The sequence below is a fragment of the Methyloversatilis discipulorum genome (assembly GCF_018780585.1).
Lineage (GTDB): Bacteria > Pseudomonadota > Gammaproteobacteria > Burkholderiales > Rhodocyclaceae > Methyloversatilis > Methyloversatilis discipulorum_B.
The window spans coordinates 1-47322 of record NZ_JADMJL010000047.1 but is presented as its reverse complement, the minus strand read 5'-3'; the positions used below and the strand labels follow the sequence as shown (position 1 = coordinate 47322).

Annotated in this window: 35 protein-coding genes; 22 read left to right on the top strand and 13 right to left on the bottom strand. The window is 67.8% G+C overall.

The features are described 5' to 3' along the window. Nucleotides 1–155: 155 nt before the first annotated feature. Genes IV112_RS18360 through IV112_RS18345 form a run of 4 tightly spaced genes read right to left on the bottom strand, consistent with a single transcriptional unit; the run spans nt 156 to nt 13230 of the window. A complete protein-coding gene (locus IV112_RS18360) occupies nt 156–869 on the bottom strand; it encodes a 4'-phosphopantetheinyl transferase family protein (RefSeq protein ID WP_304005940.1) in 714 nt (237 codons plus the stop codon). Then, the gene (locus IV112_RS18355; RefSeq protein ID WP_304005938.1) at nt 853–9687 is read right to left on the bottom strand and encodes a non-ribosomal peptide synthetase; all 8835 of its coding nucleotides are present in this window, start codon (nt 9685–9687) and stop codon (nt 853–855) included. The genes IV112_RS18360 and IV112_RS18355 overlap by 17 nt, the downstream gene beginning before the upstream one ends. A gap of 29 nt (nt 9688–9716) precedes the next feature. Next, a complete protein-coding gene (locus tag IV112_RS18350) occupies nt 9717–11408 on the bottom strand; it encodes a thiamine pyrophosphate-binding protein (protein WP_304005936.1) in 1692 nt (563 codons plus the stop codon). Further along, nucleotides 11392–13230: a non-ribosomal peptide synthetase gene (locus IV112_RS18345; RefSeq protein WP_304005934.1), complete on the bottom strand. Its 1839-nt coding sequence runs from the start codon at nt 13228–13230 to the stop codon at nt 11392–11394. Before IV112_RS18345 ends, IV112_RS18350 begins: the two co-directional genes overlap by 17 nt. A 237-nt stretch (nt 13231–13467) precedes the next feature. Between IV112_RS18345 and IV112_RS18340 the strand changes: the two genes are divergently transcribed. Both IV112_RS18340 and IV112_RS18335 read left to right on the top strand, forming a co-directional pair. After that, nucleotides 13468–15360, top strand: a complete 1893-nt coding sequence (locus IV112_RS18340) for a B12-binding domain-containing radical SAM protein (protein ID WP_438362259.1) — start codon at nt 13468–13470, stop codon at nt 15358–15360. Nucleotides 15361–15473: 113 nt separating this feature from the next. Continuing rightward, nucleotides 15474–16172, top strand: a complete 699-nt coding sequence (locus IV112_RS18335; protein ID WP_304005930.1) for an AbiV family abortive infection protein — start codon at nt 15474–15476, stop codon at nt 16170–16172. 7 nt (nt 16173–16179) lie between these two features. On the opposite strand, the gene ruvB is transcribed toward IV112_RS18335, so the two are convergent. The 3 genes from ruvB to IV112_RS18320 are packed head-to-tail and all read right to left on the bottom strand — an operon-like array spanning nt 16180 to nt 18584. Then, nucleotides 16180–17247: a Holliday junction branch migration DNA helicase RuvB gene (gene ruvB / locus IV112_RS18330; RefSeq protein ID WP_304005928.1), complete on the bottom strand. Its 1068-nt coding sequence runs from the start codon at nt 17245–17247 to the stop codon at nt 16180–16182. Nucleotides 17248–17251: 4 nt separating this feature from the next. Further along, nucleotides 17252–17941 carry a pseudouridine synthase gene (locus IV112_RS18325; RefSeq protein WP_304005926.1) on the bottom strand — a complete coding sequence of 230 codons (690 nt, stop codon included), beginning with the start codon at nt 17939–17941 and terminating at the stop codon, nt 17252–17254. Between the two features lies 1 nt (nt 17942). Beyond that, nucleotides 17943–18584, bottom strand: coding sequence for an MBL fold metallo-hydrolase (locus IV112_RS18320; protein ID WP_304005924.1), 642 nt, complete (start codon nt 18582–18584; stop codon nt 17943–17945). Between the two features lie 140 nt (nt 18585–18724). Here IV112_RS18320 and IV112_RS18315 point away from each other — a divergent pair, with 140 nt between their 5' ends. Together IV112_RS18315 and IV112_RS18310 are read left to right on the top strand one after the other, a co-directional pair. Continuing rightward, entirely contained in the window at nt 18725–19429 is a 705-nt protein-coding gene (locus tag IV112_RS18315; RefSeq protein WP_304005922.1) for a glutathione binding-like protein, read from the top strand. Nucleotides 19430–19490: 61 nt separating this feature from the next. Continuing rightward, on the top strand, nt 19491–19697 hold the full coding sequence (locus IV112_RS18310; protein ID WP_019915645.1) for a hypothetical protein: 207 nt from the start codon (nt 19491–19493) through the stop codon (nt 19695–19697). Nucleotides 19698–19897: 200 nt separating this feature from the next. Here IV112_RS18310 and IV112_RS18305 read toward each other — a convergent pair whose 3' ends face one another. From IV112_RS18305 to IV112_RS18290, 4 genes are all read right to left on the bottom strand, one after another. Beyond that, a complete protein-coding gene (locus IV112_RS18305) occupies nt 19898–20272 on the bottom strand; it encodes a YchJ family protein (RefSeq protein WP_304005920.1) in 375 nt (124 codons plus the stop codon). Continuing rightward, on the bottom strand, nt 20272–20712 hold the full coding sequence (locus IV112_RS18300) for a hypothetical protein (protein WP_019915641.1): 441 nt from the start codon (nt 20710–20712) through the stop codon (nt 20272–20274). Before IV112_RS18300 ends, IV112_RS18305 begins: the two co-directional genes overlap by 1 nt. A gap of 113 nt (nt 20713–20825) precedes the next feature. Continuing rightward, entirely contained in the window at nt 20826–21764 is a 939-nt protein-coding gene (locus IV112_RS18295) for a carbohydrate kinase family protein (protein WP_304005916.1), read from the bottom strand. A 64-nt stretch (nt 21765–21828) separates the two neighbouring features. Then, entirely contained in the window at nt 21829–23064 is a 1236-nt protein-coding gene (locus tag IV112_RS18290) for a glycosyltransferase family 4 protein (RefSeq protein WP_304005914.1), read from the bottom strand. Nucleotides 23065–23204: 140 nt separating this feature from the next. Between IV112_RS18290 and IV112_RS18285 the strand changes: the two genes are divergently transcribed. Together IV112_RS18285 and IV112_RS18280 are read left to right on the top strand one after the other, a co-directional pair. Beyond that, nucleotides 23205–23696 (top strand): TlpA family protein disulfide reductase, encoded by a 492-nt coding sequence (locus IV112_RS18285; RefSeq protein ID WP_304005913.1) that lies wholly within the window; start codon nt 23205–23207, stop codon nt 23694–23696. Nucleotides 23697–23720: 24 nt separating this feature from the next. Next, the gene (locus IV112_RS18280; protein ID WP_304005911.1) at nt 23721–24818 is read left to right on the top strand and encodes a transglutaminase-like domain-containing protein; all 1098 of its coding nucleotides are present in this window, start codon (nt 23721–23723) and stop codon (nt 24816–24818) included. A gap of 66 nt (nt 24819–24884) precedes the next feature. On the opposite strand, the gene IV112_RS18275 is transcribed toward IV112_RS18280, so the two are convergent. Further along, nucleotides 24885–25469: a helix-turn-helix domain-containing protein gene (locus IV112_RS18275; protein WP_019915631.1), complete on the bottom strand. Its 585-nt coding sequence runs from the start codon at nt 25467–25469 to the stop codon at nt 24885–24887. A 213-nt stretch (nt 25470–25682) separates the two neighbouring features. Between IV112_RS18275 and IV112_RS18270 the strand changes: the two genes are divergently transcribed. The 8 genes from IV112_RS18270 to IV112_RS18235 all read left to right on the top strand — a co-directional run bounded on the left by IV112_RS18270 (nt 25683) and on the right by IV112_RS18235 (nt 35257). Next, nucleotides 25683–26924, top strand: coding sequence for an FAD-dependent oxidoreductase (locus IV112_RS18270; protein WP_024300675.1), 1242 nt, complete (start codon nt 25683–25685; stop codon nt 26922–26924). A 28-nt stretch (nt 26925–26952) separates the two neighbouring features. Next, nucleotides 26953–27210, top strand: coding sequence for a sarcosine oxidase subunit delta (locus tag IV112_RS18265; protein WP_019915629.1), 258 nt, complete (start codon nt 26953–26955; stop codon nt 27208–27210). After that, nucleotides 27210–30107 carry a 2Fe-2S iron-sulfur cluster-binding protein gene (locus IV112_RS18260; protein ID WP_304005905.1) on the top strand — a complete coding sequence of 966 codons (2898 nt, stop codon included), beginning with the start codon at nt 27210–27212 and terminating at the stop codon, nt 30105–30107. The genes IV112_RS18265 and IV112_RS18260 overlap by 1 nt, the downstream gene beginning before the upstream one ends. Continuing rightward, nucleotides 30104–30778, top strand: coding sequence for a methylglutamate dehydrogenase (locus IV112_RS18255; protein WP_304005903.1), 675 nt, complete (start codon nt 30104–30106; stop codon nt 30776–30778). Before IV112_RS18260 ends, IV112_RS18255 begins: the two co-directional genes overlap by 4 nt. A 73-nt stretch (nt 30779–30851) precedes the next feature. After that, entirely contained in the window at nt 30852–32243 is a 1392-nt protein-coding gene (glnT, locus tag IV112_RS18250) for a type III glutamate--ammonia ligase (protein ID WP_304005901.1), read from the top strand. Beyond that, complete coding sequence (locus IV112_RS18245) at nt 32201–33109, top strand: class II glutamine amidotransferase (protein WP_020163141.1); 909 nt, start codon at nt 32201–32203, stop codon at nt 33107–33109. The genes glnT and IV112_RS18245 overlap by 43 nt, the downstream gene beginning before the upstream one ends. Continuing rightward, the gene (locus IV112_RS18240) at nt 33097–33786 is read left to right on the top strand and encodes a protein glxC (protein ID WP_019915621.1); all 690 of its coding nucleotides are present in this window, start codon (nt 33097–33099) and stop codon (nt 33784–33786) included. Before IV112_RS18245 ends, IV112_RS18240 begins: the two co-directional genes overlap by 13 nt. Nucleotides 33787–33892: 106 nt before the next feature. Then, nucleotides 33893–35257 (top strand): FMN-binding glutamate synthase family protein, encoded by a 1365-nt coding sequence (locus IV112_RS18235; protein ID WP_296808197.1) that lies wholly within the window; start codon nt 33893–33895, stop codon nt 35255–35257. A 176-nt stretch (nt 35258–35433) separates the two neighbouring features. Here the strand turns inward: IV112_RS18235 and IV112_RS18230 are convergent, their stop codons facing one another. Continuing rightward, complete coding sequence (locus tag IV112_RS18230) at nt 35434–36291, bottom strand: helix-turn-helix domain-containing protein (RefSeq protein WP_296808200.1); 858 nt, start codon at nt 36289–36291, stop codon at nt 35434–35436. 571 nt (nt 36292–36862) lie between these two features. On the opposite strand from IV112_RS18230, the gene peaA reads away from it, so the two are divergent. The 8 genes from peaA to qhpG are packed head-to-tail and all read left to right on the top strand — an operon-like array spanning nt 36863 to nt 47270. Further along, nucleotides 36863–38476, top strand: coding sequence for a quinohemoprotein amine dehydrogenase subunit alpha (gene peaA, locus IV112_RS18225; protein ID WP_296808202.1), 1614 nt, complete (start codon nt 36863–36865; stop codon nt 38474–38476). 27 nt (nt 38477–38503) lie between these two features. Continuing rightward, a complete protein-coding gene (gene peaB / locus IV112_RS18220; RefSeq protein ID WP_304005897.1) occupies nt 38504–39946 on the top strand; it encodes a quinohemoprotein amine dehydrogenase maturation protein in 1443 nt (480 codons plus the stop codon). Then, nucleotides 39943–40263 carry a quinohemoprotein amine dehydrogenase subunit gamma gene (qhpC, locus tag IV112_RS18215; protein ID WP_304005895.1) on the top strand — a complete coding sequence of 107 codons (321 nt, stop codon included), beginning with the start codon at nt 39943–39945 and terminating at the stop codon, nt 40261–40263. Before peaB ends, qhpC begins: the two co-directional genes overlap by 4 nt. Before the next feature lie 31 nt (nt 40264–40294). Continuing rightward, the gene (peaD, locus tag IV112_RS18210) at nt 40295–41404 is read left to right on the top strand and encodes a quinohemoprotein amine dehydrogenase subunit beta (RefSeq protein ID WP_304005893.1); all 1110 of its coding nucleotides are present in this window, start codon (nt 40295–40297) and stop codon (nt 41402–41404) included. Between the two features lie 5 nt (nt 41405–41409). Beyond that, the gene (locus tag IV112_RS18205; protein WP_304005891.1) at nt 41410–43140 is read left to right on the top strand and encodes an ABC transporter ATP-binding protein; all 1731 of its coding nucleotides are present in this window, start codon (nt 41410–41412) and stop codon (nt 43138–43140) included. Next, a complete protein-coding gene (qhpE, locus tag IV112_RS18200) occupies nt 43137–43787 on the top strand; it encodes a subtilisin-like serine protease QhpE (RefSeq protein ID WP_304005889.1) in 651 nt (216 codons plus the stop codon). Before IV112_RS18205 ends, qhpE begins: the two co-directional genes overlap by 4 nt. Beyond that, nucleotides 43780–45951, top strand: coding sequence for a cytochrome c biogenesis protein CcsA (gene ccsA / locus IV112_RS18195; RefSeq protein ID WP_304005887.1), 2172 nt, complete (start codon nt 43780–43782; stop codon nt 45949–45951). Before qhpE ends, ccsA begins: the two co-directional genes overlap by 8 nt. Then, nucleotides 45939–47270, top strand: a complete 1332-nt coding sequence (gene qhpG / locus IV112_RS18190) for a flavin-dependent monooxygenase QhpG (protein WP_438362210.1) — start codon at nt 45939–45941, stop codon at nt 47268–47270. Before ccsA ends, qhpG begins: the two co-directional genes overlap by 13 nt. Nucleotides 47271–47322: the final 52 nt, after the last annotated feature.

The following is a 47322-nucleotide window of genomic DNA, read 5'->3' as shown; positions in this document are numbered from 1 at the left end:
GACTATGTCCCGAGACAGCACGAAAACGCTTGCGCCGGAACATAGAATCTCCCACACCCTCGGGTTCGGAAAGCGAGCCTGTCGTGGGAGCGAGCTTGCTCGCGATTCCTGCCCGCAGCGAAGCCACGCCCAGGGGCGCAAGAAGGCAACGGCGCCTAAGCGTGCCAGCGCCTGCACACCGCCGTCGTTGGTCCTCCGCTGACGGCGATCGCCGCGACATGACCCGGCGGCGCCGGCAGGTCGCGGCAGTGCAGTGGCGGTAAGGCACTGCCGGCCGGAGCGGCGACGTCGTCGTACGCGGCGGCGTGCACGCTGAACTGCTGCAGCGGGCCGTCGAGGCCGCAGCCCCAGGCTTTCAGGCAGGCTTCCTTGCGCGTCCACAGCGTGTAGAACAGATCGGTGCGCGCTGCTGCCGGGCAGAGGTCGAGCGCCGCTCTCTCGTCCGCCGAGTACACCTGTTCCGCCACCGCGCGCAGGTCGTCGTGCGCGATCACGGCTTCGATGTCTACGCCGAGTTCGCGGCCGCGGGCGATGCCTATCAGTACCGCCCGGCCGGCGTGCGCCAGGTTGAAGCAGAGATCGCTGGCGTGGACGGCGGCGAGACGGGGCTTGCCGTGCGCGTCGCAGTCGATCTGCACGCTGCGCGCGGCGATGCCAAGGCTGCGCGCCAGCACGTCGCGCAGCGACGCGTGTGCGAGTGCGAACAGTGCGCGGTCCTCTTCGCGCTGCAAGCGGGCAAGGCGGACGCGTTCGGCATCGTCGAGCCAGGTGGCGAGCGTGTCGGTCGGCGGCGCGTCGTCCACCCGCGCCAGCCACAGATGGACCTCGTCGACCGCCAGCGCGGGTGTACCGTCAGTCAGTGGCGGCATCGAGCTCATCCAGTCGCTGCCGCAGCATCTGCGCGATTTCGTGCACGCGCGGCGGCTTCACCATCAGACCGTGACTGCCTTCCACCGGGTGCTGTACCAGCGGCCCGGTGACCCGGCTCGACCAGCCGAGACAGGGCGCGCTCGCCTCCAGCCGTGACGCGTCGGCGACGTACAGGTCGACGCGGCCGGGATAGGTGGCCGGGCGGTAGCTCCAGTGCGCCCACCAGTGCGCCGACGCGGCGTCCGGGAAACGGCGCGGCGACAGACCAGTGAGCGAACAGACGAGGTGCTGCAGGCGTCGCCGGTCGGTGTAGGGGCGCACCGGCGCGATGAGGCGATCGAACAGACTCCCGTCCGGTGCGCGCTGGTAGGTGCCCGGCGCCCAGGTGTCGAGCAGGCCGAGGAAGTCGACCTGCTCGCCGGCTGCACGCAGTTGCTGCGCCATCTCGTAGGCGACGGTGCCGCCGCTGGAGAAGCCGAGCAGGCGGTAAGGCCCCGCCGGCTGCGCGCTGCGCATCGCACTGACGCAGTCGGCGGCGATGTCGGCGATGCGGCTGCGCGCCGGCTCGGCGCCGCCGACGCCGACCGCGTTCAGTCCCATGACCGGTTGTCCTTCCGGCAGCGCCTTCGCCAGTTCGTAGTAGTGGAACAGGTTGCCGCCTATCGTGTGCACGCAGAACAGCGGACGGCGCGTGCCGCCGGGCCGGATCGGCACCAGCACCGGCCAGCGCAGCGGTGCGCCGGCGCCGCGCAGCAGGCCGGCGATGTCGCGGATGGTGTTGCCGCGGAACCAGAAGGTGTCCAGCGGCAGGCGTACGCCAAAGGTGCGCTCGATCGCGTCGACCAGACGCACGGCGAGCAGCGAATGACCGCCGATGGCGAAGAAGTCGTCGTCGGTGGACAGCCCGTCGCGCCCGAACAGTGACTCCCAGATCGCCAGCAGGTGGCGCTCGGCCGCATCGGTGGGCGCTCGCCTCGTGCGTGGCGCATGGACCGCGTCGGGCGCTGGCAGTGCGGCGCGATCGAGCTTGCCGTTGGCGGTCACCGGCATGCGTTCGAGCGCGATCACGGCGGAGGGCAGCATGAATTCCGGCAGCGTCTGCGCGAGCTGTGCGCGCAGCGCAGCGCCGTCCAAGCGCTCTCCGCTCGCCCAGGCGAACAGGCGGCGCTCGCCGTCGGCTGCGGTGCGCAACATGACGGCGGCCTGATTCACGCCGGGCAGCGCAGCGAGCGCGGCTTCGATCTCGCCCGGTTCGATGCGGAAGCCGCGCAGCTTGATCTGCTGGTCGTTGCGGCCGACGAAGGCGATGCTTCCGTCGTGGCGCCAGCGCACGCGGTCGCCAGTGCGGTACAGGCGTGCGTCCGGGCAATCCGCGAAGGCGGGCGCGACGAAACGCTCGGCGGTCAGCGTGGGCGCGCCGATGTAGCCGCGGGCGAGACCGGCGCCGCCGATGTACAGCTCACCTTCGACGCCGTCCGGTACCGGCTGGCCCCGCGCGTCGAGGATGTAGACCGTGGTGTTGGCGATCGGCCGGCCGATCGGAATGGCGGCCCAGTCTTCTGGCAGCGGGTTCGGAATGCGCTGGCAGCAGGTGAAGGTGGTGCTTTCGGTCGGCCCGTAGCCGTTGATCAGCGCGACGCCCGGCAGGGCCGCCAGCGCGCGCTTCACGTGCGGCAGCGACAGCGCCTCGCCGCCGGTCAGCAACTGGCGCAGTCCACGCAGCGCCGTCGGCCGTTCGTCGATCACCGCGTTGAACAGCGCCGCGGTGAGCCACAGCGTGCTGACGCCGTGCCGTTCGATCGTCGCTTCGAGACCGGCGGCGGTCGCTGCTGCCTCCGGATGGATGACGCAGCGTGCGCCGTGCAGCAGCGCACCCCACAGTTCGAAGGTCGATGCATCGAAGGCCATCGGCGCCAGCAGCAGGAAGGTTTCGTCCGGGCCGAAGTGCGCGTAGTCGCAACCGAACACCAGCCGCGCGATGCTGCGCTGTTCGACCATGACGCCCTTGGGCTGGCCCGTCGAACCTGAGGTGTAGATGACGTAGGCCAGGCTGCGACTGTTGCCCAGCGGCGGCGGATCGGAGGCCGGTTCGGCCTGCAATGTCGCGTCATCGGCGTGCAGCACCTGCACCGCCAGGCCATCGAGGGGCGTGTCGCCCTCGTGCCCGGCGACCACCCACGCGGACCGTGTGTCGCCCAGCAGTCGGGCGATGCGCGCCGCCGGCCAGGCCGGATCCAGCGGCACGTAGGCGCCGCCGGCCTTGACGATGGCCAGCGCGCCGACCACCAGCTCGACGCTGCGCGCTATGCACAGGCCGACGCAGCAATCCGGCCCGACGCCGAGCGCGCGCAGCCGGTGGGCGAGCCGGTTGGCGCGCGCGTTCAGTTCGCCGTAGCTCAGCACCTGTTCGCCACTGATCAGCGCCGGGGCGTCCGGCGCCTGCCTGACGCGGGCTTCGAACAGCGACGCCAGCGTGGCCTCCGCCGGGTAGTCGGAGACGGTGTCGTTACGGTCGATCAGCAGGCGCTGGCGTTCGGCCGGCGTCAGCAGCAGCAGGCTGCCGACGGCGCTGCCTTCGTCGGCCACCATGGCGGCGAGCAGCTGGCGGTAATGACCGGCCATGCGCTCCAGCGTGCCGCGATCGAACAGCGCCGTGGCGTAGGCGAACTGCGCGGCGAGACCGTCAGCGGTTTCGGTCAGGTCCAGCGTCAGGTCGAACTTCGCCACCGGCCGTGCCGCCGGCAGCGCATGGGTCGAGGCGCCGGTCAGCGTCAGCGTTTCGGCCGGCGCGTTCTGCAGCACGAACATGACCTGGAACAGTGGATTGCGGCCGCCTTCGCGCTGCGGCCGCAGCGCCTCGACCAGACGGTCGAAGGGCAGTTCGGCGTGCTCGAAGGCGCCAAGCGAGGTCGCTCTGACCTGCTCCAGCAGTGCGCGCACGTCGGCGTCGACATCGATGCGGGTGCGCAGCACCAGAGTGTCGGTGAAGAAACCGATCAGGTGGTCCAGCTCGGGCTGGGCACGGCCGGCCACCGGTGTGCCGACGGCGATGTCGTCCTGCCCGCCCCAGCGCGCGAGCAGCAGCTGGAAGGCGGCCAGCAGCACCATGTAGAGCGTGCAGCCGGTGCGACGCGCGAGCGCGCGCAGGGCGGCAGTGAGTGACGCGTCGAGTGCGAAGTCGACGCTGCCGCCGCGGTGATCCGCGTGCTTCGGTCGCGGCCGGTCGGTCGGCAGTTCGAGCGCGCCCAGGCCGTCCAGCTGCCGGCGCCAGTAGCCGAGCAGGCGCTCGCCGGCCGGGCCGTCCAGCAGCGCGCGTTGCCAGCGTGCGTAGTCGGCGTACTGCAGCGGCAGCGCAGGCAGCGTGGCGTGACCGCCGTGGCGCGCTGCGGCGTACAGCGCACCCAGTTCGCGGTTCAGCACCGCCTGCGACCAGCCGTCGGAAATGATGTGATGGATGACCGTCTGCAGCACCTCGGCACCTTCGTCGTCGCGCCACAGCGCCACGCGCAGCAGCGGCGGCTGCGCCAGGTCGAAGGGGCGCTCGGCGTGCGCGTCGGCGTCCGCCGCGGCGATCCGCTCGACCACGCAGCGCGCGGCGGCGTCGATGTGCAGATGCGGTCGGCCCTCGCGTTCGACGAAGCCGGTGCGCAGCGCCGATTGTCGGGCAAGCAGCGCGTCGAGCGCCCGCTGCAGCGCATCGAGGTCGAGTGCGCCGGCGATGCGCCAGCGGTTGACGATGTGATACAGCCCGCCGCTGGCGCCCATCCGTTCGATGAACCAGAGGCCCGCCTGCGCATGGGCGCAGGCCGTCTCGAGCGCGCCGGTCGACGGCTGCATGATCAGGTGTGCGGGCGAAGCGTCGTCACGCAGCGCTTCGAGACGGGCGGCCATCGCCGCCACGGTGGGTGCCTCGAACAGCGCGCGCAGCGGCAGCGGCTGGTCGAGCAGCTTGCGTAGCCGGCTGACCAGACGCGCCGCCAGCAGCGAGTGGCCGCCGAGCGCGAAGAAGTCGTCGTCGATACCCACGCTGCGCCGGCCCAGCGCGTCCGCCCACAGCTCGGCCAGCGTCTGCTGCAGCGGTGTGCGCGGGCCGGTGTGAGCATCGGGTGTGTCGTCGCCCGGCGCTGACGGCAGCGCCTTGCGATCGATCTTGCCGTTGGCGGTCAGCGGCAGCTGTTCGAGGACGACGATGGCGCTCGGCAGCATGTGGGCGGGCAGCGTGCGCGCGAGTCCGGTGCGCAGTGCGGCGGCATCCAGATCACGGCCGCCGGCCCAGGCGACCAGACGCTGGCCATCGGCCTGTGCCATGACCGCGGCCTGACGCACGCCGGGCAGGGCCGTCAGCGCGGCCTCGATCTCGCCTGGTTCGATGCGCACGCCATTCAGCTTGATCTGGTGATCGGCACGCCCGGCGAACATCAGCGCGCCGTCGGCGCGCCGGCGCACACGGTCGCCGGTGCGGTACAGGCGCGCACCGGGCGTCGGGTCGAAAGGGTGCGGCAGGAAGCGTTCGGCCGTCAGTTCGGGGCGGCCGATGTAGCCGCGGGCCAGGCCGGCGCCGCCGATGTAGAGCTCGCCTTCGACGCCTATCGGCAGCGGCTGCATCCGCTCATCGAGCACCCAGACGCTCGCGTTGGCGATCGGGTGGCCGATCGGCGGTGGACCGTCGCCGTCGCTGTCGGTGCAGGTCCAGAAGGTGGCGTCGATGGCCGCCTCGGTCGGGCCATACATATTGTGAAGTGCGGCGCCGCAGCGGGCGCGGAAGGTGCGCGCCAGCGCGGCGTCCATCGCCTCGCCGCCGCAGAACACGTGGCGCAGCGCGCGGCATTCCGGCAGCGCCGGTTCGTCGAGTAGCAGGCGCAGCAGCGCCGGCGTGAAATCCCACAGCGTCACGCGCTCATGACGGCTCAGTTCGATCAGTGCGGCGGCATCGCTGCGCAGCGCGTCACCAGCCAGCACGCAGCGGCCGCCAGCGATCAGACAGGCGAACAGCTGGCCGACCGACACGTCGAAGCCGATCGAGGCATGCGCCAGCATGGCGTCGCCAGCGCCGATGCCGAACTGCCCGACCAGCCAGCGCATGCGGTTGCCGATCGCCGCGTGACCGACCATGACGCCCTTGGGCGTGCCGGTCGAGCCGGAGGTGTAAAGCACATAGGCCAGGGTGTCGGCCGTGCCGTCGTGCTCAGGGTTGTGCTCAGGGTCGTGCTCAGGGTCATGGATTGGCTCGTCACGCAGCCAGTCTTCGTCCTCGAGCTGGAGCGTGGTGACGCCCGGGGCTTCCGACAATGCCGCGGTGCGCGTGGTGAGCAGCAGCGTCGCCCCGGCGTCGGCCAGCATCCACAGCGTGCGCGCCGGTGGGTTGCGCGTGTCCAGTGGCAGGTAGGCGCCGCCCGCCTTCAATACGCCGAGCACCGCGGCCACCAGGTCGCAGGACAGTTCGAGCTGCACGCCGACCGGCGTGTCGGCGCCGACACCGCGGCGGCGCAAGGCGTGCGCGATGCGGTTGGCGCGCGCATTCAGTTCGCCGTAACGCAGCGTGCGTCCCGCGTGCACCAGCGCCACGGCGTCCGGTGTGCGCGCGGCCTGCACTTCGAACAGCGCGTGCAGTGTCGCCGTGTCGTTCGCGGTCACCGCGGTCCGGCCGTCCAGCCAGCGCGCCATCGCCTGCACGCTCGGTGCGTCGAGCAAGGCGCCGAGCGGCACGTCGATGCCGAAGCGGGCGCGCAGCCGCGTCGCCAGTCGCGCGGCGAGCAGCGAGTGGCCGCCCAGGTCGAAGAAGCTGTCGCGCGCGCCGACTGCCGGAAGGCCCAGTACCTCGGCCCACAGCGCCGCCAGTTCGCATTCGAGCGGCGTGCGCGGCGAGTCGTCACCGACTGCGGCGGAGTCGGGCTGAGGCAGTGCGCTGCGGTCGAGCTTGCCGTGCGGAGTCAGCGGCAACGCGTCGAGCACGACGATGGCGGCCGGCACCAGATGCGCCGGCAGCGAGCGCTGCAGCCGCTGACGCAGCGCGGCGGCGTCCGGCCGGTGTCCGGCGCCGGTCACGTAGGCGACCAGACGCTCCTCGCGCGCGACGACGACCGCCTGCTCGACGGTCGCGTCGGCGCACAGCGCGGCTTCGATCTCGCCCGGCTCGATGCGGAAGCCGCGCAGCTTGATCTGGTGATCGACGCGGCCGACGAACACCAGTGCGCCGTCGGCGCGCCGGATGACGCTGTCGCCGGTGCGGTAGAGGCGTGCACCGCCGCGCGGGTCGAAGGGATCGGTGACGAAGCGTTCGGCGGTCAGCGCCGGCTTGCCCAGGTAGGCGCGCGCGAGACCGATGCCGCCCAGATACAGTTCGCCGGCGACGCCGGCCGGCACGGGCTGCATCGCTTCGTCCAGTACGTAAGCCTGCATGTTGCTGATCGGCCGGCCGATCGGCACCTGCGCGCCGGGCGCGCCATCACAGGTCCACCAGGTGGCGTCGATCGCCGCCTCTGTCGGGCCGTACAGGTTGTGCAGACGCGCCGTGCTGCGCGCGAAGAAGGCGGCGACCACCGGCGCTTCCAGCGCCTCGCCGCCGCAGAACATCTGCCGCAGCGCCGTACAGGCGGCGAAGCCGGGCTCGGTCAGCAGTGCGCGCAGCAGCGACGGCACCACCTGCATTACGGTGATGCGCTGTGCCTGCATCTGTCGCACCAGCGACGACGGATCACGCTGGCTGCCCGGCTCGGCCAGCACCATGCAGGCGCCGCAGAACAGCGGCGCGAGCAGCTCCCACACCGAGGCGTCGGCCGAGATGCCGGTCTTCTGCAGCACGCGGTCGGATGCGTCGAAGCCGAAGGTGGCGAGCATCCAGTGCATGTGATTGCAGATGGCGGCGTGCTCGATCATCACGCCCTTGGGCTGGCCGGTCGAACCCGAGGTGTAGATGACATAGGCGAGGTCGCGCGGCCCGGCCGACGGCGCCAGGTCGTGCGCCGGCATGTCGGCGCAGTCGTCGGCGTCGAGACAGATCACCGTCGCAGCGCGCGCGGCGAAGCGTGCGCCCAGCGTACGCTGGGTCAGCAGCACCGGCGCCTCGGTGTCGTCGAGCATGTAGTCGATGCGCGCGTCCGGATAGTCCGGATCGATCGGCAGGTAGGCACCGCCCGCCTTCTGGATGGCGACCAGCGCGATCACCAGTTCGAAGCTGCGCGTCATGCAGACCGCGACGCAGCGATCCGGCCCTACACCGAGTGCGCGCAGCCGGTGGGCGAGGCGGTTGGCATGCGCATTCAGCGCGGCGTAGCTGAGCACCCGGTCGCCGCAGGCCAGCGCGGGGGCGTCCGGCGAGCGTGCGACCTGCTGCGCGAACATCGATGCCAGCGTCGCGTCCGCCGGGACGTCGACGACGCCGGCCTCGCCATCGGCGTACATCGGCAGCCGCCCTGCCGGCAGACCGTCGTCGGTCACCATGCCTTCGAGCAGGCGGCGATAGTGGTCCGCCATGCGCACCGCGGTAGTCGCGTCGAACAGCGCACAGGCGTACTCGATCTGCGCATCGATGCAGTCGTCGCGTTCGCTCAGTTCCAGCGTCAGGTCGAACTTGGCGATGTCGCTGCGCAGTGCCTGCGGCTGCGCGGCGACGCCGGGCAGTTGCAGATCCGACCGCGGTGCGTTGCGCAGCGCGAACATGACCTGGAACAGCGGATTGCGGCCCGGGTCGCGCGGCGGCTTCAGTTCCTCGACCAGCTTCTCGAACGGCATCGCCGCGTGGTCGAAGGCGCCGAGCGCGCTGGTGCGCACGCGGTCGAGCAGATCGGCGACGCCGGCCTGCAGGTCGAGCCGGCTGCGCAGCACCAGCGTATTGGCGAAGAAGCCAATCAGGTGGTCGAGTTCGGGCTGGCCGCGACCGGCCACCGGGGTGCCGACGACGACGTCGTTCTGTCCGCTCCAGCGCGCCAGCAGCAATTTGAAGGCGGCCAGCAGCACCATGTAGAGCGAGCAGCCGTGGCGGCGGGACAGTGCGCGCACCTTGCCGGTGAGTGCGGCGTCGAGACGGAAATCCAGCGTGGCGCCGCGGTAGTCCGGCTGCGCCGGGCGCGGGCGGTCGGTCGGCAGCGCAAGCTGCGGCAGTCCGGCCAGCGTGTCGCGCCAGTAGCCGAGCAGCGCGTCGTACGCGCTGCCGTGCAGGCGCGCGCGCTGCCAGTGCGCGAAATCGGCGTACTGCAGCGGCAGCGGCGGCAGTGCGGCATCGTCGCCGCGCAATGCGGCCGCGTACAGCGCACCCAGCTCGCGCTGCAGCACGCCTTGCGACCAGCCGTCGGACACGATGTGATGGGTTACCAGCTGCAGCCGCTGCGCGCCGTCATTCGCGCGCCACAGCGCGGCGCGCAGCAGCGGCGGCTGTTCCAGATCGAAGGGGCGCTGCGCGTGCGCGTCGGCCTCGGCGGCGGCGATCCGTTCGAGCGGACAGTGCGCGTGCGCGGCGATGCGCTGCACCGGTTCGCCGTCGACGGCGGGGAAGCCGGTGCGCAGCGATTCGTGCCGCGCCACCAGCGCGTCGAGCGCCTGTTGCAGCGCTGCTTCGTCGAGCGTGCCGTCGAGCCGCCAGCGGCTCACCACGTGGTAGAGCGCGCTCGACCCTTCCCACTGTTCGAGGAACCAGGCGCGCGCCTGTTCGCAGGAACAGGGCTCACCGTCGGCCGCGCGCGGATGCGCACGCAACTGCGACGGCGTCGCCGAGGCCGCCTGCATGCGCGCACGCAAGGCTTCGAAGCGCGCGCTGTCCAGCCGCCCGCTGCGCGCGACCGGTCCGCCGGTCAGGGCGTCCTGTCTGCCGATATCACCCACGACGCATCCTCATGCGCTCCCCCTCGCGATCAGCTTGCCAGCGGATCGACCTGTAGTTGTATCAACGCCGGCCCGTCACCGCCCAGTGCCCGCGCGAGTGCTGCCGGCAGCGTTGCCGGAGTGTCCGCCTGTTCGATGCGCACGCCGAGCTGCTGTGCCATCAGGTCGTAGCGCAGGCCTTCACGGTAGGCCAGCAGGCGTTCGCCATCGCCGGCCGGAAAGGCCTTGCGCTGACGGCGTTCGCCGGACGGGCCGTCGTTGTTCAGCAGTATGACGACGAGCTTGAGGCCGTGCCGCACCGCTGTTTCGAGTTCGAAGAAATTGAGACCCAGCGCCATGTCGCCGGTGACCAGCACGACCGGCTTGCCCCTGCCGGCGCGTGCAGCGGCGATCGCGAACGGCAGGCCGCTGCCCATGCAGCCACTGGTGCCCGGCGTCAGTCGCGACAGCGGCTCGCGGGCAAGGATGTGTTTCTGTGCCGCCAGCAGCGTCACGTTGCCGTCGAGCACGGTGATTGCGTCGGCAGGCAGTGTGGCGGCCAGTGCCGCCGCGACCTCGTCCGGTGTCGGCCGGTCGGCGGCTGCGGCGGATGGCGCTGCGATGACGCCGCCCGTGCTGTCCGGCACCGGCGCAGGAAGGGGCCGGAGCTGCCGGATCCGCTCGAGCAGGGCCGGCAGCAGCGTGCCGGCGCGACCGGCCAGCGTCAGCGCGCGCGGCGGGCCCTCGGCGAAGGCGGCGTCGCAGCAGTCGATCTGAACGATGGGGGTGCCGGGGCGGATTTCCGCGCCGTAGCGGAAGGTCCAGTTCAGCCGCGCGCCGACCAGCAGCACGCAGTCGGCGGCGGCCAGTGCGCGGCCCTGTTCGGCGGTGCGCGACAGCGGGTGATCGTCCGGCAGCAGACCGCGGCCCATCGGCGAGGCGATGAAGGGCAGTTGCAGATGGTCGACCAGCGCGCGCAGCGGACGGTAGGCGTCGTCCCAGCGCACGCCCTTGCCGAACACCAGCAGCGGCACGCGTGCGCCGAGCAGCAGGTCGGCGGTGCGATCGAGGGCAGCGGTGTCCGGTGTCGTGTCGGCGGGTGGTGCGCCGATGTCCGCAGGTGCAGCGACGGCGAAGCCGCTCAGGCTGTCTTCCGGCAGGTCGACATGGACGGCGCCCGGGCGTCCGTCGCAGGCGATGCGGGCGGCGGCGGCCAATGTGCGGCCGATGTCGGCGGTGCTGCCGGCGCACAGACAGTCCTTGGCCAGCGGACGCATCACGCGCATGCCGTCCAGTTCGGTGAAGGCGCCCATGCCGGCGGCGGCCTGCTCGACCGCACCGGCGAGCAGCAGCACCGGCCAGCCATTGTCCTGGGCGACCTGCACGCCGGTCATCGCATTGGTCACGGCGACGCCGCTGGATACCATGGCCACTGCGGCGAGGCGGCCGGTGATGTAGTTGTGGGCGGCGGCCATCATCACCGTCGCCTGCTGGTGTCGGGCGCCGGTGACGGTCAGGCCAGCGCGTGCGCAGGCGCCGATCGTCTCGTCGATCGGCAGGCCGGGCATTGCGTACAGATGGGTGATGCCGAGTGCGGCCAGCGCCTGCGCGACCGCGTCGTGACCGCGCACGCGGCGCGCTTGTAACGCGTCGCGCAGGGCATCGCGATGCGCCGGCGCGAGCGCGGCCAGGCGGTCGAGCACCGCGTCGGTCCGGCGCTTCCGATCAGACGGGGCGCGCATCCTGTTCGTCGCCGGCTGCGGGCAGCGGCGCCAGTTCGTCGAGGATGCATTCGATTTCGGCGATCACCGACGGGTCCAGTGTCTGCCGTACCGCGTCGGCGAGGGTGGCGACTGTCGGGTGGCGGAACAGCAGCGCAGTCGGCAGATCGACCGGCAGTACCGACACGATGCGGGCGACCACGCGGGTGGCTTTCAGCGAGTCGCCGCCGAGCGCGAAGAAGTTGTCGTGCACGCCGATGTCGCCGCCCAGCACTTCCTGCCAGCACTGGACGAGGATGTCCTCGACCACGTCGCGCGGCGCGACGAAGTCCGGCGTGCGCAGCGCCTGCAGTCTTTCGGCCAGACCGATGCGCTGCACCTTGCCGGTCGGTCCCTTCGGAATTTCGGCCAGCAGCAGCACCTCGCTCGGTACCTTGAAGTCGGCCAGCCGGTCGAACAGGAATGCGCGCAGGGCCTCCGGACCGATGGTGCTGCCCGGCCGCGGCACGACGGCGGCGGCGACGTCCTCGCCCAGCGTCGGGTGCGGCACCGCGAAGGCGACTGCCTGGGCGACGTCGGGGTGAGCGAGCAGCGCCTCGTCGATTTCGCGCGGCGTGATCTTCTCGCCGCCGCGGTTGATCATTTCCTTCAGCCGTCCGGTGATGTGCAGATAGCCATCGACGTCGACATAGCCTTCGTCGCCGGTGCGGAACCAGCCGTGGCTGAAGGCGCTGCGGTTGGCCTCCGGGTTGGCGTGGTAGGCGCGCATCACGTTGGCGCCGCGGATGGCGATCTCGCCGCGCGTGCCAGTGGCCAGCAGCGCACCGGCGGCGTCGATAACAGCGATTTCCGGGCCGGCCGGCAGACCGACCGAACCGGGCTTGCGCACGGCCGGCGGCAGCGGGTTGCTGGCCATCTGGTGCGCCGCCTCGGTCATGCCGTAGGCTTCGATCACCGGACAGCCGAAGTGCGCTTCGAGTGCGGCCAGCGTGGCCGGCGCCAGCGCCGCCGACGACGAGCGCACGAAGCGCAGCGGGCGTTGGGGCCGGCGTCCGTCGGCGGCGGCGAGCAGGGCCTGGTGCATGGTCGGTACCGCCGAATACCAGGTGGCGCCGCAGGCATCCAGCCAGTCGAAGAAGTCGGGCAGGCGCAGTGCCGGTGCGCACATGGTGCGGCCGCCGGCGGCCAGCGGCGCCAGCAGGCCGGCGACCAGACCGTGGATGTGGAACAGCGGCATCGCGTTCAGTGCGCAGTCGTCAGCGCCGAGTTGTAGCGCGGCGACGATGTGGGCCATCGACGCGGCGAGGTTGGCGTGGCTCAGCGGCACCTGCTTCGGACGCGAGGTGGTGCCCGAGGTGTGCAGCACCAGCGCGATGTCGTCGGACACCGGTGTCGGCGGCAGCGGCGCGTCGCCGGTCGCCCACAGCGCTTCGCCCGCCTCGATCACCGGCAGACCGCGCTGCGCCGCGATTTCGCGCGCCAGCGCCGGGCTGTCGCCGGTGACGACCAGCGCACGTGCGGCCAGGTCGTCGAGGTAGAAGGCCAGTTCGGCCGGTCCGTACTGCGGATTGAGTGGCGCGCAGGCGGCGACGCGCATCGTGCCCAGCACGGCCAGCGCCATGTCGATGCCATTGGGCGCGAGCACCGCCACCCGGTCGGTCGGCGCGATGGCGAGCGCGCGGAGCCGCCGCGCCAGCAGGCGGGTGCGTCGGGCGAGCTCGGCGCGCGACAGGCTGCTGCCGTCGCTGCGCATCAGCGCCGCGCGGTCACCGGCATCGGCCGCCAGTGCCTCGATCAGCACTGCGACGGACAGCGGCCCGGCTTGGGTAGGTGATTCGGGCATCGTGGCCTCTCTCCTCGGTACGGCGTCGACGGACCTTCGCGCTCGTATCGCCGTGATGGTAGGGGTGTGCAGCGAATTGCCGAGTAAATATTTGGGAACCAGGCGTGGTCACCGATGCCGCGAGCGGTCAGTCGTGAGGTATTGCGCGGATCGGCGCGCCTTCGGGTACGCTGCGCGGCTTGTCGCACCGCCGTATCCACCATGAGCGCGCCCGCCTCCTCGACCCCGTCGCCCCGTGTGCTGTCCGTCATTCCGCCGATGACGCAGCTGAACACGCCCTATCCGTCCACCGCCTACCTGACCGGTTTCCTGCGCTCGCGCGGCGTCGATGCGGTGCAGGAGGATCTGGCGCTGGCGCTGGTGCTGGACCTGCTGTCGCGCGACGGTCTGGTGGCGCTGCGCGAGGCCTGCGAGGCGCTGCCGCAGAAGAAGCGCCCGCGCGCCGCGGCCAGTTTCGCGGCGCAGCATGCGCGCTACGCGGCGACCATGGCGCCGGTGCTCGCCTTCCTGCAGGGGCGCGATCCGACGCTGGCGCACCGCATCGTGTCGCGCGGTTTTCTGCCCGAAGGGCCGCGCTTCGAGTCGCTGGAGGCCTACATCGACCCGGATGGCGGCGATCCGCTGGCCTGGGCCTTCGGTGCGCTGGGCGTGCAGGACCGCGCACGCCATTTCGCGACGCTCTACCTGAACGACGTCGCCGATGCGATACGCGAAGCCGTCGACCCGCGCTTCGAATTCGTCCGCTACGCCGAATCGCTGGCGCAGAGCCAGCCCAGCTTCGATCCGCTGGCGCAGGCGCTCGCTGCAACGCCCACACTGGTCGACGGCGCGCTCGACCGGCTGACGCGCGAAGCGCTGGCGCGCCACGCGCCGCGGGTGGTGCTGCTGTCGGTGCCCTTTCCCGGCGCGGTGTACGCGGCCTTCCGCATCGCGCAGACGATACGGGCGGTCGATCCGTCCATCGTCACCGTGCTCGGCGGCGGCTTCGTCAACACCGAACTGCGCGAGTTGAGCGAGCCGCGCGTGTTCGACTTCTTCGATTACGTGACGCTGGACGCCGGCGAGCGGCCGCTGCTGGCGCTGCTCGACCACCTCGCTGGTGGCCGCTCGCGACAACGGCTGGTGCGCACCTTCCTGCGTGAAAGGGAGGAGGGCGGCGGCGCAGTGAAGTACGTGAACTTCGTCGAGCCGGACATTCCGTTCGATGAGGTCGGCACGCCGACCTGGGCCGGTCTGCCGCTGGACCGCTACCTGTCGCTGCTCGACATGCTCAATCCGATGCACCGGCTGTGGTCGGACGGGCGCTGGAACAAGCTCACGGTGGCGCACGGCTGCTACTGGAAGAAGTGCAGCTTCTGCGACGTGAGCCTCGACTACATTTCGCGCTACGACGCGGCCAGTGCAAGCACGCTGGTCGATCGCGTCGAAGCCATCATCGCCGAGACCGGGCAGACCGGTTTCCACCTGGTCGACGAGGCGGCGCCGCCGAAGTCGCTGCGCGCTTTCGCCGCCGAACTGAAGCGGCGCGACGTGAGCATTTCATGGTGGGGCAATATCCGCTTCGAGAAGTCGTTCACGCCGGAGCTGTGCCTGGAACTGGCCGACAGCGGCTGCATCGCCATTTCCGGCGGACTGGAAGTGGCGAGCGACCGGCTGCTGCAGCTGATGAAGAAGGGCGTGTCGGTCGAGCAGGTCGCGCGCGTCACGCGCGGCTTCGCCGACGCCGGCATTCTGGTGCACGCCTATCTGATGTACGGCTTCCCGACGCAGACGGTGCAGGACACGGTCGATGCGCTGGAGTATGTGCGCCAGCTGTTCGAGCACGGCTGCATCCAGAGCGGCTTCTTCCACCGCTTCGCCTGTACCGTGCATTCGCCGGTCGGCATGCACCCGGAGGACTACGGCGTACAGCTGCTGCCGCTGCCGCCGGTCACCTTTGCGAAGAACGACGTTGGCTTCATCGACCCGGTCGGCACCGACCATGACGCGATGGGCGCGGCGCTGAACAAGGCGCTGTACAACTACATGCACGGCATCGGCCTGGACGAGGACGTGCGCGCCTGGTTCGGCGGTCGCGTGCCGAAGACGCGCGTGCCACGCCATTTCATCGAGCGCGCGCTCGCCGGCTGACACAGTCCGCACAGGCGTGCCGGCATCTGGACGCGTCGAAGCGTGCTGGGTATGCTGATCTGCGACCGCCGGCCACAAGCCGGTATGTCCATCTGCGTAACCGGAGCAAAGACGTGTCGTCCGCATCCTTCGCCACCATCCCCCTCAGTTCCCGTCTGCTGCGCACCATCCGCGACGTGGCCATCGACAACGCACGCCAGCTGCTGCACGAAGTGCCGCTGCTGCTGCGTCACCATCACCACGCGCGCGCCGCGCTGCTGGCCAGAGTGGCCATCGAGGAGGTGGGGCGCGCCGTCCAGGCCTTCGACGCGTTGGGCCGCAACGTGTCGGACGAGGCGGTGGCGATGCGGGTGAAGCTCAATTTCGAGGATTACGCGAAACGTCTCAACGCCGCGGTGTTCCCGCTGCTGCTCGAAGAACCGCAGCGGCGCGAGGAGGTGATGGCGCAGATCGACGATCTGATCGAGGCCGGCCAGAACCCGCGCGATCCGGCGCTCTACACCGGCGTCGATTCACTGACTGGCCGGGTCACCACGCCCAACGGTTCGATCGGCCCGGCGGCGGCGTCGCGCCGTGTCGCGCTGGCGAAGGACGTCTTCGCGCGCGGCGAAATGCTGGTGCTGTTCACGCCGCCCAAGCTGCGCACCCGCGACGAGGACCGCGCGTTCGCGCTGCGGCCGGGCGAACTGATCGCCGCCCGCCAGGGCGTCGAGGCGTGGGAGGTCTACATCGAGAACATCCGCGCCGGCGACGCGCGCTTCGATTCCGCGCTCGACGAAATGCGCCGCCGCACGACCGACGGCGAGCGCTGATCGGCGGTCAGCCCTCCGGTCGTTCGTCCCACAGCGAGGCGACCGCGGGGCCGGGTGCGTTGAACCCGAAATGGCGATAGATGGCCGCGGTGGCGATGCGGCCGCGTGGCGTGCGCTGCAGATAGCCCTGCTGGATCAGGTAGGGCTCCAGCACGTCCTCGATGGTGTCGCGCGATTCGCCGATGGCGGCGGCGAGGTTGTCCACGCCGACCGGGCCGCCGTCGAACTTGTCGATCACCGCTTCGAGCAGCTTGCGGTCCATCAGGTCCAGTCCGACGCTGTCCACGTCCAGCATGAGCAGTGCGGCATCGGCCACTTCGCGCGTGATGGTGCCGTCGGCTTTCACCTGCGCGTAGTCGCGACAGCGGCGCAGCAGGCGGTTGGCGATGCGCGGCGTGCCGCGCGAGCGGCGCGCGATTTCCAGACTGCCGGCGTCGTCGATCGCGCAGTCGAGCAGGCGCGCCGAGCGGCGCACGATGAGAGCCAGCTCGTCGGCCGAATAGAATTCCAGCCGGGCGACGATGCCGAAACGGTCGCGCAGCGGATTGGTGAGCATGCCGGCGCGCGTGGTGGCGCCGACCAGTGTGAACGGCGGCAGGTCGAGCTTGATCGAGCGCGCCGCCGGGCCTTCGCCGATCATGATGTCGATCTGGAAATCCTCCAGCGCCGGGTAGAGGATTTCCTCCACCACCGGGCTAAGGCGGTGGATCTCGTCGATGAACAGCACGTCGTTCGGTTCGAGGTTGCTCAGTATCGCCGCCAGATCGCCGGCGCGCTCCAGCACCGGGCCCGAGGTCTGGCGCAGATTGACGCCCATTTCCGCGGCAACGATGTGGGCCAGCGTGGTCTTGCCCAGGCCCGGCGGGCCGAACAGCAGCACGTGGTCCAGCGGCTCGCTGCGACCGCGGGCGGCGGCGACGAAAATGTCGAGCTGGTCGCGGATCTTCTGCTGGCCGATGTATTCGTCGAGTCGCTTCGGCCGCAGCGCGCGCTCCAGTGCGTCTTCCTGCGGGCCGGCGGGTGCTGCCGACACGATGCGCGGACCGCTGGGCAGGGAATCGGTCTGGATGGCCATGCGCTTACACCTCCGACGGGTCGATCCAGCGCCACTCGCCCGGCGCCAGATCGGCCGGCAGTTCCAGACGGCCGACCGCGACGCGGTGCAGCGTCTCGCAGCGGTTGCCGGCGGCGGCCACCATGCGCTTGACTTGGTGGTACTTGCCTTCGCCTATCGTGATCGACAGCTGGTTCGCAGCGATCTGTTCGACCGCGTGCGCGGCCACCGATACGCCGGGCGCGTCGTTCAGTTCGACGCCACCGCGCAGTGCGGCGAGCTGGCCGTCGTCGACCGGGTGCTTGGTGGTCGCGACATAGCGCTTCAGCACGCCGTGCTTGGGCGAGGTGAGCCTGTGAATGAACTGGCCGTCGTCGGTCAGCAGCAAGAGGCCGGTGGTGTCCTCGTCGAGCCGGCCGACGCACTGCACTGCGCGCATCACCAGTGGCGACGGCAGCAGCGTGAACACCGCCGGGTGGTGCTTGGGCTTCTGCGAGCATTCGTAGCCGGCCGGCTTGTGCAGCATCACGTAGGCCTTTTCGTGATAGCGCCAGGGCTGGCCGTTCACGGTGAATTCCAGGCCCTCTGGATCGAGTTCGACGAAGGGGTCGTCGATCATTTCACCACCGACGGTGACGCGTTCGAGGCGCACCAGCGCGCGGCATTCGCGACGGGTGCCGAAGCCCTGGCTCTGCAGGATGCGTTCGAGTTGCATATCAGTGGTTTCCGCCCACGTAGGGGTTGTACTTGCGTTCCTCGCCGAAGGTGGACATCGGGCCGTGGCCGGGGATGAAGCGGATGTCGTCACCGAGCGGGAACAGTTTTTCGCGGATGGAACGGATCAGGTCGCCGTGGTTGCCGCGCGGAAAATCGGTGCGGCCGATCGAGCCGGCGAACAGCACGTCGCCGACCTGGGCCAGACGGCCGGCGCGGTCGACGAACACCACGTGGCCCGGCGTGTGGCCGGGGCAGTGCACCACGTCCAGCGTCACCTTGCCCACGGTCACGGTGTCGCCGTCGGCCAGCCAGCGGGTCGGCACGAAGGGGCGACAGGGCGGAAAGCCGAACATCTGCGCCTGCACCGGGAAGCCGTCTATCCAGAACTTGTCGTCCGGATGCGGGCCTTCGATCGGCAGATCGAACTGTTCCGCCAGGTCCTGTGTCGCGCCGGCGTGATCGAGGTGGCCGTGGGTGATCAGGATCTTTTCCAGCGTGATGCCGTGGCGCTTCACCTCGGCCAGCACGCGGTCGAGATCGCCGCCCGGGTCGACGACGGCGCCCTTCATCGTTTCGTCGCACCACAGCAGGGTGCAGTTCTGGGCGAACGGGGTGACCGGGATGATGGCGTGCTGGAGCATGGGCGAGGCAGTTGCGAGAAAGCGACATTGTACGTGGCGGCGGTGCGCCATCCGACACGGCGGCTTACAGCTCGGGCAGACAGAAACCGCGGCGGCAGGGTAGGCTGGACGCGACGGCATTCATTCCGAGGCAGCGCATCGTGATCGATCTTCATTTCTGGCCGACACCGAACGGTTACAAGGTATTGATGTTCCTCGAAGAAGCGAACGTCGAGCACCGCATCGTGCCGGTCAATATCGGTGCCGGCGAGCAGTTCCGCCCCGAATTCCTGGCCATCTCGCCGAACAACCGCATGCCCGCCATCGTCGATCACGCACCGACCGACGGCGGGGCGCCGCTGTCGGTGTTCGAGTCCGGCGCCATCCTGCTGTATCTCGCGGAAAAGACGGGCAAGTTCCTGCCGGCCGAACTGCGTGCCCGGGTGCAGGCGCTCGAATGGCTGTTCTGGCAGGTCGGCGGCCTCGGGCCGATGGCCGGGCAGAATCACCATTTCGTCCAGTACGCGCCGGAGGCGATCGCCTACGCGATCAAGCGCTATGTCGACGAAACCGGCCGACTGTATGGCGTGCTGAACAAGCATCTGGCGGACCGCGCCTTCATCGCTGGCGACGACTACACGATCGCCGACATGGCGAGCTACCCGTGGGTGGTGCCGCACAAGCGCCAGCAGATGGATCTGGACGATTTTCCGCACCTGAAGCGCTGGTTCGAATCGATACGTGCCCGCACCGCCACCGTGCGCGCCTACGAGCGCGGCGCCCAGGTCAGCGACAAGCCGGTCGTGGACGAGCAGTCGCGCAAGCTGCTGTTCGGCCAGAACGCCGATACGGTGGCGAAGCAATGAGGCTGTGCTAGGCTGCAAAAGCCGTTCTCACCCTCGTCAGTGTTCCTTCGGGAGAAAGACAATGAGCACCGAAAAGCTGATCCACGACGCCGCCGACCAGTGCGACTGGGACCCCGACATGGTGGTCAGCGTACTCGCCGATTTCATCGACGAGTTCTGTGACCCGGACGATTTCAAGGCCTTCCTCGAAGCCCGCGTCGCCGAAGAGGCGGACGACGAGTACGAGGAAGATGAAGAGGACGAGGTCGCGAACGACGACGATTACTGAGCCGTTTCGGGCGGTCTTCTGCTCAGTGAGCCCTGTAGAGCGGTCTTCCGACCGCGACAGTGCGCATGAACGTGTGTTGCCGCGATGACAGGCGCAGTTGCGGTCGGAAGGCCGCTCCCCCAGGTGCGCAGGATCGTCGGGTTTTCAGCAGGACGGCAGCGCTGACCCCTGAATATGGAATCTCCGCCCGTCCGTTGCGCTCAGCGCGCGAAATCTCCATCGACGTAGTACCAGCGGCCGTTCTCCCGCACGAAACGGCTGTTTTCGTGCAGGCGGTGCGCCCGTCCGCCCAGCTTGCTGCGGGCGACGAATTCGACCGTGCCGCGATCGGCGTCCTGCAGCGCGCTACGCTTCACCTCCAGCCCGAGCCATTTCAGGCCAGGCTCGGGCGGCGGCAACGCAGCGGGGCGCGTCGTCGGGTGCCAGGTGGCCAGCAGGTACTCGCGCAGATCGAGTACGAAGGCGCTGTAGCGCGAGCGCATCAGCGCCTCCGGTGTCGGTGCCGGTTCGCCGGCATGGAAGCGCGCGCAGCAGGCGTCCGCCGCGCGGCCGCTGCCGCACACGCAGACCGGCATCAGTAACGGCTGACCCGCGTATTGCCGCTGGAGCCGACCAGTTTCACGCGGTCGCCCGGGTTGAACTTCTCGTCGCCTTCCTGCACCACGGCGATCACGTTGCCGCTGTCCAGACGTATCGTGATTTCCTGACCGGATCGGCGGGTCGCGCCTTCCTCGATCAATGCACCGGCGACGCCGCCGACCACTGCGCCGGCGATGGCGCCTGCGGTCGAACCGCGTCCACCGGCCAGACCGCCGATGGCGGCACCGCTGGCGGTGCCGACGTGTGACTTGGTGCCTTCGATGGTGACCGCGCGCACGGCTTCTACCGTACCCATGCGTACCGACATTTCGCGCCGCGCCTGATCGCGCGAATAGGTGTCACCGGACAGGCTGGACTGGCAGCCGGCCAGCACCAGGCCGGCCATCATCAGCGCGGCAAGCGCCAAGCGATTCATTTCATCTCTCCGTCGGATCGCTGCCGGCACGATGCCGGCAAACCACCTCATTTAACGCGCCGGCAATGAACCGGCGATGCTGCAATCGTGAGCAGTTGTTTCCGTGCGCCGGGTCAGAAATCGAGCGTGCTGCCATAGGTGGCACGGAAGCGGCGCTCGATCTCGGTACGCGTCGGCGCGTGGTTCTGACCGCCGCGGCTGGCGATCTTGATCGCCCCCATCACCGACGCCAGGCGGGCCGACGACACGACATCCGCGCCGCGCGACAGACCGTACAGCAGACCGCCGCGATAGGCGTCGCCGCAGCCGGTCGGGTCGAGCAACGCGTCAGCCGGTACGCAGGCCACTTCGGTCACCGTGCCGCCGTGATAGACGCGCGAACCTTCGCCGCCGCGGGTGACGATCAGCGCGTCGACGCGCTCGGCGATCTGCGCTTCGCTGAGGCCGGTGCGGTCGCACAGCATGCGCGCCTCGTAATCATTGACCGTGCACCAGGTCGCCAGTTCGAGGAAGTGCAGCAGGTCGTCGCCGTTGAACATCGGCATGCCCTGACCCGGATCGAACACGAAGGGGATGCCGGCGTCGGCGAACTGCTGCGCGTGCGTCACCATGCCGTCGCGGCCGTCGGGCGCGACGATGCCCAGTTTCACGCCCTGCGCGTCGCCGACCCGGTTCTCGTGCGAAAAGCTCATCGCGCCCGGATGGAAGGCGGTGATCTGGTTGTCGTCGAGGTCGGTGGTGATGAAGCACTGCGCGGTGAAGGCGTCATCGACGCGGCGCACGTGGGTGACCGGGATGCCGAGCGCCGCGAAGCGCTCGAAATAGGGGCCGGCGTCCTGACCGACGGTGGCCATCATCAGCGGTTCGCCGCCCAGCAGCTTCAGGTTGTAGGCGATGTTGCCGGCGCAGCCGCCGAATTCGCGCCGCATGTCCGGCACCAGGAAGGACACGTTCAGGATGTGGATCTGGTCCGGCAGGATGTGGTGCTTGAAGCGGTCCGGAAAGACCATGATGTTGTCGTAGGCAATGGAGCCGCAGATGAGGACGGACATGGAGGGCGTGCCGGTAGCGGGAAAACCGCGAGTATACGGCGCCCGGAGCGGCACCGGCAGGCCTTCAGAAGGCGTCGTCGCGTGCCCGGCGCAGCGTTTCGGCGCTGCTGACGGCGTTGCGCAGCCGGCGGGCGAAGGTGTCCGCGACGCTGTTCCAGTCCAGCTGCTCGACGCTGCGTCGTGCGCCGGTCGCCATCGCGTCGCGCAGCGCGTTGTCGCGGCCGGCGCGCAAGGTCTGTTCGATGAAGGACGCTTCGTCGCCCGGTGGCGCCAGCAGGCCATTGCGGCCGGGTTCTATCAGTTCGGCCGCGGCCGCCTGGGCGTAGCTCACCACCGGCAGGCCGCTGGCCAGCGCTTCGGTCAACACGTTGCCGAAGGTTTCGGTCAGGCTGCCGAACAGGAACAGGTCGGCGCTGGCGTAGTGAGTGGCCAGATCCTCGCCGCTGCGCATGCCGGCGAACAGGTGGTGCGGATACTGCTGCGCCAGCGTTTCGCGCGCCGGTCCGTCGCCGACCCACAGCATGCGTGCGTCCGGCCGCTCGCGGCGCAGCGCCTCGAACGCACGGGCGACCAGGTCGAGGTTCTTCTCCGGGGCCAGGCGGCTGACGAAGGCGATCACGAGCTCGTCCGCGCCGACCCCCCAGGCTGCGCGCAGCGCCTTGCTGCGACGCGACGGCGAGAACAGCGCGGTATCGACGCCGCGCGACACGACTTCGATATTGCGGTAGCCGCAGTTGGTCAGCTGCGCCTGCAACGCCTGCGTCGGTACGAAGGTGGCGTGACCGAGGTTGTGGAAGCGGCGCAGGTAGGCGGCGATCGGCCGTTTCAGCCAGCGGATGCCGTAGTGCGCACTGTAGGCGTCGAAATTGGTGCGGAAGTCGCTGGTCACCGGCAGCTTGAGCTTGCGCGCCGCCGCCATCGCCGACCAGCCGAGCGGGCCTTCGGTGACGAGATGCACCAGGTCGGGACGCTCCAGCGTCCATAGCCGGGCGAGCTTCTGCTTGGCCGGCAGGCCGACGCGCAGGCTGCCGTACTTCGGAATCGGTACGCCGCGCGCCAGCACCTCGCGCAGCGGGCCGTCGCGCAGTGGTGCGTCGGTCGCATGCTGTTTCGGCCGGATCAGCTGCACCCGGTGGCCGCGCGCGAGCAGGCCGTCCACCATGCGCTTCAGACTCATCGCCACGCCATTGACCTCGGGCGGCCAGGTCTCGGTCACGACGGCAATGCGCAATGCCTCGTCCGCCGCCTGCAGGCGTTCGACGGTGAAGGCGATGTCGGTGCGGGGATCGTCGCGACGCATGTGGACAGTGTCATCGCGGCCCAATGCAGGCCGGTGACGGGGTGGTGACAGCGGCGTGACAGTGGCCGCGCGAGCCGAACGGATGAAATGAGTACCGGCTGCCACTACACTGCGCGCTTCGACTCATCCTTTGTGCGCACATGTTTCCGTCCGTTCTGCGTGCCGGCCGTCTGACGGCCTGCCTGCTGGCGCTGTGCTCGGCGCCGTTCTGTGCGGCCGCCTTGACGCTGGTCGAGCCGACGGCATTGCCGCAGAGCGGCGACGCGAACCTTGCCACGCGGCTCGCGTCATACGCCGGTCGTCCGGTGCTGGTCAATTTCTGGGCGTCGTGGTGCGAACCCTGTCGCGAGGAAATGCCGGCGCTGCAGGCGCTCGCGGACAGGGGTGTCGTGGTGCTGACGATTGCCGTCGCCGACCGCGACGCCGATGCCCGCCGCTTCCTCGATCAGGCCGGTGTCGCACTGCCGCTGCTGTTCGACCGCGAGCAGCGCATCAGCAAGGCGTGGGGTGTGCGCCTGCTGCCCTACACCGTGGTGCTCGATGGCCGGCATCGCGTGGTGGCGCGTGCGCAGGGCGTTGTCGACTGGAACGCAACGGCGGTGCGCGAACAGCTGCAGCGCCTGATGCGCTGATTGAATTTCGTCTGGAGAATGTCCATGGATCGTCGTCGTTTCATTCACGCCAGTGCGCTGGCCGGCCTGTCGGCCTCACTGCCCGGCGCACTGCGCGCCGCCCCGGCCGGCTTCGATCCGTCGCCAGCGAGTGGCTGGCGCACCTACGAGGTGGTGACCCGGGTGACGCCGGTGGCCAGTGATCAGGCGGTAACGGTGTGGATTCCGCTGCCGTCGCTGAACAACGACGACTGGATCCGCACGCTGGGCAACGAGTGGAACGGCAATGCCGCGCGCGCCGGTGTGGCCGAGGACACGGTCTATGGCGCACGCATGCTGGTCGCGCAGTGGAATGCCGGGCAGGCCGCGCCGGAAATCGAGGTGGTCAGTCGCTTCGCCACTCGCGACCGCGCGATCGATTTCGCTGCGTCGAATGCCGTGCCGCCGCTCGACGCCGCCGAGCGGCGGCTGTTCACGCAGCCGACCGAACTGCTGCCGACCGACGGCATCGTGCTCGATACCGCGCAGAAGGCAACGCGCGGCGCGAAGACCGACACCGATCGCGCCCGTGCGCTATACGAATGGATCTGCGACAACACCGAGCGCAATCCGAAGACGCGCGGTTGCGGCCTGGGTGATATCCGCAGCATGCTGGAAAGCGGCAACCTGTCGGGCAAGTGCGCCGACCTGAATGCACTGTTCGTCGGCCTCGCCCGCTCGGTCGGACTGCCGGCGCGCGATGTCTATGGCATTCGCGTTGCGGATTCGAAGTTCGGCTACAAGAGCCTGGGCAAGAGCGGCGACATCACGAAGGCGCAGCACTGCCGCGCCGAGGTGTGGCTGGCCGCTTACGGATGGGTACCGGTCGATCCGGCCGACGTGCGCAAGGTGGTGCTGGAAGAGCGTCCGGGGCTGACGCTGAAGGACGACGTCGTCGTCGCCGCGCGGAACAAGCTGTTCGGCGCGTGGGAGATGAACTGGCTGGCCTACAACGTCGCGCACGACATCGCACTGCCGGGGTCGAACGGCGCCGCCGTGCCCTTCCTGATGTACCCGCAGGGCGAAACCGCTGCCGGTCGCTTGGACAGCCTCGACCCGGCCGGTTTCAGCTACACCATCACTTCACGAGAAGTCGCCGTCTGAGGTCAGGGCTTCAAGGCGTCGGGGGCCGCACCAGCCCCTGACCCCTAGCCCCCAGCCCCTACCCGCTTACTCATGCCCGGCTTCCGGGTAGATCGTGATCGACAGGAAGCGGATGGGCACCTTGGTCAGCTTTTCCGGGCCGTGCGGCACGTTGCCGTCGAAGGTGAGCGCGTCGCCCGGCTGCAGGTCGTACACCGTCTTGCCGTGCCGGTACTCGATGCGGCCTTCCAGCATGTAGATGAATTCCGTGCCCGGATGTTCGAACACCGGGAAGGTTTCGCTTTCCTGCTCGATCGTGATCAGGAAGGGCTCGAACAGCTTGGTCGGGCCCTGGTGATAGGACAGCAGGTGGTAGGTGTGACCGCTGCGTGTGCCGCGGCGGGCCACTTCCATGCTCTCGCCAGCCTTGATCAGCTGCGCGCCGCCGCCCTCCGTCTCGTAGTTCTTGAACAGCGCCGACAGCGACACGCCGAGCGCGCGCGCGATGCGTGACAGCGCGTCGAGACTGGTGGCGGTCTGACCGTTCTCGATGCGCGACAGCATGCCGCGGCTGATGTCGGCGCGCTCCGAAATATCGGCAATCGTCAGGCCGTGCGCCCGGCGCAGCTCCCGGATGGTGTTTCCGAGGTAGCGCTCCAGCTCCCCTTCCATGACGCCGTCTTGTGTACTCATTGCTTTTCCGCCTCCAGACTGGGCCTCTACCTGTCCCTTGTGACCGTTATCTTACACGCGGGGTTTCATAAGAAGAATTTAAGTTGACTTGGGTACAAAAAGGTTCATGATTCGAAAAAAAGTTGCTTCACCCGAAACACGCTGCATTGCAGCAGAAGCGACACCCTTTCAGTCTGGACTACAGGAAAGCACATGCCCTGGCGCCTATTGCGATTCGGTCTGTCGAAGTCCCATCCGGAACCCCGGATGTTTACGGCTCACGACAAGCTCAAGCCCTCGTACGACGTGGTGATCATCGGCGGGGGTGGCCACGGCCTCTCCAGCGCCTACTACCTCGCCCGTGATCACGGCATCACCAACGTGGCGGTGCTCGAAAAGGGCTATATCGGTGGCGGCAACACCGGCCGCAACACCACCATCATCCGCTCGAACTACCTGACGCCCGAAGGCGTCAAGTTCTACGACAAGTCGGTCCAGCTGTGGCAGGACCTGTCGACCGAGTTCGATCTCAACCTCTTCTACTCGACGCGCGGCCACTTCACGCTGGCCCACACCGACTCCGCGATGCGCACGATGCGCTGGCGCGCCGAGGTGAACAAGCACTATGGCATCGCGTCCGAAGTGGTCGGCCCGGAAGAGGTGAAGCGCCAGACCCCGCAGATCGACCTGTCCTGTGGCGGTCATGCGCCGATCCAGGGCGCGCTGTACCACGCGCCGGGTGCCGTGGCCCGCCACGACGCGGTGGCCTGGGGTTACGGTCGCGGCGCCGACATGCGCGGTGCGGAAATCCACCAGCAGACCGCAGTCACCGGCATCGAGGTCAAGGGCGGCAAGGTGGTCGGAGTACACACCACCAAGGGTTTCATCTCGACCAACAAGGTCATCTGTGCGGTCGCCGGCTTCACGCCGCGCATCACCGACATGGTGGGCTTCAAGACGCCGATCTTCGTGCATCCGCTGCAGGCCATGGTGAGCGAGCCGATGAAGCCCTGGCTCGACACCATCCTGGTGTCCGGCAGCCTGCACATCTATGTCAGCCAGAGCGCCCGCGGCGAACTGGTGATGGGCGCCTCGCTCGATCCGTACGAAGTGCAATCGACGCGCTCGACGCTGGACTTCCCGGAAGGCCTCGCCGCTCACCTGCTCGACATGTTCCCCTTCCTGTCCCATTCCAAAGTGGTGCGCCAGTGGGCCGGCATGGCCGATATGACACCGGACTTCGCGCCCATCATGGGTCTGACACCGGTCGAAGGTTTCTACCTCGATTCCGGCTGGGGTACCTGGGGCTTCAAGGCGACGCCGGTCTGCGGCAAGACCATGGCCTGGACCGCCGTCAATGACAAGCCGCATGAGCTGATCACCGGCTTCTCGCTCGACCGCTTCCGCAACTACTCGCTGACCGGCGAGAAGGGTGCGGCGAGCGTGGGTCACTGAGCGCCGAACAGAGAGCGGAGACGACGACATGAAACTGATGACCTGTCCGATGAACGGCACGCGTCCGATTTCGGAGTTCGCCTACTGGGGCGAAATCCGTCCGGCACCCGACGCCGACACCTGCACCGACGAGCAGTGGGCCGACTACGTGTTCAACCGCAACGGCGCACCCGGCGTGAAGAAGGAATGGTGGTGCCACACGCCGTCGAACACCTGGTTCATCGCCGAGCGCGATACCGAAAAGGACAAGGTGCTGCGCACCTATCTGCATGGAGAAGACAAGTGATGCGCCTGCCCGCAATGCCCGACGAGTGGCTCGATCGCAGCCGCACTGTCCGGTTCCGTTTTGAAGGTCGCGCCTTTGAAGGCGTCGCCGGCGACAGCATCGCCAGCGCGCTGTGGGCGGCCGGTCAGCGCACCCAGGGCCGCAGCTTCAAGTACCACCGTGTGCGCGGCATCCTGTCCGCCGCCAATCACGACGTGAACGTGATGGTGCAGGACGGCCAGAAGCTGAACACCCGCGGCGACGTGGTCGCCGTGCGCGAGGGCATGGACCTGACCGCGGTGAACACCTTCGGCGGTCTGGCCAAGGACCGCGCGCGTCACCTCGGCATGTTCGCCCGCTTCCTGCCGGTCGGCTTCTATTACAAGGCCTTCCACAACAAGCGCCTGTTCCCGATGTGGGAGCGCGTGTTCCGCCGCATCACCGGCCTCGGCGTGGTCGACTTCTCGACGCCGCACATCCGTACCGCCAAGCGCTACGACTTCTGCGACGTGCTGGTGATCGGCGCCGGTCCGTCCGGCCTGTCGGCCGCGCTGTCGGCCGCCGATGCCGGCGCCCGCGTCGTGATTTGTGACGAGAACGCCCGCGCCGGCGGGAGTGGCCTCTATCAGCTCGGCGGCGATGCCGTCCGCCGTCAGCACACCCGCTCACTGCTCGACAAGGTGAAGGCGCACGCCAACATCCGTCTGCTCGAGGGCACCTACGCCGGTGCCTACTACGCCGACCAGTGGGTGCCGCTGATCGATGCCGACAAGATGACGAAGATGCGCGCCAAGGCGGTCATCGTCGCCAGTGGTGCCTTCGAACAGCCGGCGGTGTTCCGCAACAACGACCTGCCGGGCGTCATGAACGGCTCGGCGATGCAGCGCCTGATCTACCGCTACGCGGTGAAGCCGGCGGGCAATGCCGTCGTGCTGGCGGCCAACGCCGACGGCTACCGCGTCGCGCTCGACCTGATCGCTGCGGGCGCCAGCGTTGCCGCCGTGCTCGACATGCGTGCCAGCGTGCCGCCGTCGGCACAGGCCGACGCACTGCGCGCCAAGGGTGTCGAAATCCTCGCTGGCCACGCCGTCTATGAGGCGCACGCCGACGGCAAGGGCGAACTGGCCGGCATTACCGCCTGCCGCATCGACGGCTCGGGCCGCGTGGTGTCGGGTTCGCAGCGTCGCATCGCCTGTGATGGTCTGGCCATGAGCACCGGCTGGGCGCCGGCAGCCAACCTGCTGTACCAGGCCGGCACCAAGATGCGCTTCGACGAACTGCTGCAGCAGTTCGTGCCGGACCAGCTGCCGGAAGGCGTGTTCGCCTGTGGTCGCGTCAATGGCGTGTTCAAGCTGGAATCGCGCATCGCCGACGGACAGCGCGCTGGCCTGGCCGCCGCCGCGCACGCCGGTCACGGCAGCGCTGCCCAGGTCGATGTGCCGCCCGAAACCGAATCGCCGTCGCACGCCTGGCCCATCGTCGCCCATCCGGACGGCAAGAACTTCGTCGATTTCGACGAAGACCTGCAGGTGAAGGACTTCGAGAACGCGGTGCAGGAAGGCTATGACAACATCGAGCTGCTGAAGCGCTTCTCGACCGTCGGCATGGGCCCCAGCCAGGGCAAGCACTCGAACATGACGGCGCTGCGCATCCTGGCACGCCTGACCGGCAAGTCGCCGCAGCAGGTCGGCACCACGACCGCGCGTCCGTTCTTCCATCCGGTGCCGCTGTCGCATCTGGCCGGTCGCGGCTTCAGCCCGCAGCGTCACTCGCCGCTGCACGGCCGTCACGCCGCGCTCGGTGCGGTGTTCATGCAGGCCGGCGCGTGGGAGCGTCCGGAGTACTACGCGGTCGAGGGCAAGTCGCGCATCGACTGTATCCGTGAAGAAGCGCGCCGCGTGCGCACCGCCGTCGCGCTGATCGACGTCGGCACGCTGGGCAAGCTGGAAATCCGCGGTCCGCAGGCGGCAGAGTTCCTGAACCGCTGCTACACCGGCCGCTACGACAACATGAAGGTGGGCGCCACGCGCTACGCCGTCATGTGCGACGAGTCCGGCGTGCTGAGCGACGAAGGCGTGGTGGCGCGCATCGCCGAGGACGTCTTCTACTTCACGACCACCAGCTCGGGCGCGGCCACCGTCTATCGCGAACTGTCGCGCCTGAACATCGAGTGGAAGCTGGACTGCGGCCTGATCAACCTGACCGGCTCGTACTCGGCGATGAACCTCGCCGGCCCGGCCTCGCGCAAGGTGCTGGCGCAGCTGACCGACATGGACCTGTCGTCGGCTGCCTTCCCCTACCTGGCGGTGCGCAGCGGCAGCGTCGCCGGCATCCCGGTGCGCATGATGCGCGTCGGTTTCGTCGGCGAATGGGGCTATGAAATCCACGTGCCGGCCGAATACGGCCCGACCCTGTGGGACGCGCTGATGAAGGCGGGTGAAGGCGCGGGCATCGGTCCTTTCGGTGTCGAGGCCCAGCGTCTGCTGCGCCTGGAAAAGGGCCATCTGATCGTGAGCCAGGACACCGACGGCCTGACCAACCCGTTCGAGGTCGGCATGGACTGGGCGGTCAAGCTCGACAAGCCCTTCTTCACCGGCAAGCGCTCGCTGCAGATCGTCAAGAAGATGCCGCTCAAGCGCAAGCTGGTCGGCTTCCGCTTGGCCGAGAACTACAGCGGCGAAGTGCCCAAGGAATGCCACCTGATCATCGAGAACGGTGACATCGCCGGCCGCGTGACCAGCATTTCGTGGAGCCCGCACGTCGGTCGCTACATCGGTCTGGCCTTCGTGCTGCCCAGCATGACCGAGCCGGGTACGCCGTTCTCGATCCGCATCACCGACGGCAGCATGGTCGCGGCCGAGGTTTGCAGCACGCCCTTCTTCGACCCGAAAGACGAACGCCAGAAGGAAATCGAATGAACGCCCCCTTCGCCCCTACTCGCATCAGTCCGCTGTTCGACGAACAGGCGCCGCACGCGGCGAAGTGGACCCAGGTCGAGACGATGCAGAGCGTCGCCGCCTACGGTTCGGCCGACGCAGCACGTGTGCCGCTGGCCGGTATCGGCGACCTGTCGTTCCGCCGCCGTGCCGGCGTCAAGGGACCGGGCGCCGCCGCCTGGCTCAACGCGCTCGGCATCGCCACGCCGGAACGGCCGAACAGCTATCTGCGCCTCGATGACGGCACGCTGGTGCTGCGCATGGGCAATACCGAGTTCCTGGTCGAGGACGTCGCCGGCGGCAGTCGCGCCGCCACGATGCTCGCCACCGCGCCGAGCGCTGGCGTCTATCCGGTGCCGCGCTACGACGCCGCGCTGGTGATTACCGGCCGCAACGCGATCGAACTGACCCGCCAGACCTGCGCCTTCGATTTCGCCAGTCTCTCGCCGAGTGCGCAGGCGCTGGTAATGACCTCGATGGTCGGCGTCGGCGTCACCGCGATTGCACTCGACGGCGCGGACGGTACGTATTTCCGCCTGTGGTGTGACGGCACCTACGGCGGCTATCTGTGGGCCACGCTGGTCGAGGTGGCTGCGGATCTCGGAGGTGGAGCAGTCGGCCTCGATGCACTGGGGCGGGTTGCACAGCAATAACAAGCAAAGAGCGCGTCATCGAAGCTGACGCAAATCAGTGGGATCAGAGCCGTTTAGACAGGGAGGGAATGTGATGTCACACAGCGAAGCACAGCAGTTCCTGAAGGAAAACGAGGTCAAGTACATCCTCGCGCAGTTCGTGGATATCCACGGTTCGGCCAAGACGAAGTCGGTGCCGGCCGAGCACTACAAGACCGTGGTCACGGATGGCGCCGGATTCGCGGGCTTCGCGATCTGGGGCATGGGCATGACGCCCAATGTCGATGCCGACTACATGGCGGTCGGTGATCCTTCCACGCTGTCGCTGGTGCCCTGGCAACCGGGTTACGCGCGCATCGCCTGTGACGGTCACACCCACGGCAAGCCTCACGAGTACGACACCCGCGTGGTGCTGAAGAAGCAGCTGGAGCAGATCACCGCCCGTGGCTGGACCTTCTACACCGGCATGGAGCCGGAGTTCTCGCTGCTGCGCAAGGTCGAAGGAAAGATCCTGCCGGCCGACCCGGGCGACACGCTGTCCAAGCCCTGTTACGACTACAAGGGGCTGTCGCGTGCCCGCGTCTTCCTTGAGCGTCTTTCCGAATCGTTGCGCGCGGTCGGCATCGACGTCTACCAGATCGACCACGAAGACGCGAACGGCCAGTTCGAGATCAACTACACCTTCACCGACGCGCTGACCTCCTGCGACCACTACACCTTCTTCAAGATGGGTGCCGCCGAGATCGCCGCCGAACTGGGCCTGATCTGTTCCTTCATGCCGAAGCCGTTCTCGAACCGTCCGGGCAACGGCCTGCACATACACATGAGCATCGGCGACGGCAAGCGCAACCTGTTCGAGGACAAGTCGGACAAGAACGGCCTCGCCCTGTCCAAGCTGGCCTACCATTGGACTGCCGGCCTGCTCAAGCACGCGCCGGCGCTGGCCGCTCTGTGCTGCCCGACCGTCAATTCATACAAGCGTCTGGTGGTCGGCCGCTCGCTGACTGGCACCACCTGGGCACCGGCCTACATCTGCTACGGTGGCAACAACCGCAGCGGCATGATCCGCAGCCCGGGCGGCCGCCTGGAACTGCGCCTGCCGGACGCGTCCTGCAATGCTTACCTCGCGACGGCCGCGGTCATCGCCGCCGGCATGGACGGGGTGAACAACGAGCTCGATCCGGGCGCGCCGAACAACGACAACCTGTACGACTACAGCCAGGCCCAGCTCGATGCGGCCGGCATCCGCGTACTGCCGCAGAACCTGCATGAGGCGCTGGTGGCGCTCGAGAAGGACGAAGTGATCCGTGCCGCACTCGGTCCGGTCGTCGATGAGTTCCTGCGCCTCAAGCATATGGAGTGGGTCGAGTACATGCGTCACGTTTCCGATTGGGAAGTGAGCAGCTACCTCAGAATTCTTCTGATCATCCCCGGAGAACTGTTATGTGTGGAATCGTGGGTTTGCTGGTCAAGACACCGGCATTGAAGGAACGCCTGGGCGAACTGATGGTGCCCATGCTGATCGGCATGACCGAGCGTGGTCCGGACTCGGCGGGTCTGGCCGTGTTCGGCGACACGCTGGCTGAGAACTCGCGCAAGCTGAGCCTGTACTCGGGCCTCACCGACGACGGTGCGGACTTCAACTGGCACGGCCTGACGCATGCGCTGAAGGAACACCTCGATGTCGATGCGCACATCGACGTCAAGCACAACCACGCGGTGCTGTCCTTCGCCGTGTCGCCGGAACTGGTCAAGCGCTGGCTGCGCGAGAACCATCCGAAGCTGCACATCCTGAGCACCGGTCGCACCATCGACCTGTACAAGGACATCGGCACGCCGGCCCAGGTGGCCGACCGCTACGACTTCAAGTCGATGAAGGGTTCGCACCTGGTGGGCCACACCCGCATGGCGACCGAGTCGGCGGTGACGCCGGATCGCGCACACCCCTTCACCGCCGGCGAAGACTTCTGCCTGGTGCACAACGGTTCGCTGTCGAACCCGAACTCGATCCGCCGCAAGCTCACGCCGGCCGGCATCCACTTCGAAACCGACAACGACACCGAAGCGGCGTGCCGCTTCCTCGAATGGCGTCTGCGTGAAGGCGACGACCTGGAAGTCGCGCTGCAGAAGGGCTTCGACGAACTGGACGGCTTCTTCACCTTCCTGATGGGTACGCCGGACAAGCTCGCGCTGATCCGCGACCCCTTCGCCTGCAAGCCCGCTGTTGTGGCCGAAACCGACGACTACGTCGCAATCGCGTCGGAGTTCCGTTCGCTGGCCCACCTGCCTGGCGTCAAGCACGCCAACGTGTTCGAACCCGCGCCCGAGGAGATGTACGTATGGAACGCATGACCTTTGATCTCGCCAGCTCGTCGCTGACCGAGATGAACACCTTCCTGCACAAGGGTCTTGAGGAGGGCGACAAGCGCCACATTTCGGTGCTGAACCCGGACGGCGCGCACAACATCGCAGTCGGCCTGAACCAGCCGGTCACGGTCGAGGTGCATGGTCATGCGGGTTACTACGCCGCCGGCATGAACAAGCACGCCCGCGTCGTCATCCACGGCAGCGCCGGCACCGGCGTGGCCGAGAACATGATGAGCGGCACCGTGCATGTGAAGGGTTTCGCCTCGAACGGCGCCGGCGCCACCGCCCACGGCGGTCTGCTGGTGATCGACGGTGACGCCGGCCTGCGCTGCGGCATTTCGCTGAAGGGCGGCGACATCGTCGTCGGCGGCAGCGTCGGCAGCTTCTCGGGCTTCATGGCCCAGGCCGGCCACATGGTCATCTGTGGCGACGCCGGCGACGCGCTCGGCGACTCGCTGTACGAAGCGGTCATCTACCTGCGCGGCAACGTCAAGTCGCTCGGTGCCGATGCACGTTTCGAGGACATGACCGACGCCGACTACGCGACGCTGGCCGAACTGCTGTCCAAGGCCGGTCTCGAGCACGACCCGAAGAGCTTCAAGCGCATCGCTTCCGCGCGTTCCCTGTACCACTGGAACGCCGACGCGAACCAGGAGTATTGACCCACACGGAGCGGCGATGCCGCTCCGGGCCCCGAGGGGCGGCGAGGAAGCTTGGGACGACCCGGTGCTTCCTCCGGTGCAGACACGGATACATCAAGGACTCAACATGGACATCAAACCCGTATCGTTCAAGCGCGTCTCCCGCGAGGAGTCCGCCAGCTTCGACCGCAGCGTCATCGACTACATCCAGAACGCCGCGGCGCACGGCCTGTACGAAATCCGCGGCATGGGCGCCAAGCGCAAGCTGCCGCATTTCGACGACCTGGTCTTCCTCGCCGGTTCGCTGTCGCGTTACCCGCTCGAAGGCTATCGCGAGAAGTGCGTCACCAAGACCATTCTCGGCACCCGCTTCGCCAAGAAGCCGCTCGAGCTGGACATCCCGATCACCGTCGCCGGCATGAGCTTCGGCGCGCTGTCGGCCAACGTGAAGGAATCGCTGGGCCGTGCCGCCACCGAGATGGGCACCACCACGACCACCGGTGACGGCGGCATGACGCCGGAAGAGCGCAACTCGTCGAAGACGCTGGTGTATCAGTGCCTGCCGTCGCGCTACGGCTTCAACCCGGACGACGTGCGTCGGGCCGACGCCATCGAAGTGGTGATCGGCCAGGGCGCCAAGCCGGGCGGCGGCGGCATGCTGCTGGGCCAGAAGGTGAACCCGCGCGTGGCCAAGATGCGCACGCTGCCGCAAGGCGTCGACCAGCGCTCGGCCTGCCGTCACCCGGACTGGACCGGTCCGGACGATCTGGCGATCAAGATCCAGGAACTGCGCGAACTGACCGACTGGGAAAAGCCGATCTACGTGAAGGTCGGTGCCACCCGCACCTTCAACGACGTCAAGCTGGCTGTCCATGCCGGCGCCGACGTGGTGGTGGTCGATGGCATGCAGGGCGGTACCGCGGCGACGCAGACCTGCTACATCGAACACATCGGCATCCCGACGCTGGCCGCAGTCCGCCAGGCGGTCGATGCGCTGGAAGACCTGAACATGAAGGGCGAAGTGCAGCTCATCGTATCCGGCGGCATCCGCAGCGGCGCCGACGTCGCCAAGGCGCTGGCCATGGGCGCCGACGCGGTCGCGATCGGTCAGGGCATCCTGTACGCGCTCGGCTGCAACTCGGAAACCTACATCCAGGACGGTCAGCACCTGTCGGCCCTGGAAGGCTACGACGCGCTCGGCACTCAGCCCGGCTTCTGCCACCACTGCCACACCGGCAAGTGCCCGGTTGGCGTGACGACCCAGGACTCCCTGCTCGAGCAGCGCCTGCAGCCGGATGTCGGTGCCCGTCGCGTCAAGAACTACCTGAAGACGCTGAACATGGAACTGACGACGATCGCCCGTGCCTGCGGCAAGCAGAACGTGCATCACCTGGAGCGCGAAGACCTGGTCGCCCTGACGCTGGAAGCCGCCGCCATGGCGCGCATCCCGCTGGCGGGCACCCGCTGGATCCCGGGCTTCGAAGGCCCCTGAAGCTCGCCAAGAGGGCGCCGCATGCGGGCTCCTACGACTTGGAGCGTGCGCCGCGGAAGTGATCGCGGAGACGCTGCCGAGAAAGGTTGCCCGCTTGTCACTCCCTTTTTGGGTGCAGATTCAGCTGAACTTGTCGACTGGCGGTGTGAAGCGACTTTAGTTGATTCAAGCCGTACTCAGGCGCAAAGGTCGGGGGGGGGCAATGCACCAATGCTAGATGCCCACGGTTCAGGGCGCACTTGGGGCGGATTCTTGAGTGTAGACGAGGGTGATTCGCCGAACAGCGCCTTGTAGTATGTTGAAAACATCCCTAAATGCCAGAAGCCCCACTTGCAGGCGATGCAGCTGACTGAAGCGTCCGCGCCTCCGTGCAGCAAATCCTTACGTGCGCCGTGCAGGCGCACGTAACGTAGGAAAGTGACCGGACTAATGCCCAGCACGTTCATGAAGGCATGATGGAGACCCCGCCTGCTCATCTTCAGATGAATGCTGAGGTCGCTGACTGAAGGCGCTATATCGCGATTGGTGAGTATGTATTGGCGCGCGCGCTCGACAATCGCGCGATGAATAGAATGGCCGCCCCGGCTGCGCTTGTTCGGCTCTGAGGTCGACAGCAGTGCGGTAAGCGAGGCATTGATTATGGATTCTGTGACTGCCTTAGAGGAAGCGGCATGCTGCAACACTTCCGGTGCGGATTGCACGCAGCACATCACTTCGTGAAGCACCCGCCGATAGCGCGCCGCAGCTGAGGCGCTTAACGTCTGCATCTGTGAGCGAGTCGCGATGCTGGCCACATCCTCACCGAGTATCAATTCGGCATGAGAATGTAGAGTGTTGGCGTCGATCACCGTAACGAAGATGTCGGACACTCTTGGCGTTCGGAAGTGCAATTCTTCTCCCGGCATCAGCGTGAGCAGGCTGTCTTGGTGAACCTGTTGCGCCTGCCAGTAGCCGTCCTGATGGACGGTCACCGGCACGCCGAAGGTGTAGGACGATGCCCGAGGATAGCCAGTCTCGTCGATCACCTGGTCCATGTTTTCACGAAACAGCTGTACTGGTCCGCACGACATCTCAACTATGCGCCCCCGAAATCTTCCAGGGGTCAATTGCAGGTAGTCCTGTGACCACATGGGAAGACTGTCAGCATGTTGAAGAGGATCCTCTGTAACCAAACAACGGATCGTTGAGGTATGCAACGAGTCGATAGCCGAATGGATTTTCAAGGTACCCACACCCGCAACTCCTGTTTTCTCATATACGTTGCTTTGCATAGAACCCGGGGGAGCCGAACAGAGGTCAATCGTGACGAAGGCATCTGAATACCGGTTTGGCATGAGGTTCAAGCCTCGAGGCCGCGAGAACCGGAGTCAGTCGACCCATGCGCCTTGTCAACACTCTTCCTGAAAAGCGAACGAAAGAGGCCGATTATTGATACCGAAACCAAAAATTAGTGCCGTTTCGAGATAACGCACTCAACGACTCTTTTCTAGACTGCACGCGGTAGGCAATCGGCCTGCACTTGTTTTCTTCGCAACAACCAACTCTGAATTTTAGACTTTGTTGCGGGTTTATGGTCGCCCACGAAAATCCAGGAAGAGGTAACAGATGCGTGAAATAAAACACTACAGAGTGCCGTCGCGAACGGCGATTCTCTTCACGATATTGTTGGCAAGATGCGCGGTAAGTGAATCGTTAGCATCTGATGGGACAGCGGAAGCGCTGGTAAATTCAAAGTGCGCAGTGTGTCACTCTGCCAAGGGCGACGGCAAGTGGGACCGCATCAGCGAAAGCCGCCGCACACCGGAAGGCTGGGACATGACGGTCGCCCGCATGAGCTTCGCGCACGGCGTCAAGATGACGCGGGAGGAGCGCAGCAGCATCGTCAAATACCTGTCGGATGCCTACGGCCTGTCGCCGGACGAATCGGCGGCGCACCGCTACATCGTCGACCGTACGCCCAGCGTGGTCGAGCACCCGGAGAACAAGCTGATTGGCGATACCTGCGCGCGCTGCCACTCCTATGGCCGCATCGCGGTACAGCGTCGCACCGAGGCGGACTGGCGCAAGCTGGTGCACTTCCATGTCGGTCAGTTTCCGGCCATCGAAATCCAGGCCGGCGGCCGCGACCGCAACTGGTTCGAAATCGCGACCGGCGACGCCTCGGTCGAGCTGGGCAAGGTGTACGGCTTCGAGTCCGACAGCTGGAACAAGTGGAAGGCGCAGAAGCCGGCCGACGCGAGCGGCAGCTGGCGCCTGGTCGGCCACAAGCCGGGCACCGGCGCCTACGAAGGCACGGCCACGGTCAAGCGTACCGGCAACGACGCCTATTCGGTCAGCATGACCGTGCGCTACGAGAACGGTACGAGCGAACAGCTGAGCGGATCGGCTCTGGTCTACACCGGTCACGAATGGCGCGCGACGCTGAAGAGCGGCGAGCGCGAGATCAACCAGGTCATGACGCTGGCCGACGGTGGCCGGTCGCTGTCCGGACGCTGGTTCGAGTCCGGTTACGACGCGATCGGCGGCACGCTGCGTGCCGTGCGAGCGGACGGTGCAAAGCCGACCGTGCTGTCGGTACAGCCGGCCGCGCTGAAGGCGGGCACGCGTGGCCGCCTGGTCATCAACGGTGTCGGTCTCGACGGCGACGTGAGCCTGGGCAATGGCGTGAAGGTGCTGTCGGTGGCCGAGCGCAGCGCCGAGCGCGTGGTGGTCGAAGTCGAATCGGCGAAGGACGCCGTGACCGGCCCGCGCGAGGTGAAGGTGGGCAATGCGCGCAGCGGCGACGCGCTCAAGGTCTATCAGCGCATCGACTACGTGAAGATCACGCCCGACCACCCGATGGCCCGTGTCGGCGGCAACGGCGGCTCGATGAACAAGGTGCCGGCCCAGCTGGAAGCGCTGGCCTACACCGTCGGCGCCGACGGCAAGGCGGGTACGGCCGACGACGTGCAGCTCGGTGCGATGCCCGCGACCTGGTCCTTCGACAACCTGAACAAGGTGGCGGCGGAAATGAAGGACGCCAAGTTCGCCGGGCGCATCGACCAGACCGGCCTGTTCATGACCAACGACGCCGGCCCCAACCCGCAGCGCAAGTACCGCACCAACAACGCGGGCGAGCTGAAGGTGACCGCCGCGGTCAAGGACGGCACGCGCACGGTCAAGGCCACGGCGCCGCTGATCGTCACCGTGCAGCGCTTCAACGATCCCCCGATCCGCTGAGCGCGGGCCGTCACCGGAACAGCCACCATGTCCGAAGCCAACCTGCTTTACGTCGATACGCACGCCTTCCACGACGTAGATGTGAAGGGCCGGCGCGTGCTGCTGCACGTGCCGAGCACCGGCATCTTCGATCTCGACGGCGTGACCACCGAGGTGCTCGATTTCGTGCGGCCGAAGGCGACCGTGAGCTTCGAGGAGCTGCTGCAGCGCTTCTCGGGCAGCGGCTCGCCGGCGCTGATCGCCGACGCGATCGAGGACCTGAAGTCGCTGGGCGTGCTGCGCGGCGACCCTGCCGTGGCCGACCGCGGCGCCGGCATCAGCGTGACTGAGTTTCCGCTCAGCACCATCGTGCTGAACGTGAACACCGGCTGCAATCTGAGCTGCACCTACTGCTACAAGGAAGATCTGACGACGCCGTCCAAGGGCGAGAAGCTCGACTTCGACAAGGCGAAGAAGAGCATCGAGCTGCTGCTGAAGGAAGGTGCGAAGCGCGACCGCGTCAACGTGGTGTTCTTCGGCGGCGAGCCGCTGTCGAACATGCGCTTGATCAAGGCGGTCACCGCCTACGCGGAAGAACGCTGCCGCGAGGAGGGCAAGCAGGTCGACTTCTCGCTCACCACCAACGCCACGCTGCTCACCGAAGAGATCGCCGACTGGTTCAACGAACATTCCTTCGGCATCTCGATCAGCATGGACGGCCCGCAGGCGGTGCATGACCTGCGCCGCAAGACGATAGGCGGCAAGGGCACCTATGAGGTGGTGGCGAAGAAGGCGCGCATGCTGCTGTCGCGCTACACCGCGCGGGCGGTCGGTGCGCGGGTCACGCTGACCGCAGGCTATTCCGACGTGGCGGCCATCCACCATCACCTGAAGGACGAACTCGGCTTCGCCGAGGTGGGTTTCGCGCCGGTCACCAGCAACCCGATCACCACCTTCAACCTGGTCGGTGACGAGCTGCGCGCGGTGTTCGACGCGATGAAGACGCTGGGCCGCGAGTACGTCGAGGCGGCAGTCGAGGGCCGCAACATCGGCTTCTCGAACATGCACCAGATGCTGTCCGACCTGTACGAGGGCCGGCGCAAGGCGTTGCCCTGCGGTGCCGGCATCGGGCTGCTGGCGGTCGATCACAAGGGCGAACTGAATCTCTGCCACCGCTTTACCGGTTCCGAGCTGCCGACCTTCGGCAACGTCGACACCGGCATCGCGAAGGCGGAACTGGGCGCCTTCCTCGAAGGCGCGCTCGACCGTTCCGAGCGCGGCTGCTCGACCTGCCGCATCCGCAACCTGTGCTCGGGCGGCTGCTACCACGAGTCCTACGCCAACTTCAGCGACCCGCATTCGCCGGTCTATCACTACTGCGAACTGCTCAGGGAGTGGGTCGATTTCGGCATCGAGGCCTACCTCGAAATCCTCGAAATGAACCCCGCCTTCCTCCACAAGCACGTCGCGAACAGGAGCTCTGAACTATGAACCGCTTGAAACCGCTGAACCGCAAGGCCCACCAGATCGAAGCCGCCCCGAACGACGAAGCGGTCGAAAAGGTGGTCGCGATGACCGCCGCCGTCGCCGGCTGCGCCACCACCTTCGACCCGGGCTGGGAACTGGACCCCTTCCTCGGCGTGGCCGGCCTGTGCCAGCCGATGGAAGCCGATCTGTATGGCTGTTCCGACCCCTGCTGGTGGCCGGCCCAGGTGCCGGACACGCTGCACACCTACCCCGACTGGAACACCGGCAAGGACGACGCTGCGCGCGACTGGAAGGCGCTGCAGAGCGTGTTCCCGAAGTAAGCCCGCGAACGTACAAGAGGAATTCCCGACCATGAAGATCAAGACCACGGCGGCCGCACTGGCCGCCAGCTTTGGCGTCGCGCTGTTCGGCGCCCTTCCGACCGCTGCACTGGCGGCCAAGGATTACCTGGTCACCGCCGCGCGCCCCAACCTCGTGTTCGTGATGGACGCGAAGGAACGCAAGGTGGTGAAGACGCACACCATCCCGAACACCTCGATGGGCAACAGCCCGATCACGCTGGTGCACTCGCGTGACGGCAAGACCGCCTACGTCATTCACAACCGCTGGGAAACCGTGTCCGGCATCGACCTGGACAGCGGCAAGGAAGTGTTCCGCGCCGAACTGTCCGGCGGCGACATCCGTGGCAAGTCGCCCTTCCCGATGGACCTCAGCCCGGATGGCAAGGAACTGGCGGTCTATGTGAATCCGACCCAGCTGCTGCCTGGCGAGTACAAGGTGATGGATCCCTACATCGCGATCTACCGCACCGACGCCGGCACCGACGCCGAGCCGGTGCGCAAGCTCAAGGTGCCGCGCCGCGTATCGACACTGGCCTGGTCGGCCAAGGGCGACACGCTGTACGCCTTCAGCTGGGACATGCTCAAGCTCGACCCGCAGACCGGCGCAGTCAAGGGCCAGCACCCATGGCGCAGCTGGAAGAACGGCGAACAGGGCGAGCCGGACACGCTGGCGATCTGGCCGCAGTGGGAACAGACCAATGTGTTCGCCACGCCCTACTACGTGGCTTACGCGAACAAGCCGGAAGGCGATCCGTCCGCACTGCGCGCCGGCATCTGGACGCTGGACCTCGAGAAGGACACCGTGCATTTCAAGGAATTCGAGAACGCCCGCGTCGTGCTGTTCTCCAGCGTGGTGAACCCGGTGCGCCGCGACGAAACCTATACGGTCTACACCCAGCTCACCAAGGTGAATACGAAGACCGGCAAGATGGACCGCGTCGACCTCGACCACACCTACTACAACGTGAATGTGTCGAGCGACGGCAAGGAGCTCTACATCGGCGGCACCCAGGGCGACATTGCGGTGTACGACAGCGCCACGCTGAAGCGCATCGGCAACATCCGCACGCCGGGCGGTGGCGACCAGGTGCTCACCTCGCTGCGCATCTTCCAGCGCTGAGCGGCATGCGGGCAGAAGCACTGCATGCGCCCGCAGCGGGCGCCGCGCCAGTCGCGGCGGCGCCCGCGGGGCAGGGCGGCCGTCGGCTCGGTGCGCTCTACCGCTGGGCCGGCGACTTCATCCGACCGGAGTGGCCGGCGCTGGCGGCCGTGCTTCTGCTGTCGCTGCTCGCCGTGCTGGCCGGCCTGGCCCAGCCTGTGCTGACCAAGGCGCTGATCGACGACGGCATCCTCGCGCAGGACCGCGCGGCGGTGCTGGCGAGCGGCGGCTGGATGGTGGGGCTGGCGCTGTTCGCGCTGGCGGTCGGCTTCGCCTGCCGCCGCATCCACGTGGCGGCGTCGGCGCGCATCCTCCACCGCATGCGCGAATCGCTGTTCGCGCATGTGCTGCGGCTGTCGCCGGCCTTCTTCTCGCGCATGCGGCAGGGCGACCTGCTGGCGCGGCTGGAAGGGGACCTCGGCGAGGTGCAGCGCTTCGCCGTCGACGCCGTGCTGTCGGCGATCAACTCGGTGCTCACGCTGATCGGCACCGTCGTGCTGCTCTGGCTGCTCAGCCCGAAGCTGGCGCTCTTCCTTGCGTTGTTGATGGTGCTCAACGGCATCGTGCTGTCCTGGGTGCGGCCGCGCATCGAAAAGCTGTCGCAGCAGTCGCGCGACGCCGGTGTCGAAGTGTCGAGCTTCCTGGTCGAGAAGGTCGGTGCGGTGCGGTGCGTGCAGACGCACGCCGCCGAGCGGCGCGAACTGGAGCGGCTCGCTGCCTTGCACGGCACGGTGCGCGAGCGCCTGCTGTCGCTGCAGCTGTTCGGCTATCTCGGCGGTGCTTTTCCCAATCTGCTGCTGTCGCTGGCCGTGATCGGCATCTTCGTCGGTGGCAGCCTGTCGATGCTGGCTGGCGAGGCGCTGACGCTGGGTACGCTGGTTGCCTTCGCCACTTGCGTGCAGCGCGCCAGCGCGCCGCTGCATGCGCTGATGGGGCTCTACCTGCAGTGGCAGCGCGTGAAGGTGGGCCTGAACCGCGTCGACGAACTGCGCGCGCTCGACGTGCCGGACGATGCGCCCCTGCTGCCGGCAGACCTTCTGCCGACCGCCGACCTCGTGGTGCGCGACCTCGCTTTCAGCTATCCGGGTGCGGCGCGCCCGGCTTTCAGCGGACTGAACCTGACCCTTCCCGCCGGCGCCCGCGTCTGGCTGCGTGGCGATTCAGGCTGTGGCAAATCCACCTTCATCGATCTGCTGCATCGTCACTTCGAACCGTCGGCCGGCTGGATCACCATCGGCGGCGTGAACCTGCAGGCCATAGACCGCGCAACGGTGCGCCGGCACGTCGTCGTGGTGTCGCAGGAGGCGGTGCTGTTCACCGGCTCGCTGTGCGACAACATCCGCTACGGCCGGCCCGACGCGAGTCGCAACGAGGTCGAGCGGGCGGCGCAGGCGGCCGGCGTGAGCGACTTCCTGTCGCGGCTGCCCGACGGGCTGGACGCCATGGTCGGCCCGCGCGGCGCATCGCTGTCCGGCGGTGAGCGGCAGCGGGTCGCGCTGGCGCGTGCGCTGCTGATGTCACCGACACTGCTGGTGATCGACGAAGGCACGTCCTCGCTCGACGGCGCGCTCGAACTGCGCACGCTGGCGGCGATCGACGCGCTGCTGCCGCGGGCGACGCGCATCGTGGTCAGTCACCGCGACCTGTCGCAGTTCGCCTTCGACCGCGTCATCGATTTTCCGCAGGCCGCCGCATGACCGCTGTCGTACGCGTGGGTCTGCTCGACGGCGCGCTGGACCGCAGCTTCGGTCACGCGGTGGACGCCGTGTCGGGCAGCGCGCCGCTGGACGCCGATGCGCGCGGCCACGGCAGCCAGATCGCGCGCTGCGTGCTCGCGCATGCACCGCAGGCGCGGCTGGCGGTGGCGCAGGTGTTCGACCGCAGCCGTGAAACGACGGTCGATGCGGTGCTCGACGGCCTGTACTGGCTGATCGGGCAGGGCGTGCACCTGATCAACATGAGCTTCGGCATGCCGACCGCCAGCCCTCGGCTGGCGCAGGCCTGCCGCGACGCCGCCGACGCCGGCATCGTGCTGGTCGCGTCGGCGCCGGCGCGCGGTGCGCCGGTGTATCCGGCCGCGTTCGCGCACTGCATCGCGGTGACCGGCGACGCGCGCTGCGCGCCGGGCGAGCTGTCGTGGCTGGCGAGCGCGGCAGCCGACTTCGGCACGCACGCGCTGATCGAACCCGGTCATCCGGAACGCGGCGGCGGCGCCAGCATCGCCACCGCGCGGATGAGCGGGCTGGTCGCCGCGCTGCTTGCGCAGGGCGTCGCGCCGGGCGACGTGCGCGCGCGGCTGCAGCGGGCGGCGATCCATGTCGGACCGGAGCGCCGTCATGCCTGATCGTCTGCGGTGGGGCGCCGTGCTGGGGGCGGCGCTGGTCTGTACCGTGCTGCCGGCGCTTGGCGATGTGCTGCTCGCATCTGCCGGAGCGGCCGCGCTGTGTGCCGGCGTGGCGAGCGCCCGGCGCGCCGCGTTGCTGCGTGTCGCGGCCGGCCTGCTGTGGGGCGCGCTGATTGCGCTGGCCCTGCTGCTGCTCGGTGACCGTTTCGACCTGCGCTATGTGTGGATCTACAGCGGTGCCGAACTGCCGCTGCATCTGAAGCTGGCCAATCTGTGGGGTGGCGACGAAGGTACGACGCTGCTGCTGGCCGCCTTCCTGAGCACATTGGCCGCGCGCGGGGCGGCGCAGCGCCGCCAGTGCATCGACGTCGCGGCGCTGCTGGCGGCCTGGTATGCGCTGACCGCCGCCTGGCTCGGCCCTTTCGCGGCGACGCCGGCCGAGTGGCTGCAGAAGTCGGCGTCGCAGGGCATGAATGCGCACCTGATGAAGATATGGATGCTGGTGCACGCGCCACTCATCCTCGCCGCCTACGCGTGGACGCTGTCGCTCGCCGCACCCGCGCTGGCTGCGCTCGGCGGACAGGAGACACGCTGGCCGGGCAGTGCGCTGACGCACGCACGTCGGGCCTGGGCGCTGCTCACCGCCGGCATCGGCTTCGGCATGGTGTGGGCCTTCGAAGATGCGATGTACGGCCAGGTGTGGCACTGGGACCCGGTGCAGACCGCGGTGTTCGCCGTCTGGTGTCTGCTCGCCGCCCACCTGCACGGCGCCGGCGGCTGGCGGCCCGGGCGCACGATGTGGCGCTGGGTGCCTTTCGCCGCTCTGGCGGCGGCGGTGCTGACCGCGGTCGCGATGGGCGTCACGCGCAACGACGTGCTCGCCAGTTCGCACCGCTACGTCGGCGCGTCGACCTGGGCGGCCCACCTGATGCTGGCTGCGCTGCTGTCAGTGGCCGGACTTGCTGCGTGGCTGCAAGGACTGCGCGCGGTTCGGCCCATTCCGAGTGCGAAGCGCCTGAACCTCGCCGCCTGGGGCCTGCGGGCGACGCAGTTCATTTTCGTGTTCATCGGCCTGGCGGCGGTGGCTCATCTTGCCTGGGCCTTCTACGCCAGTGCGCAGGGCCTGCCGCGGCCGGACGACCTGAAGCCCTTCTTCGAAACGCTGCGCAACTGGGCGCGCGGCTCCGAATTGCCGGTGTTGCGTGCGGCCTTCGCGCAGTGGGACGTCGACGGCTACGGACTGGCGCGCCTGCTGCTGTTGCCCATGGTCGCGACCGGGCTGATCGGCGGCTGGTTCTTCGCGCGCAGGCTGTCGGCACGACTGGGCTGGATCACGCTGGCTGTCGCGGCGCTGGCCTGCGCCGCAGCGTTCCTGCGGGGCGGCCTGCTGGCCGGTCATTACGCCGGCAGTGGCGTGCTGTCGCAGCAGATCGTCGCCGTGCTGCCGCGCATCGACGCCGCGCTGATCGCCGGCGCCTATCTTGCGCTCGGCTGTGCAGCCTGGAGCCTGCACGGCGCCTGGCGCAGCCGGCGCACCGCCGGCTATCTGCTGCCGCTCGGCCTGCTGCATCTCGGTGCGGTGGTCGCGCTGTGGGGCGGGCTGCTGGCGACGGCGCTGAATGGCTATTCGCAGCACCTGGTCAATATCGACGGAGCGTGGCAGCGCGCGCATCAGGGCTATGCGGTGCGCGTTACCGGCCTTGACGTGGACCGCGCATCCGACGGCGGTCGCACGCAGGGCGGCGGCAGCTTCCGCGCGCTGGCGCAGATCGAGATTTCGACGCCGGAGCAGCGCGTGCTGCAGGGACAGACGCTGTACCGCGACGCCCGCAGCGCGATCGCCGGCTACGCCGGGCCGGTGCGCCAGATCTGCGAAATCCTCGACTACCGCTATGCGCGTTACGCCGACCAGCCGGGCTATGTGCTGCACCCCTTCATCGACCGCGGCTGGGCGCGCGATCTGCAGCTGTGGGTCGCCACCTCGTCCGCGGTGGCGGCGCTCGAAGGCGGGCCGCAGGCTGCGCAGGCGGTGGTGGTGCTGCGCGTGCTGCCTTTCGCCTCGCTGCTGTGGATCGGGCTGACGCTCGCTACGGCAGCCGCACTGTGGAATGCGGGTTACCGCGGGCAAGCAATTGGTGACGAGGTGAATGCATGGAGGACGTGACCATCCTCGGGCTCGGGCCTGCAGCCTGCCTGTTGGCGCTCGCGCTCTCGAGACACGGACTGCGTCCGATACTGCTGGGGAGCCGGCGTAGCCGGCCAGCTATAGAGGGCCTCTCGTTGCGTGTGGCAGAGGCGCTGCGCCTATTCGGCTGCGACCGTGCGCTTAACCTACTGCGTCAGCGCTGGTATCGGACGTCCTGCTGGAACGCACAGGAATTAGAGATGAACGGAGAGTTCGTTGTAGAGCGTTGCGCTTTTGACCAAGCTCTACTTTGTGACGTGCTGGCAGCGGGAATTACGGTGTGCGATGGTCTGATACGCAGCGTGGAACGCCGCCCGGATCAGGGTATGACGGTTGCCTTTGAACATGCGAGCGGGCGACGACAACACATACACGCGGCGCTGCTTGCAGATTGTCGCGGCCATACTGCACCAAAAACCATTCCAGATCGGTTGGCGAGCCCCGCTTTGGTATCGTTAGCATGCAGTTTTGCCGGCGCGCGCGCTCAACCGCATTCTACGATTATCGAATCCTTTGAAGCGGGTTGGGCTTGGGGCGGGGTTGATCCGAAAGGACAAGCGCATGTGCAGGTCGTTGTGCTGCCGGACTTTCTGGCTGAGCATGACCGAGATATCGATGTAGCGCACGCGGCCTGCATGCGGTCGCTCAGCCGCTTGCCCCGCCGTTTCGGGCGTGCGCTAAAGCCGACCGGGCCGGTACGTGCTCGCGGCATACAGCCGATACTTCGCGGGTTGATTGCGGAAGCAGACTGGCTGCGCATCGGCGATGCCGCCTACACGTGCGACCCGCTATCGGGCCAAGGCGTGTTTGAGGCCGTTTCTGCTGCGATCGCCGCGGTGCCGGTAATCAATACCTTGGTACGACGGCCGTTGTCGACAGACTTGGCACTGCGCTACTTCGATGAGCGCGCGGAGTCGGTTTTCCGCTCTCGTGTCGAGGTTGCGCGACAGCACTACATCGCTGAAACACACTGGCAGGATGAACCCTTCTGGTCACGGATGAGTGCAAGCGATTCTTCTCAAGAGACTGTGACGCCTCATTCAAGTCGATCGTACTTTTCTGCGCGACCTGTGGTTGAAGGTGGTTATATCGTCGAGAGACCAATAGTGATCAGCGCTGAGTATCCACGGGGGGTACGCTTCATCGATGGAGTTGACTTAGCGCGTGTGGATGAGCTTTTGCGCAACGGTGTGCCAGTGGTTCCCGAGGTTATCAGTCGATATATATTGATGCCACACGAGAAGATCGCGGGAGCGCTGCAATGGCTGAGGGCGCACGCACTGATTCGTGAGTCGTGAACCGTCGCGGCCTTCGAGGAGGCCCGTTGGGTCAAGTCAGGCCGGCACGAGG

What these genes read in the sequence shown, in the direction of transcription:
- IV112_RS18310 (WP_019915645.1), top strand. Translation starts at nt 19,491, where the DNA reads ATGAGCACCGAAAAGCTGATCCACGACGCCGCCGACCAGTGCGACTGG.
- IV112_RS18345 (WP_304005934.1), bottom strand. Translation starts at nt 13,230, where the DNA reads ATGCCCGAATCACCTACCCAAGCCGGGCCGCTGTCCGTCGCAGTGCTG.
- IV112_RS18280 (WP_304005911.1), top strand. Translation starts at nt 23,721, where the DNA reads ATGGATCGTCGTCGTTTCATTCACGCCAGTGCGCTGGCCGGCCTGTCG.
- IV112_RS18300 (WP_019915641.1), bottom strand. Translation starts at nt 20,712, where the DNA reads ATGAATCGCTTGGCGCTTGCCGCGCTGATGATGGCCGGCCTGGTGCTG.
- IV112_RS18285 (WP_304005913.1), top strand. Translation starts at nt 23,205, where the DNA reads ATGTTTCCGTCCGTTCTGCGTGCCGGCCGTCTGACGGCCTGCCTGCTG.
- IV112_RS18235 (WP_296808197.1), top strand. Translation starts at nt 33,893, where the DNA reads ATGGACATCAAACCCGTATCGTTCAAGCGCGTCTCCCGCGAGGAGTCC.
- IV112_RS18230 (WP_296808200.1), bottom strand. Translation starts at nt 36,291, where the DNA reads ATGGACCAGGTGATCGACGAGACTGGCTATCCTCGGGCATCGTCCTAC.
- peaB (WP_304005897.1), top strand. Translation starts at nt 38,504, where the DNA reads ATGTCCGAAGCCAACCTGCTTTACGTCGATACGCACGCCTTCCACGAC.
- IV112_RS18260 (WP_304005905.1), top strand. Translation starts at nt 27,210, where the DNA reads ATGCGCCTGCCCGCAATGCCCGACGAGTGGCTCGATCGCAGCCGCACT.
- IV112_RS18295 (WP_304005916.1), bottom strand. Translation starts at nt 21,764, where the DNA reads ATGTCCGTCCTCATCTGCGGCTCCATTGCCTACGACAACATCATGGTC.
- qhpC (WP_304005895.1), top strand. Translation starts at nt 39,943, where the DNA reads ATGAACCGCTTGAAACCGCTGAACCGCAAGGCCCACCAGATCGAAGCC.
- qhpG (WP_438362210.1), top strand. Translation starts at nt 45,939, where the DNA reads ATGGAGGACGTGACCATCCTCGGGCTCGGGCCTGCAGCCTGCCTGTTG.
- IV112_RS18305 (WP_304005920.1), bottom strand. Translation starts at nt 20,272, where the DNA reads ATGCCGGTCTGCGTGTGCGGCAGCGGCCGCGCGGCGGACGCCTGCTGC.
- ccsA (WP_304005887.1), top strand. Translation starts at nt 43,780, where the DNA reads ATGCCTGATCGTCTGCGGTGGGGCGCCGTGCTGGGGGCGGCGCTGGTC.
- IV112_RS18290 (WP_304005914.1), bottom strand. Translation starts at nt 23,064, where the DNA reads ATGCGTCGCGACGATCCCCGCACCGACATCGCCTTCACCGTCGAACGC.
- qhpE (WP_304005889.1), top strand. Translation starts at nt 43,137, where the DNA reads ATGACCGCTGTCGTACGCGTGGGTCTGCTCGACGGCGCGCTGGACCGC.
- ruvB (WP_304005928.1), bottom strand. Translation starts at nt 17,247, where the DNA reads ATGGCCATCCAGACCGATTCCCTGCCCAGCGGTCCGCGCATCGTGTCG.
- peaA (WP_296808202.1), top strand. Translation starts at nt 36,863, where the DNA reads ATGCGTGAAATAAAACACTACAGAGTGCCGTCGCGAACGGCGATTCTC.
- IV112_RS18265 (WP_019915629.1), top strand. Translation starts at nt 26,953, where the DNA reads ATGAAACTGATGACCTGTCCGATGAACGGCACGCGTCCGATTTCGGAG.
- IV112_RS18360 (WP_304005940.1), bottom strand. Translation starts at nt 869, where the DNA reads ATGCCGCCACTGACTGACGGTACACCCGCGCTGGCGGTCGACGAGGTC.
- IV112_RS18245 (WP_020163141.1), top strand. Translation starts at nt 32,201, where the DNA reads ATGTGTGGAATCGTGGGTTTGCTGGTCAAGACACCGGCATTGAAGGAA.
- IV112_RS18350 (WP_304005936.1), bottom strand. Translation starts at nt 11,408, where the DNA reads ATGCGCGCCCCGTCTGATCGGAAGCGCCGGACCGACGCGGTGCTCGAC.
- IV112_RS18240 (WP_019915621.1), top strand. Translation starts at nt 33,097, where the DNA reads ATGGAACGCATGACCTTTGATCTCGCCAGCTCGTCGCTGACCGAGATG.
- IV112_RS18320 (WP_304005924.1), bottom strand. Translation starts at nt 18,584, where the DNA reads ATGCTCCAGCACGCCATCATCCCGGTCACCCCGTTCGCCCAGAACTGC.
- IV112_RS18255 (WP_304005903.1), top strand. Translation starts at nt 30,104, where the DNA reads ATGAACGCCCCCTTCGCCCCTACTCGCATCAGTCCGCTGTTCGACGAA.
- IV112_RS18205 (WP_304005891.1), top strand. Translation starts at nt 41,410, where the DNA reads ATGCGGGCAGAAGCACTGCATGCGCCCGCAGCGGGCGCCGCGCCAGTC.
- IV112_RS18325 (WP_304005926.1), bottom strand. Translation starts at nt 17,941, where the DNA reads ATGCAACTCGAACGCATCCTGCAGAGCCAGGGCTTCGGCACCCGTCGC.
- IV112_RS18270 (WP_024300675.1), top strand. Translation starts at nt 25,683, where the DNA reads ATGCCCTGGCGCCTATTGCGATTCGGTCTGTCGAAGTCCCATCCGGAA.
- peaD (WP_304005893.1), top strand. Translation starts at nt 40,295, where the DNA reads ATGAAGATCAAGACCACGGCGGCCGCACTGGCCGCCAGCTTTGGCGTC.
- IV112_RS18275 (WP_019915631.1), bottom strand. Translation starts at nt 25,469, where the DNA reads ATGGAAGGGGAGCTGGAGCGCTACCTCGGAAACACCATCCGGGAGCTG.
- glnT (WP_304005901.1), top strand. Translation starts at nt 30,852, where the DNA reads ATGTCACACAGCGAAGCACAGCAGTTCCTGAAGGAAAACGAGGTCAAG.